Origin of the sequence: Edaphosphingomonas haloaromaticamans, from assembly GCF_001853345.1 — a bacterium.
Taxonomy (GTDB): Bacteria; Pseudomonadota; Alphaproteobacteria; order Sphingomonadales; family Sphingomonadaceae; genus Sphingomonas_E; species Sphingomonas_E fennica.
The window spans coordinates 2,115,512-2,173,182 of the sequence record NZ_MIPT01000001.1 but is presented as its reverse complement, the minus strand read 5'-3'; the positions used below and the strand labels follow the sequence as shown (position 1 = coordinate 2,173,182).

51 protein-coding genes (2 of these 51 running past the window's edge) are annotated in these 57,671 nt (G+C 64.3%); 32 read left to right on the top strand and 19 right to left on the bottom strand.

Features of this window, described 5'->3' with window-relative positions; translation table 11 throughout:
* The 3 genes in view from BHE75_RS10085 to BHE75_RS10075 are tightly spaced (at most 9 nt apart) and all read left to right on the top strand, a layout consistent with a single transcriptional unit that may run on beyond the window.
* Positions 1-569: the end of a CBASS cGAMP synthase gene (locus BHE75_RS10085; RefSeq protein ID WP_070933774.1), read on the top strand. 622 nt of this gene lie to the left of the window's left edge; 569 of the gene's 1,191 nt are visible here — the last part of the coding sequence; its start codon lies off the left edge, out of view; its stop codon occupies positions 567-569.
* Positions 570-578: 9 nt separating this feature from the next.
* Positions 579-2,216: a ThiF family adenylyltransferase gene (locus tag BHE75_RS10080; RefSeq protein WP_084653093.1), complete on the top strand. Its 1,638-nt coding sequence runs from the start codon at positions 579-581 to the stop codon at positions 2,214-2,216.
* Positions 2,206-2,700 carry a Mov34/MPN/PAD-1 family protein gene (locus BHE75_RS10075; protein WP_070933772.1) on the top strand — a complete coding sequence of 165 codons (495 nt, stop codon included), beginning with the start codon at positions 2,206-2,208 and terminating at the stop codon, positions 2,698-2,700. The genes BHE75_RS10080 and BHE75_RS10075 overlap by 11 nt, the downstream gene beginning before the upstream one ends.
* 14 nt (positions 2,701-2,714) lie before the next feature.
* Here BHE75_RS10075 and BHE75_RS24440 read toward each other — a convergent pair whose 3' ends face one another.
* Positions 2,715-2,867, bottom strand: a complete 153-nt coding sequence (locus tag BHE75_RS24440; protein ID WP_191225178.1) for a hypothetical protein — start codon at positions 2,865-2,867, stop codon at positions 2,715-2,717.
* A 258-nt stretch (positions 2,868-3,125) separates the two neighbouring features.
* Between BHE75_RS24440 and BHE75_RS10070 the strand changes: the two genes are divergently transcribed.
* The 13 genes from BHE75_RS10070 to BHE75_RS10010 all read left to right on the top strand — a co-directional run bounded on the left by BHE75_RS10070 (position 3,126) and on the right by BHE75_RS10010 (position 15,477).
* Complete coding sequence (locus BHE75_RS10070; protein ID WP_070933771.1) at positions 3,126-5,123, top strand: conjugal transfer protein TraG; 1,998 nt, start codon at positions 3,126-3,128, stop codon at positions 5,121-5,123.
* Between the two features lie 17 nt (positions 5,124-5,140).
* The gene (locus BHE75_RS10065; protein WP_070933770.1) at positions 5,141-5,578 is read left to right on the top strand and encodes a CopG family transcriptional regulator; all 438 of its coding nucleotides are present in this window, start codon (positions 5,141-5,143) and stop codon (positions 5,576-5,578) included.
* 190 nt (positions 5,579-5,768) lie between these two features.
* Positions 5,769-6,743 carry a P-type conjugative transfer ATPase TrbB gene (gene trbB / locus BHE75_RS10060; protein WP_070933769.1) on the top strand — a complete coding sequence of 325 codons (975 nt, stop codon included), beginning with the start codon at positions 5,769-5,771 and terminating at the stop codon, positions 6,741-6,743.
* On the top strand, positions 6,740-7,072 hold the full coding sequence (locus BHE75_RS10055) for a TrbC/VirB2 family protein (RefSeq protein WP_039577915.1): 333 nt from the start codon (positions 6,740-6,742) through the stop codon (positions 7,070-7,072). The genes trbB and BHE75_RS10055 overlap by 4 nt, the downstream gene beginning before the upstream one ends.
* Positions 7,072-7,344, top strand: coding sequence for a VirB3 family type IV secretion system protein (locus BHE75_RS10050; RefSeq protein ID WP_070933768.1), 273 nt, complete (start codon positions 7,072-7,074; stop codon positions 7,342-7,344). The genes BHE75_RS10055 and BHE75_RS10050 overlap by 1 nt, the downstream gene beginning before the upstream one ends.
* 15 nt (positions 7,345-7,359) lie before the next feature.
* The gene (gene trbE / locus BHE75_RS10045; protein WP_070933767.1) at positions 7,360-9,810 is read left to right on the top strand and encodes a conjugal transfer protein TrbE; all 2,451 of its coding nucleotides are present in this window, start codon (positions 7,360-7,362) and stop codon (positions 9,808-9,810) included.
* On the top strand, positions 9,807-10,529 hold the full coding sequence (gene trbJ, locus BHE75_RS10040; RefSeq protein ID WP_070933766.1) for a P-type conjugative transfer protein TrbJ: 723 nt from the start codon (positions 9,807-9,809) through the stop codon (positions 10,527-10,529). Before trbE ends, trbJ begins: the two co-directional genes overlap by 4 nt.
* A 30-nt stretch (positions 10,530-10,559) precedes the next feature.
* Positions 10,560-10,814, top strand: coding sequence for a putative entry exclusion protein TrbK-alt (gene trbK-alt, locus BHE75_RS10035; protein WP_015460428.1), 255 nt, complete (start codon positions 10,560-10,562; stop codon positions 10,812-10,814).
* Entirely contained in the window at positions 10,807-12,192 is a 1,386-nt protein-coding gene (trbL, locus tag BHE75_RS10030) for a P-type conjugative transfer protein TrbL (protein ID WP_070933765.1), read from the top strand. Before trbK-alt ends, trbL begins: the two co-directional genes overlap by 8 nt.
* Positions 12,193-12,198: 6 nt before the next feature.
* Positions 12,199-12,882, top strand: coding sequence for a conjugal transfer protein TrbF (gene trbF, locus BHE75_RS10025; protein WP_070933764.1), 684 nt, complete (start codon positions 12,199-12,201; stop codon positions 12,880-12,882).
* Positions 12,879-13,919 (top strand): P-type conjugative transfer protein TrbG, encoded by a 1,041-nt coding sequence (trbG, locus tag BHE75_RS10020; RefSeq protein WP_438830585.1) that lies wholly within the window; start codon positions 12,879-12,881, stop codon positions 13,917-13,919. The genes trbF and trbG overlap by 4 nt, the downstream gene beginning before the upstream one ends.
* A complete protein-coding gene (locus BHE75_RS10015) occupies positions 13,916-15,253 on the top strand; it encodes a TrbI/VirB10 family protein (protein ID WP_084653088.1) in 1,338 nt (445 codons plus the stop codon). Before trbG ends, BHE75_RS10015 begins: the two co-directional genes overlap by 4 nt.
* Positions 15,250-15,477, top strand: coding sequence for a DUF2274 domain-containing protein (locus BHE75_RS10010; protein ID WP_015460423.1), 228 nt, complete (start codon positions 15,250-15,252; stop codon positions 15,475-15,477). Before BHE75_RS10015 ends, BHE75_RS10010 begins: the two co-directional genes overlap by 4 nt.
* Here the strand turns inward: BHE75_RS10010 and BHE75_RS10005 are convergent.
* The 15 genes from BHE75_RS10005 to BHE75_RS09940 all read right to left on the bottom strand — a co-directional run bounded on the left by BHE75_RS10005 (position 15,456) and on the right by BHE75_RS09940 (position 24,536).
* Positions 15,456-15,770 carry a type II toxin-antitoxin system RelE/ParE family toxin gene (locus BHE75_RS10005; protein WP_015460422.1) on the bottom strand — a complete coding sequence of 105 codons (315 nt, stop codon included), beginning with the start codon at positions 15,768-15,770 and terminating at the stop codon, positions 15,456-15,458. The two genes, BHE75_RS10010 and BHE75_RS10005, sit on opposite strands and share 22 nt — an antisense overlap.
* Positions 15,767-16,033, bottom strand: a complete 267-nt coding sequence (locus BHE75_RS23235; RefSeq protein WP_015460421.1) for a ribbon-helix-helix domain-containing protein — start codon at positions 16,031-16,033, stop codon at positions 15,767-15,769. The genes BHE75_RS10005 and BHE75_RS23235 overlap by 4 nt, the downstream gene beginning before the upstream one ends.
* A gap of 26 nt (positions 16,034-16,059) precedes the next feature.
* Positions 16,060-16,404, bottom strand: coding sequence for a hypothetical protein (locus BHE75_RS10000; RefSeq protein ID WP_015460420.1), 345 nt, complete (start codon positions 16,402-16,404; stop codon positions 16,060-16,062).
* A 42-nt stretch (positions 16,405-16,446) separates the two neighbouring features.
* On the bottom strand, positions 16,447-16,857 hold the full coding sequence (locus tag BHE75_RS09995; RefSeq protein WP_015460419.1) for a barstar family protein: 411 nt from the start codon (positions 16,855-16,857) through the stop codon (positions 16,447-16,449).
* Positions 16,847-17,584: a DUF6683 family protein gene (locus BHE75_RS09990; RefSeq protein ID WP_139181695.1), complete on the bottom strand. Its 738-nt coding sequence runs from the start codon at positions 17,582-17,584 to the stop codon at positions 16,847-16,849. Before BHE75_RS09990 ends, BHE75_RS09995 begins: the two co-directional genes overlap by 11 nt.
* Positions 17,585-17,732: 148 nt before the next feature.
* Positions 17,733-18,119: a type II toxin-antitoxin system VapC family toxin gene (locus BHE75_RS09985; protein WP_015460417.1), complete on the bottom strand. Its 387-nt coding sequence runs from the start codon at positions 18,117-18,119 to the stop codon at positions 17,733-17,735.
* The gene (locus BHE75_RS23230; protein WP_015460416.1) at positions 18,116-18,349 is read right to left on the bottom strand and encodes a type II toxin-antitoxin system Phd/YefM family antitoxin; all 234 of its coding nucleotides are present in this window, start codon (positions 18,347-18,349) and stop codon (positions 18,116-18,118) included. The genes BHE75_RS09985 and BHE75_RS23230 overlap by 4 nt, the downstream gene beginning before the upstream one ends.
* Before the next feature lie 105 nt (positions 18,350-18,454).
* The gene (locus tag BHE75_RS09980; protein WP_343053909.1) at positions 18,455-18,712 is read right to left on the bottom strand and encodes a hypothetical protein; all 258 of its coding nucleotides are present in this window, start codon (positions 18,710-18,712) and stop codon (positions 18,455-18,457) included.
* A 61-nt stretch (positions 18,713-18,773) separates the two neighbouring features.
* On the bottom strand, positions 18,774-19,673 hold the full coding sequence (locus tag BHE75_RS23225) for a LysR family transcriptional regulator (RefSeq protein WP_084653085.1): 900 nt from the start codon (positions 19,671-19,673) through the stop codon (positions 18,774-18,776).
* Between the two features lie 176 nt (positions 19,674-19,849).
* Positions 19,850-21,055, bottom strand: a complete 1,206-nt coding sequence (locus tag BHE75_RS09965) for a type II toxin-antitoxin system HipA family toxin (RefSeq protein WP_015460411.1) — start codon at positions 21,053-21,055, stop codon at positions 19,850-19,852.
* A 35-nt stretch (positions 21,056-21,090) separates the two neighbouring features.
* On the bottom strand, positions 21,091-21,384 hold the full coding sequence (locus BHE75_RS09960) for a helix-turn-helix domain-containing protein (protein WP_015460410.1): 294 nt from the start codon (positions 21,382-21,384) through the stop codon (positions 21,091-21,093).
* 161 nt (positions 21,385-21,545) lie between these two features.
* On the bottom strand, positions 21,546-22,496 hold the full coding sequence (locus BHE75_RS09955) for a FecR family protein (protein WP_187294015.1): 951 nt from the start codon (positions 22,494-22,496) through the stop codon (positions 21,546-21,548).
* A 62-nt stretch (positions 22,497-22,558) separates the two neighbouring features.
* Positions 22,559-23,101, bottom strand: a complete 543-nt coding sequence (locus BHE75_RS09950) for an RNA polymerase sigma factor (RefSeq protein ID WP_015460408.1) — start codon at positions 23,099-23,101, stop codon at positions 22,559-22,561.
* Positions 23,098-23,883 (bottom strand): secretin and TonB N-terminal domain-containing protein, encoded by a 786-nt coding sequence (locus BHE75_RS09945; RefSeq protein ID WP_084653083.1) that lies wholly within the window; start codon positions 23,881-23,883, stop codon positions 23,098-23,100. The genes BHE75_RS09950 and BHE75_RS09945 overlap by 4 nt, the downstream gene beginning before the upstream one ends.
* Entirely contained in the window at positions 23,880-24,536 is a 657-nt protein-coding gene (locus BHE75_RS09940) for an energy transducer TonB family protein (RefSeq protein ID WP_070933761.1), read from the bottom strand. The genes BHE75_RS09945 and BHE75_RS09940 overlap by 4 nt, the downstream gene beginning before the upstream one ends.
* Positions 24,537-24,721: 185 nt before the next feature.
* On the opposite strand from BHE75_RS09940, the gene BHE75_RS09930 reads away from it, so the two are divergent.
* The 12 genes from BHE75_RS09930 to BHE75_RS09870 all read left to right on the top strand — a co-directional run bounded on the left by BHE75_RS09930 (position 24,722) and on the right by BHE75_RS09870 (position 48,701).
* Positions 24,722-25,669, top strand: coding sequence for a helix-turn-helix domain-containing protein (locus BHE75_RS09930; protein WP_187294014.1), 948 nt, complete (start codon positions 24,722-24,724; stop codon positions 25,667-25,669).
* Between the two features lie 413 nt (positions 25,670-26,082).
* Positions 26,083-27,675, top strand: a complete 1,593-nt coding sequence (locus BHE75_RS09925) for a ShlB/FhaC/HecB family hemolysin secretion/activation protein (protein ID WP_015460404.1) — start codon at positions 26,083-26,085, stop codon at positions 27,673-27,675.
* A 2-nt stretch (positions 27,676-27,677) separates the two neighbouring features.
* Complete coding sequence (locus BHE75_RS09920; RefSeq protein WP_070933760.1) at positions 27,678-29,429, top strand: DUF2341 domain-containing protein; 1,752 nt, start codon at positions 27,678-27,680, stop codon at positions 29,427-29,429.
* A gap of 23 nt (positions 29,430-29,452) precedes the next feature.
* A complete protein-coding gene (locus tag BHE75_RS09915; RefSeq protein ID WP_015460402.1) occupies positions 29,453-29,869 on the top strand; it encodes an ExbD/TolR family protein in 417 nt (138 codons plus the stop codon).
* 150 nt (positions 29,870-30,019) lie between these two features.
* Positions 30,020-30,721, top strand: a complete 702-nt coding sequence (locus BHE75_RS09910; RefSeq protein ID WP_015460401.1) for a cell envelope integrity protein TolA — start codon at positions 30,020-30,022, stop codon at positions 30,719-30,721.
* 52 nt (positions 30,722-30,773) lie between these two features.
* Positions 30,774-32,552, top strand: a complete 1,779-nt coding sequence (locus BHE75_RS09905) for a putative porin (RefSeq protein WP_015460400.1) — start codon at positions 30,774-30,776, stop codon at positions 32,550-32,552.
* A 798-nt stretch (positions 32,553-33,350) separates the two neighbouring features.
* Positions 33,351-33,530, top strand: a complete 180-nt coding sequence (locus BHE75_RS09895) for a hypothetical protein (protein WP_070933758.1) — start codon at positions 33,351-33,353, stop codon at positions 33,528-33,530.
* Complete coding sequence (locus BHE75_RS09890) at positions 33,527-46,201, top strand: filamentous haemagglutinin family protein (RefSeq protein ID WP_070933757.1); 12,675 nt, start codon at positions 33,527-33,529, stop codon at positions 46,199-46,201. The genes BHE75_RS09895 and BHE75_RS09890 overlap by 4 nt, the downstream gene beginning before the upstream one ends.
* Positions 46,202-46,299: 98 nt before the next feature.
* Positions 46,300-47,145 carry a SapC family protein gene (locus BHE75_RS09885; RefSeq protein ID WP_015460397.1) on the top strand — a complete coding sequence of 282 codons (846 nt, stop codon included), beginning with the start codon at positions 46,300-46,302 and terminating at the stop codon, positions 47,143-47,145.
* Positions 47,142-47,780 (top strand): OmpH family outer membrane protein, encoded by a 639-nt coding sequence (locus BHE75_RS09880; protein ID WP_015460396.1) that lies wholly within the window; start codon positions 47,142-47,144, stop codon positions 47,778-47,780. Before BHE75_RS09885 ends, BHE75_RS09880 begins: the two co-directional genes overlap by 4 nt.
* A 21-nt stretch (positions 47,781-47,801) precedes the next feature.
* The gene (locus BHE75_RS09875) at positions 47,802-48,008 is read left to right on the top strand and encodes a hypothetical protein (protein ID WP_015460395.1); all 207 of its coding nucleotides are present in this window, start codon (positions 47,802-47,804) and stop codon (positions 48,006-48,008) included.
* Positions 48,009-48,209: 201 nt separating this feature from the next.
* Positions 48,210-48,701 carry a hypothetical protein gene (locus tag BHE75_RS09870; protein WP_015460394.1) on the top strand — a complete coding sequence of 164 codons (492 nt, stop codon included), beginning with the start codon at positions 48,210-48,212 and terminating at the stop codon, positions 48,699-48,701.
* 299 nt (positions 48,702-49,000) lie between these two features.
* Here the strand turns inward: BHE75_RS09870 and soxR are convergent, their stop codons facing one another.
* Positions 49,001-49,450 (bottom strand): redox-sensitive transcriptional activator SoxR, encoded by a 450-nt coding sequence (gene soxR, locus BHE75_RS09860; RefSeq protein ID WP_015460392.1) that lies wholly within the window; start codon positions 49,448-49,450, stop codon positions 49,001-49,003.
* A gap of 104 nt (positions 49,451-49,554) precedes the next feature.
* Between soxR and BHE75_RS09855 the strand changes: the two genes are divergently transcribed.
* The 4 genes from BHE75_RS09855 (at position 49,555) to BHE75_RS09840 (ending at position 55,537) form a co-directional block, all read left to right on the top strand.
* Complete coding sequence (locus BHE75_RS09855; RefSeq protein ID WP_070933756.1) at positions 49,555-50,673, top strand: efflux RND transporter periplasmic adaptor subunit; 1,119 nt, start codon at positions 49,555-49,557, stop codon at positions 50,671-50,673.
* A gap of 1 nt (position 50,674) precedes the next feature.
* The gene (locus tag BHE75_RS09850) at positions 50,675-53,755 is read left to right on the top strand and encodes an efflux RND transporter permease subunit (protein ID WP_070933755.1); all 3,081 of its coding nucleotides are present in this window, start codon (positions 50,675-50,677) and stop codon (positions 53,753-53,755) included.
* The gene (locus tag BHE75_RS09845) at positions 53,748-55,175 is read left to right on the top strand and encodes an efflux transporter outer membrane subunit (protein WP_070933754.1); all 1,428 of its coding nucleotides are present in this window, start codon (positions 53,748-53,750) and stop codon (positions 55,173-55,175) included. The genes BHE75_RS09850 and BHE75_RS09845 overlap by 8 nt, the downstream gene beginning before the upstream one ends.
* Positions 55,172-55,537: a DoxX family protein gene (locus BHE75_RS09840; protein WP_015460382.1), complete on the top strand. Its 366-nt coding sequence runs from the start codon at positions 55,172-55,174 to the stop codon at positions 55,535-55,537. The genes BHE75_RS09845 and BHE75_RS09840 overlap by 4 nt, the downstream gene beginning before the upstream one ends.
* Before the next feature lie 32 nt (positions 55,538-55,569).
* Here BHE75_RS09840 and BHE75_RS09835 read toward each other — a convergent pair whose 3' ends face one another.
* On the bottom strand, positions 55,570-56,850 hold the full coding sequence (locus BHE75_RS09835) for a RhtX/FptX family siderophore transporter (protein WP_015460383.1): 1,281 nt from the start codon (positions 56,848-56,850) through the stop codon (positions 55,570-55,572).
* A protein-coding gene (locus BHE75_RS09830; protein WP_015460384.1) for a PepSY-associated TM helix domain-containing protein crosses the window boundary here: on the bottom strand, positions 56,847-57,671 show its 3' portion. 222 nt of this gene lie beyond the right edge of the window; 825 of the gene's 1,047 nt are visible here — the last part of the coding sequence; its start codon lies beyond the right edge, outside the window; its stop codon occupies positions 56,847-56,849. The genes BHE75_RS09835 and BHE75_RS09830 overlap by 4 nt, the downstream gene beginning before the upstream one ends.

The following is a 57,671-nucleotide window of genomic DNA, read 5'->3' as shown; positions in this document are numbered from 1 at the left end:
CGCATCGCGACGGGACGTGGCAGCAATCCGATCCGCTCGAATTGCAGAAATGGGTGGAGGCATGCGTCGCCCGCTACGGTGAGGACTTTCGCCGCGCCTGTCGCTACTTCAAGGGCTGGCGGGACCATCGCTGGGAGCATTGTTGCCTGTCGTCAATCACGATCATGGCCGCCGTCGCGGAGGCTCTGGAGCAGCTTAACGGCACCCACCGCAACCTGGACGACGACCGCATCGCCTATGAGATCGCCCAGCGGCTCCCCGGCATCTTTCGCGGTGAACTCCTCAACCCTGCCTTTCCGGGCCAGCGCATCGTTCTGAATGACTGGGCCGATGATGACCGGACTACCGTCGTCAAGGCTGCGGAAGCGCTAGCAGCGGATATGCACAGCGCGCTCAAGGGGACGGCCAACGCCGATCTCGTTGTCCAGGCGCTGCGGCGTGCCTTTGGCGAGCGGATTCCCTATCGGCCAGATATGGTTGAAATCCTTCCGACAGTGGCGGCGACCGTCGCTGCCGAGGCGCCTGCCCTCGTGCCTGCCCCGAAGGTGACGAACTCGACGTCGGGCTAGGACTACATTTTGGCCGACCCGCTTTGGATCATTGATGCGACGCTCAAGCACAAGGGCTTCACGCTGGAGCGGCCGATGGCCACGTACCGCGGGCAGATTCTGGCGCATGGCAAACCGGCGACCGTCGAAATCGACATTCCGGATGTGCGTTTCGTAACCCCCCCGACCGTCCGGCTGGTCGATGGTTCGGCATTGCCAGTGCCGGAACTCGCGCATCTGATGACGGACGGCCATATCTGCTATGTTGGCGAAGGTGGCCTGCCGCTCGACCTCTACAATCCCGGCGGTTCTGTCCTGCGCGTGCTCGCCGAAACCTCTGCGACACTCGAACGGTCCTTCAGCGGGGGCGCGAAGATCGATTTCGAACAGGAACTCTCCGCCTATTGGAAAGGGTCAAGCCTCTATTGCGCGATCGCGCTCGTGAAAGTGCCTGCCATCGTGCAAGCCGAAATGATCCTTCTCGACGGAATCAGAACCCCCGTTCTTGTTGCCAAAGGGGCCTGGGCGCATCGTAAGCCGCGAAGCCGTGTGCCGGCGATCGTTTTGGCCTTTGCGGCCAAGTTGCAGCATACGATGACTTTCCCTCTCGGATCGCTCGCGGCCGTGCTCGACTATATCGCCGCCCAGCCCGATCCGCCGAATGGATGGCGCGAGGCGGTGTTGACGGCAACGGCATCCTCCCGCCCTGTCTTTCTGGCCGCGCCAAATGCCATCATCGGCTGGACGCCCCAATTCCCCCCCTCTCTCGAACTGATCCGATCGGCGAAGGCGGGTTTCCGCCCCGCATTTTTTCGCAAGATGGTGGACAAGCAGACCCAGGAAATTGGACTGGACAGGATGACAGGCACCGAAACAGATTTGCGCTTTTGCGTCGAACGCAACCTTGTCAGTGAACCCACCCTTATCGGCAAAAAAATCGCGGTTGTCGGTTGCGGTACGATCGGCAGCAATCTCGCCAAGATGCTGGTGCAAGCGGGCGCCGGCTGCGACCATCCCCTGTGGCTTTACGACACCGACCGGCTCTCGCCGGGCAATCTCGGCCGGCATTTGCTCGGCTTTTCGGATCTGGGAAAGCCCAAGGTGGATGCGGTCGCGGACTATCTTCGCGGTTTTCATCCCGATGTGCAGATCGAGCCAAAGGGGATCGACGCCTCACAGGATTGGGCCGCCCTCGAAACATGCGATCTCGTAATCGACGCCACCGGCGATCCCAATGTCGCCAGCGCGCTCAACGATCTCTGGCTCAAATCCGATCGAACGGGAGATCAGCTCGCTCTTTTGCATTGCTGGGTTTTCGGCAACGGTATCGCCGGCCAGACCTTTCTCAACCTCAAGGATGCCAATCTCGCCTGCTACCGATGTCTGCGCACCGGCTTTGATGGGCAGTGGCGTTACAGTCCGCTCAAGGATGCGAACTCGCCGCTGCGGATGGCGCCGGCGCGTTGTGGGGAAGCCGGCTACATCCCTTTTGCGGTGGACGCGCCGGTTGCCGCAGCCAGTCTGGCCCTGCGCGCCGCGCTCGATTGGGCCGGCGGAAAACCCGGCCTCCGTCTGCGAACCGTCGTCCTCAATCACGCCGAAGGTCGTGAGGCGATGAAATGGGTTTCCCCAACCCGTTTTGACCAGTGCGTGGCTTGTGGCGGATAGCGACAACAGCCCCCGATCCGCGATCCTGATCGCCCATACCGCTATAGAGCCGATCCTCGCCGACGCCGCGCGCTATGCGGGACGAAGCGAACGCGGGGGTATCTTCCTGGGTCTCCGTCGCGGTCCCCATCTCGAAATCAAGGAAGCCACGCTGCCCACACGATGGGACCGGGGCACGATGTTCGCGTTCCACCGGGCGGCAGCCGGGCATCGTGCCGTGGCGCTGCAACGCTGGAGCAAATCCGGGCGTGTCATGGATTGGGTCGGCGAATGGCATTCGCATCCCGAGCGCTTCCCGTCGCCGTCATCGATCGATCTGCGGAATTGGCAGCAGATCACAAAATCCCGCGGCGACCAGATGGCCTTTCTGATCGTCGGCTACGAAGGGCTGTGGCTCGGGCTATGCCGTCCAAATCGTCTCAAGCCGATCCGGTATGTCGAAGCGGAGCGGTCGGACGCCGGTATCGCCTTCCTGCCCCAATAGGCAGACCGCCAAACTCAATTCATATCCTCGTCCGCCTCGCCTGTGCGACGACGAAAGTCCATCAAGGCCCGCATTCGGCCCCAGGCGCTTCGACGTGTGGCAAGCGTGCGGCGCATACTGGCGAGGTTGTTCTCGCGATAGCGCCCGTCGATGCGGGCATCGTCCACGCACATCTCGCGAACGGGACCATATTGGTCGTGGGTTCGCGCTCTTCGACGAGATTCTGCAGGTGGATCGCCCAAGTATCAAGCGACCGCTTACCGCTACTTCACTCTCTAAAGGTGTCGTTCGGGATTGTCCGACATCTACGCCATTTCTTGTATTTGCACGCTATAATCGCCGTCCCTACGCTGGAGCCCCATAACCTCTTGTAAAAGCGCCATTTCGATCCCGACCTTTAGGCAATTTGCCGGAAAGGAAGGGTTATGTCGGCTACCAAGATATTGTGGGGCCAGATCCTCGCAGGTTTCGCGATCGTTCTCATGTCGGTCTGGGGCGCGACCCAGTGGACGGCCGCGGCGCTCGCACATCAACCGCAGCTAGGATCGCCCTGGTTCAACCTTGGCGACTGGCCGATCTATCCGCCGCCGGCCTTCTTCTGGTGGTGGTTCTCCTTCGACGCCTATGCGCCCGACATCTTCCTGCGCGGCGCCTATATCGCGGTTTCCGGTGGGTTTATCTCCATCGCCGTTGCTATCGGCATGTCGGTCTGGCGCGCGCGTGAACTGAAGAATGCCGAGACCTATGGATCGGCGCGCTGGGCGACCGAGAAGGAGGCGCGCGCCGCCGGCCTACTCGGCGATGATGGCGTGATCCTCGGAAAAATGGGAACCGACTATCTGCGCCACGACGGCCCGGAGCATGTGCTGTGCTTCGCACCGACCCGCTCCGGCAAAGGCGTCGGCCTCGTTGTTCCCAGTCTGCTGACCTGGCCCGGCAGCTGCATCGTCCACGACATCAAGGGCGAGAACTGGGGACTGACCGCAGGCTTCCGCAGCCGTTTCGGCAAGGTGCTGCTGTTCGACCCGACCAATGCGGCAAGCTCGGCCTACAATCCCTTGCTCGAAGTGCGCCGCGGCGAGTGGGAAGTCCGTGATGTTCAGAATATCGCCGACATATTGGTCGATCCCGAAGGGTCGCTCGAGAAACGCAACCACTGGGAAAAGACCAGCCACGCGCTGCTGGTGGGCGCCATTCTCCATGTGCTCTATGCCGAGTCCGACAAGACGCTGGCCGGTGTCGCCAACTTCCTCAGCGATCCGGGCCGCCCGATCGAGACCACGCTGCGGGCCATGATGCTAACCCCGCATCTGGGAGACGCGGGCGTCCACCCGGTCGTCGCCTCGGCGGCGCGGGAACTCCTCAACAAGAGCGAGAATGAACGGTCGGGGGTGCTCTCGACCGCCATGTCGTTCCTGGGTTTGTACCGCGATCCGGTCGTCGCGGCCGTCACCCGGCAATGCGACTGGAGGATTGCCGACCTCGTGAACGGGCCGCATCCAGTCTCGCTTTACCTGGTCGTCCCGCCTTCTGATATCAACCGCACCAAGCCGCTGGTCCGCCTCATCCTCAACCAGATCGGCCGCCGGCTGACGGAGGAACTGGCCTCGACCGCCAAGCGGCAACGCCTGCTGCTGATGCTGGATGAGTTTCCGGCATTGGGCAGGCTGGACTTCTTCGAGAGCGCACTGGCCTTCATGGCGGGCTACGGGATCAAATCCTTCTTGATCGCCCAGTCGCTCAATCAGATCGAGAAGGCCTATGGCGTCAATCACTCGATCCTGGATAACTGCCACGTCCGGGTTTCGTTTGCGACCAACGACGAGCGGACGGCCAAACGGGTCTCCGACGCCCTCGGCACCGCGACCGAAATGCGGGCGATGAAAAACTATGCGGGCCACAGGCTCAGCCCCTGGCTCGGCCATCTGATGGTGTCGCGATCCGAGACCGCCCGCCAGCTCCTCACGCCCGGAGAGATCATGCAGCTTCCGCCCGACGATGAGATCGTCATGGTGGCGGGCACGCCGCCGGTTCGGGCGAAGAAGGCGCGATATTTCACCGATCCCCGCCTCACACGCCGATTGCTGCCAGCGCCAAAACCCCGGCGCAGCCAACGGCCGCCACGTCCAGACGACTGGACGGGTATCGAACCGCCGCCGCAGCCGGACAGCCCGCCTCCCGGTCAATCCGGCGGAGCGGCCGCCACGCCTGAGAATGCCGACAGCGATGACGCCAATGCCAATATCCGCCGAGAGCCGGGGCTTCCCGACCATGAGGAAGTGGTGCGTGAGGCGCCGGCGCCCGTCAACGAGTTCGATTTCGATGAACCGGATACAGCCAGCGATGAGGCGACCACCCAGCGCCGGATGCACCGCATCGCCCGCATCGCAAGCCTCGATCCCGGCGACGGCATCGAACTTTGACAGGGAGAACCCAGACCATGCGCGTCAAACGCACCTATCGTCTGCCGCCCGATCTCGTCGATCAAATCGAGGACTATGCCGCCCGCAAGCGCGTGCCGCAGACGCACATCATCGAGGCCGCACTTCTCTCGTTCCTGTCTCCAGACGGGCCTGAGCGCCTGGAGGCGGCGCTGGCGCGGCGCCTCGATCGCCTGTCGCGGCAACTGGAGCGAGCCGAGCAGAACATCACCATCTCCAATGAGGCGATCGCCTTGTTCGTTCGCTTCTGGCTCACCACAACCCCGCCCTTGCCCGACACCGGGCAGGCGGCCGCGAAGGCCAGCGGCAATGAACGCTATAAGGCCTTCATCGAAGCGCTTGGCCGTCGGGTCGAGAAGGGGTCGAGTCTCGCTCGTGAGATCACGCAGGACGTTGATTCACAGGCGAGCCGTCCCGTTACCGGGTTTGAGGACTGAATAAGTCCTACGCCCGGCTTTCTATTCCTTCGACGCCCTACGCTAAACGCAAATAGTTGTTGCGATAGCGTTTTTTCTGTCTCTTCTAACTGTCCCCATGCCCACGCGCGGCTCGCGCCAAGGCGCAATCAGGGGACGGTCATTGGCAAGCTACAGCCTTAAATCGGAGAGTTCGGCACGCGGTGCGCGGATGCTTCGCACGGCGCTGGGCGCTTCGATCGCGGGCTGGCTGGCGGACCCGAAGACCGTCGAGGTCATGCTGAACCCCGATGGCCGGTTATGGCTCGACCGGCTGGGCGAAGGCCTATCCGATACCGGCGAACGGCTTTCACCGGCTGACGGTGAGCGGATCATTCGGCTGGTCGCCCATCATGTCGGCGCCGAGGTTCATGCAGGGAGCCCGCGCGTCTCGGCCGAGCTGCCGGATAGCGGGGAGCGGTTCGAGGGGCTGTTGCCGCCTGTCGTCGCAGCGCCGGCCTTCGCGATCCGCAAGCCCGCCGTGGCTGTCTTCACCCTCGATGATTATGTCGCCGACGGGATCATGACGCGGTTGCAGGTGTCGGCGCTGCAAATCGCGGTCGCCGACAAGGCCAATATCCTGGTCGCCGGCGGCACCGGCACCGGCAAGACCACGCTGACGAACGCGCTGCTGGCCGAGATCGCCAAAACCGGCGACCGGGTCGTTCTGATCGAAGACACCCGCGAGCTTCAGTGCAGCGCTCCCAATCTGGTGGCGATGCGGACCAAGGACGGCGTTGCCAGCCTGTCGGATCTCGTTCGTTCCTCTTTGCGCCTGCGCCCGGACCGGATTCCGATCGGCGAGGTGCGCGGCGCCGAGGCGCTCGATCTCCTCAAGGCCTGGGGCACGGGCCATCCCGGCGGCGTCGGCACGATCCACGCCGGCAGCGCGATCGGCGCGCTACGCCGCATGGAGCAGCTCATCCAGGAAGCGGTGGTGACGGTGCCGCGCGCGCTGATCGCGGAGACCATCGATCTCGTCGCGGTCCTTGTGCGCGATGGCCACGGTCGTCGGCTGTCCGAACTCGCCCGCGTCGATGGGCTCAATGCCGCCGGCGAATATGCGCTGCGCCAGCTCCCCGGCCCGCTCGAGCCCGTCCGCCGGGCGGAAGACGTCCCCATCCATCAGACAGGAGAACTCGGATGACCAACGCACTTTCCCGTTTCCGCAGCACCGCCAACACGGCGATGATCGGCCTCGTGGTCGCGCTCGCCATGTCGAGCGCGGCCAGGGCGTCGGGCTCCTCGATGCCCTGGGAAGCGCCGCTCCAGTCGATTCTTCAGTCGATCGAAGGGCCGGTCGCCAAGATCGTGGCGGTCATCATCATCATTGTGACCGGCCTGACCCTGGCGTTCGGCGACACCAATGGCGGGTTCCGGCGGCTGATCCAGATCGTGTTCGGTCTTTCGATCGCGTTTGCCGCCAGTTCCTTCTTCCTCTCCTTCTTCAGCTTCGGCGGCGGGGCCGTCATCTGATGTTGGGCGGCGGAGATGAGGTCGCGGGCTTCTACGCCCCCGTCCACCGGGCGCTGACCGAGCCCATCCTGCTCGGCGGCGCCCCGCGCACGCTCGCCATCGCCAATGGCACGCTGGCGGCCGCGATCGGTCTCGGCCTCCAGTTGTGGATCGCCGGCGGCGTGTTCTGGCTGGTCGGCCATCTTGCCGCTGTCTGGGCCGCGCGCCGTGACGCGCAGTTCGCCGACGTCGCCCGCCGTCATCTCCGATACCCCGCTTACTTGCGCGTCTGACGAGGAGCACTGCCCATGATGAACCTCGCCGAATATCGCAGCCGCGCCGCCTGGCTCAGCGACTTCCTACCCTGGGCCGCGCTGATTGCCGAAGGCGTCGTCCTCAACAAGGACGGCTCGTTCCAGCGCACCGCGCGGTTTCGTGGCCCCGATCTCGATTCCGCCACTCCCTCTGAATTGGTGGGCGTTACCCACCGGCTCAACAATGCACTCCGGCGCCTGGGATCGGGATGGTCGATCTTCGTCGAAGCCCAGCGCATCCCGTCCGACGATTATCCCGTTTCGGACTTCCCCGACCCGGTCTCGTCGCTGGTCGACGAGGAACGCCGCGCCCAGTTCGTCGACGCGGGCGCGCATTTCGAGAGCCGCTATTATCTCACGCTGCTCTGGATGCCGCCCGCCGAGGACGCGGCCCGCGCCGAAAGCTGGCTCTACGAAGGCAAGGCCAAAGACGGGGTCGATCCCTGGGAACTGGTCAAGAGCTTCACGGATCGCTGCGCCCAGCTTCTCAATCTGATCGACGGGTTCGTGCCCGAATCCGCCTGGCTCGATGATGCGGAGACTCTGACCTATCTCCACTCGACGATCTCGACCCGGCGCCAGCGGGTCCGCGTGCCCGAAACCCCGATGTATCTCGATACGCTGCTGGCCGATGAGCCGCTGACCGGCGGTCTCGAGCCCCGGCTGGGCCGGCATCATCTGCGCGTCCTCACCGTGATCGGATTTCCGACAATGACCTGGCCGGGCATTCTCGATGAGCTGAACCGGCTCGCCTTTCCCTATCGCTGGTCCACCCGCGCCATCATGCTCGATAAGGGCGACGCGACAAAGCTGCTGTCGAAGATCCGGCGGCAATGGTTCGCCAAGCGCAAATCCATCGCCGCGATCGTCAAGGAAGTGATGACCAATGAGGCGTCGGTCCTGATGGACAGCGATGCGTCGAACAAGGCGGCCGACGCCGACGCGGCGCTACAAGAGCTGGGCGCCGACGATGTCGGTCAGGCTTATGTGACCGCGACCGTCACCATATGGGACGAAGACCCCGGCATCGCCGCTGAGAAATTGCGGCTGGTCGAGAAGATCATCCAGAGCCGCGACTTCACCTGCATCCCCGAAAGCATGAACGCGATCGAGGCCTGGCTCGGCTCGTTGCCCGGCCATGTCTATGCCAATGTCCGGCAGCCCCCGCTCTCGACGATGAACCTCGCCCACATGATACCGCTCTCGGCGATCTGGGCGGGACAATCGCGCGACGAGCATTTCAAGGCGCCGCCGCTGCTGTTCGCCAGGACCGAGGGTAGCACGCCCTTTCGCCTGTCGCTGCATGTCGGCGATGTCGGGCACACGCTTGTCGTCGGCCCGACCGGCGCGGGCAAATCCGTGCTGCTCGCCACCATGGCGCTTCAGTTCCGGCGCTATGCCGGCAGCCAGATCTTCGCCTTCGACTTCGGTGGCAGCATACGCGCCGCCGCGCTCGGCATGGGCGGCGACTGGCAGGATCTGGGCGGCAGCCTGTTCGCGAGCGAGGCCGGGAAGGAAGAGGACAGCAGTGTCCTGTTGCAGCCGCTGGCGCGGATCGACGATGCGGCCGAGCGCGCCTGGGCCGCCGAATGGCTCGCAGGCATATTCGAATCCGAAGGCGCGACCGTCGATCCGCAGGCCAAGGACCATATCTGGTCGGCCCTGACCTCGCTCGCCAGCGCTCTGCCCGGTGAGCGAACGCTCACCGGGCTCGCCGTGCTACTCCAGTCGCAGGAGCTGAAGCAGGCGCTTGCGCCATGGTGCCTCGGCGGCGCCTGGGGGCGGCTGCTGGATGCCGAACAGGAACGGCTCGGCACCGCCTCGGTGCAGGCGTTCGAGACCGAAGGGCTGATGGACAGCGGCGCGGCGCCCGCCGTTTTGTCCTACCTCTTCCATCGCATCGCCGGGCGGCTCGATGGGAGCCCCACGCTCATCATCATCGACGAAGGCTGGCTGGCGCTGAACTCGCCCGCCTTCGCCCGCCAGCTCTCCACATGGCTGGTGACGCTCCGCAAGAAGAACGCCAGCGTCATCTTCGCCACCCAGTCGCTTGCCCAGATCGAGAACAGCAGCGTCGCGCCCGCGATCATCGAAAGCTGCAAGACCCGCATCCTGCTCCCAAACGAACGCGCGCTCGAGCCGCAGATCGCTCGCATCTACCGGGCCTTCGGTCTTAATGACCGGCAGACCGAAATCCTGGCCCGTTCGACGCCCAAGCGGGATTATTACTGCCAGTCCCCACGCGGCAACCGGCTGTTCGAGCTGGGTCTCGGCGATGTCGCGCTCGCTTTCGCGGCCGCCTCTTCCAAGACCGACCAGATCACCATCGGCGAACTGATGGACGCCCATGGACAGCATGGCTTCGCCGACGCCTGGCTGCGCCATCGCGGTCTGAACTGGGCCGCCGACCTTCTGCCCGCTTTCACAGAGGAGAACCCGCTATGACCCGTCCTGTCCTTCGTCGCAGCCTGATCGCCGGCATCGCCGTACTCAGCCTCACCGCCGTCTCAGCGCCTGCCAGCGCGCAGCTCGGCTTCGGCGGGATCGTCTATGACCCGACCAACTATGCGCAGAATGTGCTGACGGCGGCGCGCTCGCTCCAGCAGATCAACAATCAGATACAGCAGATCCAGCAGCAGGCGACGTCGCTCATCAACGAGGCCCGCAACCTCGCTTCGCTGCCGTTCAGCAGCCTGGGCGAGCTTCAGGCGCAGGTTCAGCAGACCCGCCAATTGCTGAGCGAGGCGCAGCGCATCGCCTATGATGTGAAGACGATCGAGGATGCGTTCACCGCGCGCTATCGTAATGTCGATATGAGCGCGTCCGACGCGACCCTGATCGCAAACGCCCGCGAGCGCTGGCGGGACAGCGTCGGCAGCTTCGAGGATGCGCTGCGCGTCCAGGCGGGTGTGGTCGGCAATATCGAAGGCTCGCAGACGGCGATGGCGGACATCGTCGGCGCCAGCCAGTCGGCGACCGGCGCGCTTCAGGCGGCCCAGGCCGGCAACCAGCTTCTTGCCCTGCAATCGCGTCAGATCGCCGATCTCACCGCGCTTCTCGCCGCGCAGGGCCGCGCCCAGGCGCTCGAATCCGCGCGCAACGCCGCCACCGAAGAGCAGGGCCGCGAGCATTTTCGCCGTTTCATGCGCCGCAGCGGCCAGTGACCGGGCGATAATCGACAAGGGGAAACGCACATGAGCCGCAGCGCCAGGATCGCCGGAGTCGCGCTTGCCGGAGGCCTGTTGATGGCGACCGCTATCGCCATAGCGGTGGACGAGCGCAAACCTGCCGCGCCTCTGCCATCGCCCACAGATCTCGCGCCGTACGATCCCTTGCGCGACGAGCTTGCCCGTTGCCGCACGCTCACCATGCCGGATTCCGGCTGTGACGCGGCCTGGGAGGAGCACCGCCGCCGCTTCCTCGGACGCGAGGGTGACCGCCATGAATGATACCGGCGTCATCAACACCTTCCTCGATACCTTCAACAATTACATCGACAGCGGCTTCGGGCTGCTCGGCGGCGAGGTCGCGTTCCTCTCGACCACGCTGATCGTCATCGACATCACGCTCGCCGGTCTGTTCTGGGCCTGGGGCGCCGATGAGGACGTAATGCACCGGCTGGTGAAGAAGGTGCTTTATGTCGGCTTCTTCGCCTTCGTCATCGGCAACTTCTCCGCGCTCGCCGGCATCGTCTTCGAGAGCTTCGCCGGGCTGGGCCTGAAGGCGAGCGGGTCGGCGATCAGCCTTGCCGACTTCATGAAGCCGGGCAGCGTCGCGGCCGCCGGATTCAATGCTGGCGAACCGCTGCTCGATGCCGCCGGAGAACTGACGGGTCCGGTCGGCCTGTTCACCAACTTTGTCCAGATCGCGATCCTGTTGATCGCCTGGGTCATCATCCTCATCGCCTTCTTCATCATCAGTGTGCAGCTCTTCGTGACGCTGATCGAGTTCAAGCTGACGACGCTGGCCGGTTTCGTTCTGCTCCCCTTCGCACTGTTCAACAAGACAGCCTTCCTCGCGGAAAAAGTGCTCGGCAATGTCGTCGCCTCCGGCATCAAGGTGCTGGTGCTCGCTGTCATTGTAGGCATCGGCACGGGCCTCTTCGCGCAGTTCGAAAGCGCTTTCGGGGAGATGCCGACCGCCGAACAGGCGATGTCGGTGGCGCTGGCCGCTCTGGCCCTGCTCGGTCTTTCCATCTTCGGTCCCGGCATCGCGACCGGGCTCGTGTCGGGCGCGCCCCAGCTTGGCGCCGGCGCCGCCGTCGGCACCGCACTCGCCGTAAGCGGAATGGCGGTTGGCGGGGCGATGGGCGCACGCATGGCCGCGGGCGGCGCCGCGTCCGCCATCGGCGGCGGCATGAAGGCGGGAGCGGCGGCTGCGCGCGGCGGATCGTTCGCCGCGGGCGCCGCCGCCAGCAGCTACAGCCTTGGATCACTCGGCAAGAGCGGGGCCGGCGCCGTTGCGGACGGTCTCTCCGCGGTTGGACAGAGCGCCGCCAGCGGCGCCGCCAGGGCAGCCATCGACCCCATCAGGAACGCCGCCGCCAAGGCCGGTCAATCCATGAAATCCAATTTCCGCTCCGGCGCACGCGCCGGCTTCTCGGCCTCGGGCGGAACGATATCGGGCGGGTCTGGCGGTTCGGGCGGTGCCTCGGTCGCATCCACATCTGCCCCCGCAACGTCAGGCGGAGGGGCGCCGCCTGCCTGGGCGAAGGCGATGAAGCGTCAGCAGGCGATGCAACGCGGCGTCACCTCGGTCTCGCATGCGGTCCGCTCGGGCGATCGCGGCGGCGGCGGCATGTCGCCCGACATCAAGCAAAAGGATTGACTGCTCATGTTCAAGCGACCCTCCATTCGATACGGCAAAGCCGCTGAGCCGGAAACGCCTTACCAGCGCGCGGCGCAGGTCTGGGATGAGCGTATCGGTTCTGCCCGTGTCCAGGCCCGCAACTGGCGGCTTGCCGCCTTCGGCTGTCTCGCACTGTCCGCCGGTCTTGCCGGCGGTCTCGTCTGGCAGGGCGCACGGGGCACGATCACGCCCTGGATCGTCGAGGTCGACAAGCTCGGGCAAGCCCAGACGGTCGCACCCGCCAATGCCGACTATCGGCCGAGCGATCCGCAGCTCGCGTTTCATCTGGCGCGGTTCATCGAACAGGTCCGCAGCATTCCCGCTGACCCGGTGATCGTGCGCGAGAACTGGCTGCGCGCCTATGACTTCACGACCGATCGCGGCGCCATGGCGCTCNATGATTATGCGCGGTCGAACGATCCGTTCGCCAATATCGGCCGGGTTCAGATCGCCACCGAGATCTCCAGCGTCATCCGCGCATCACCCGACAGTTTCCGGGTCGCCTGGATCGAGCGCCGCTATTCCGACGGCAGTCTTGCCGCCACCGAACGGTGGTCCGCCATTCTCACCATCACCGTGCAGCCGCCGCGCGATCCCGAGCGCCTCAGGAAGAATCCGCTCGGCATCTACGTCAACGCCATCAACTGGTCGAAGGAGCTTGGCCAATGACCATGTCCGCATTCCCTCCGCGTCAGAGGTCATCGCGTATCACCGTGCTTCCGGCTTTGCTGATTTCCGTATCGACGCTTTCGGCCTGCGCCACCAGTGCCGCCAGACCACCCGCCATCCGCTATGACGACGCGCCCGCTATCGCCGCTGTCCAGGCCTTGCCAGCGCCTGCGCCTGTCGAGATCGTCACGGTGCCGGAGCCTCTGCCGCTTCCGGGCCAGTTGAAGCCGCTTGAAGACAGGACGACGCCGCCCGAGCCGGTCGACCCGTCGGCGCGCGTAAACGAGGCCAATGCGGCCGCGCGGATGCAGCCTGTGCGCGATGGCTTCATCAATGCGATCCAGGTCTACCCCTGGTCGGAAGGGGCGCTCTATCAGGTCTATGCCGCGCCCGGACAAGTGACGGATATCGCCCTTCAGGAAGGCGAACAGCTTGTCGGACCTGGGCCGGTCGCCGCTGGCGACACGGTGCGCTGGATCATCGGCGATACGGTGAGCGGCACCGGGCCTTCGGCGCGGGTCCACATCCTCGCGAAGCCGACGCGGCCCGATCTTTCCACGAATCTCGTGATCAACACCGACCGTCGAACCTACCATATCGAACTGCGTGCTACGCGCGCGACATGGATGGCCTCGGTCTCATGGACCTATCCGCAGGACCAGCTGATCGCGCTGCGCGGCCAGAACGCGGCAGCAGCCGGAGCAACGCCCATCGCCACTGGTGTCGACGTCGCCCGGCTCAACTTCCGCTACCGCATCGAGGGTGACGAAGCGCCCTGGCGGCCGCTGCGCGCATTCGATGACGGCGCGCAGGTATTCATCGAGTTTCCCGCCGGCATCGCGCAAGGCGAAATGCCGCCCCTCTTCGTGATCGGCCCCGAAGGCGGCGGCGAGCTGGTCAATTACCGTGTCGCCGAACGCCATATCGTCGTCGATCGCCTGTTCGCCGCCGCTGAACTGCGTCTGGGCGGCGAGCGTCAGCAAGTCGTCCGCGTCGTGCGCGATGACGGGACCCGCCAGCGCAGGAGCCGGCGATGACCGGTGATCGCGATCCCCGTTCCGAGGGTGAAGGGCCGGAAAGGGAAGATGGGGCTGGCGCCGCGGTGTTGGCCGAGGGGTCAGGAGACGAAAAGCCGGAACTCCAGGTGGAGGACGAGCACCACCTCGACGGGCCGCCGCTGGCTGATCCGGCCGGGTTCAGGCTGCGGGGCGATCCGCCGCGCGTCATGCGCCTCTCACGCAAGGCCATGGCGACGCTCGGTGCGGTCGGCGCGCTGGCGGTGGGCGGTGCGCTCACCTTCGCGCTGCAAAGCCGGGACAAGGCCGCGCCGGAAGAACTCTATAATACCGATAGCCGCGCCGTAACCGAGCAGGTGGCCACCGCCCCGCGCGACTATAGCCAGTTGCCGGCTGGCGTACCCCCACTCGGCGAACCGCTCCCAGGCGACCTCGGCGGTCCGATCCTCGCCGCCCAGCAGGAAGGCGGCGCCGTCGATCCCACGGCGGCGCCTCCCGTGGGCGCACAGGCAATGACGCCGGAGGAGCTGGCGGCGCAGCGTGCGGCGCAGGAACGCGAGGCAGCTCTTGCGAGCCGGCTGTTCCTCGGCGGTCAGGGGGGAACCGCAGCGTCAGGTCCTGTCACGCCCACCCCATCGCCCAGCCTGGATCTGGCGGCGCTCGGCGCCGCCTCGCCTGCCGCGCCAGAGCCCGCGGACGGTCCGAACATGCAACGGGCGAAGCGCGAGTTTGTGGAGCGCTCGCCCGAGAACCGCACCGTCAACAGCGGTCAATTGACAGCACCCGTCTCGCCCCATGTCGTGCAGGCGGGCAGCGTCATCGCGGCCGCGCTCATTACCGGCATCAGTTCCGATCTACCGGGCCAGGTCACGGCGCAGGTGACGCAAAGCGTCTATGACAGTCCGACAGGCCGCACCTTGCTCATCCCCCAAGGTTCGCGCCTGATCGGCGACTATGACGCAGACGTCGCCTTCGGACAACGCCGCGTGCTGCTGGTCTGGAACCGGCTGATCCTGCCCGATGGCCGCTCGATCATCCTCGATCGCCAGCCCGCGGGCGACCCCGCCGGTTATGCCGGGCTCGAGGACCGGGTCGATGAACATTGGGGCGGCATCCTGCGCGCAGCGGGTCTTTCGACCCTGCTCAGCATCGGGGCTGAGCTTGGCACGGATTCCGATGACGATATCGCCCGCGCCATTCGTGACGGCGGGCAGAATACGATCAATCAGGCGGGTCAGGACATCGTTCGCCGCCAACTCAATATCCAGCCCACGCTGACCGTGCGGCCCGGCCATCCGGTACGCGTGCTGGTGAGTCGCGATTTGATATTGGCGCCCTGGAGACAGACACGATGACCAAACTCAAACTCGGCGATCTCGCGGAAAGCAAACCGGTCCGCCTCACTATCGAGCTGCCGGCCTCGGTCCACTCCGACCTTGAAGCCTATGGCCGCGTGCTTGCCGGTGACGGCGCCCAGCCTGTTCCGCCCGCGCGGCTTATCGCCCCAATGCTGGAGCGGTTCATGGCGACGGACCGGGGATTTGCGAAGGCGCGTCGTCAGGCGCCGAAGTCGTCTTGAAATCGCTCGATCTGGTGCATCCGCTCATGCAGTACGGTCACGATGCCCACCGTGCCATCCTCGAGCAATTTCCAGTAGATCACGTGGCGCTCATAACGGCATACGAAACCGTCGACGCCAAATTCCGCGGGGATCGGTCGCCACGGGAAGCGGCGTTCAGCGATCGCCGTGAACCGGTCAAAGAGGCCGCGGATGTAGCTGTCCGCCTGCGCCTCTCCCCAAGCGTCGAGCGTGTGGAGATAAATCTCATCCAACCGATGCCCGGCGGCCGATTGGACCCTGAACTTGCTCATTTTTGAGCGCGACGCGCATTTCGACGAATAACGTCTTCGGCATCAAGGGTTTCGTAGCTGCTGTCGGGCGCAGCAAAGGCCCGGGTCAGTTCGGCTTTGAGCCGCTGGAATGACTCGTCTTCGCGACGCGACTTATCTTGTCGGATGAGGTCACGAACATACTCGCTCACATTCTCGTAGGCGCCATTCTCTCCGATATTTGCCGCGACGAAATCGCTGAGCGAGCCGGAAACGCGAACATTCAGGGTCATGGGTTTGGGCATCGCGGCCTCCTTTCCTTGTCCTCATATTAGTGGATATTGTGGACATCACAACCCGACGTTCCATCGCTGATGCACCAATCTGAACTATCCCGATCGCTGTTTCGGTTGCCCATGAAAGCGTCGAATCGCGCCTTGCCGTCGGCTTCGGCGATTGCGATCTCGGCATTGGCGCATTCCTGACCCCGCACCGTGCCTGCGGCGCATTGCACGACGATCTCGCGCGCTTCGTCGAGATGGGCTTCGAAATATTGCGTGCCGCGCGCCTCCCCGGCAGGGGCCGCCAGGCTTGCGCCCTGACTGGCGGCGGGTGCGCTATCGACCGGTATAAGGACAGGTCGCCGCACAAGGCCCGATCCGAAGCCGATCGCCAAAGTGACTATGCCATCGTGACCGCTGGCCCGATCTGATCGCGTCTAATTTTTGGCCTGAACCTCGATGCGGGGATGACCGGCCAGGATCTCGCAAATGATGTCGAAATAGGTTGCACCTGCGCCCCGTTCCAAGGCGGCGAGATCGTCATTGATGCGGGCGACGTTGTACCGATCGGGAGCGTCCAGTTTTGCGCGGTAATAAGCCCGCGTCGCTTCCAGCCCAAGATCGGTGCGGTTTTTCTCCATGCCCCGCCAGATCAGGACGACAGGGCCGCTCCCCTGCAAGGCGCCGTAACCCCCATAGAGCATGTCATCGAGCGCATCGAGGCTCGGCCCCAGCTTCCAATCCCCATTGCCCATGAAGACGCGGTTGATCTCGTCATAGAAGGACGGGATGTCGTGGATATTGCTTCCCTCGATGACGAAGGTTGCAGGCGTCGAGCTATCGTTCAAGAATGAAGCCCCGGCTTGTCAGCTGCATCCGATCGGGATTCAGGCCGGAAGCGACGAGCGCCTGACGGGCGGAGCGCCCCAGCGCGTCGATGGTCACCTGATCCCGCGATTTCTGCGCCTGCTCGGAGGCCAGGTCCATCAGGATCGCCTGATACAGCAGGGTTTCGGCAAACTCCTGACGCCGGGCCGGCGTGTCGAGGCGCGCGGCGGCAAGGTCGAACGTCGAAGCTGTTTGCATCCGCGCACCTGTAATCGCGGAACGCGGTGGCGGCGTGGTGAGCCCTTTTGCAGCGCCCCACATCGCCAGGCGATAGATGGTCACTGCGTCGATGACGTCGCCCGACCGCAGACCGAAGGACGACAAGGCGCGATCCCCCATGGCGATAAGGTCGTGCCGCGCGAAGGTGGCGGACAATTCTTCACCGGCGGCTTCGTTCTGCCGCGTCACGGCTGCGACGAGCTTTTGTTGCACGGTGCGGCGGACATTGGGATCGACCCGATAGGTCGCATCCATCCGTGCTGGCGCCGGGGGCGTGCCGCGCGCTCCGTTTTCGCCTTCCTCTGCCGGATTGACAATCATGTGCTGCCGCATCGTGGCATGGACCTGATTCATCGCCTCGGATGCCGCGAGATTGTTCCAGTCCTGCGCGGCGGCCGGCGTCGCAAACAGTGGAAGAGCAAGGAAGGCCGCGAGAACACGCATTTTAAGTCGATTCCGATCCAACATCAGTTCTGCTCCATAGCGCCCTGCATCGGCTGCGGATCTCAACAGTCAGTCGTTAACCTCACGATCCGCCCGCACGGTCGGATTCTTTTGTTGCGGGTCTGTGACTGCATCCTGCTGGAGATTGACCTTCACCTTCGAGGACGAAATCCTACCAGAGCCGCTTCACTGCGAAGCTATCGAACAGTGCCTCATTCGACACGAGGAGCATATCCTCCGATTGAGCCTGAGCGATCAGAAAACGATCAAAGGGATCCTTGTGGGTGATCTTCATCTCACCCGCCAGTCTGGCGTGGTGAACGGTAATCGGCAGTTCGGTAAACCCTTGGGATGCGACGATCGTCTCGAACTCCTGCGCCAGAAGCGCCGCGTCGGGCAACTTCCCGATCCGAAACTTCGTTGCGACTTCCATCGCCGAAGCCGCGCTCACGGCGACGCTGTTCACATCGTCGGCGATTGCATCGCGGGCGATCTCGCTAAGTGCTTGATCCCCCGCGAGCCACCAGATCAGAGCATGGGTGTCGAGAAGAAGTTTCACCCGAGATCCCAACCCTTCAATTCGTCGTCAGGCAAAGGTTCATTGAAACGGTGATCCATTGCGATCTTGCCCTTTAGCGCTCCAAATCGACGTTTCCCAACAGGAGCAACGGGGACAAGGCGCACAACAGGCTGACTCCCGCGCGCGATCACGACATCACGGCCATCGAGAGCGGCGGCGATGAGTTTGGACAGGTTGGTCTTCGCGTCGTGAACAGAGAACTGAGCCATGGGTATCTCCCTTAGCTAAGAATATAGCTAATTTGACGGCTCTCAACAAGACGCTCCCTGTATAAACGACGCGTCTGGGTGGATGCGGCGGATCAACGCTTCCCTTTATCGCCCCATGAAGGCGTCGAAATTGGCCTTGCCGTCCGCCTCAGCCACAGCGATGTCGGCATTCGCGCATTCTGCCCCGCGCACCATGCCGTCGCGGCATTGCGCGATGACTTGGCGGGCCTCGTCCAGGTTGGCCTCGAAATATTGCGTTCCCCTCGGTTCTGATGATCCTACCGCATCGGCCCCCGGCAATAGCACCGGGCGCAGGACGAACCCCGAACCAAACCCGATCACGAGCGCGACGATCGCGATCACCAATGACTTTGCGGGCATCCGGTTATTCCTTTGCAATATCTGTGGGAACGGGAGCGCCGGATCAGGCATCCGGGTAACGCTCGCGGATGAGCCCGAGGAACCGACGCAGCGCGGGACTTGTGTCGTCGCTACGCCAGTAACAGCCATAGTCGATCCGGGCCTGGCCGGTCGGCTCATGAACCTCGCGGAAGATGATGCCCGGATGATTGACGCCCAGCGCCGATTCCGAAACCAGTGTCAGAAACCAGCCTGCGGACACCATCGCCAGAACATTCTCACGGCTGACATCCTGAGTTTCTACGTCGGGCTCGTAGCCTGGCTCAGCGAGACGGGCCTGAAGGAGGCGAACCAGGTCAGGGCCGGGATCTTGTGTGCCGAGGACGAAAGTCTGGCGGCGCAGATCGTGCCAGTAGATTCTCTCCGTCTCGACCAGCGGATGTTCGTCAGGCAGGGCGACAAGGACGCGTTCGGACCAGAGTGGGCGGCGTCTGACGCCAGGATCGCCAAGGTCGCCGGTAACGACGGCTAGATCGATCACTCCGGCGTGGAGCGCGTGATGCAGAAAGCCGCGATCCCGCTCGACGCCATTCAATCGCACATCGGGAAACCGGCGCTGGAACTCGACGATCGCGAAGCGCAGATCGCCGGCGGTCAGTGAACTGCAAAAGCCGATGGTCAGTTCACCCGCATCACCGTTCCGCATGGCGCGCGCTCGCGTTTGCAGAGTCTCGACCTCCGTGAGTATCCGACGGGCGGTGGCGATGATCGGCAAACCCTCTGGCGTCACGAACGCGCCGCGGGTCCGGCGCTCGAACAGTTTCACGCCGAGGCGGTGTTCCAGGAGCAGCACATTTCGGCTGAGCGTCGCCTGTTTGATCCGCAGCAGCGCCGCAGCCCGTGAAAAGCTTCTGGTTTCCGCAGCGAGCACTGCGTAGCGCAATTGTTTCGTTTCTAACGGCACGACCGACCTCCCCGATGGAGGAAGGGAGGGATGTCCGGGACAGTCTGCCGGTCCGCCCCCGAGATCCGTTGCTCACATCACTTCCTCCTGACTGAAAGACCAGCGCAGGCGGCTGCAAACGAAACGGATTCTGTCATTGAAACGAAATAATTAACCTTGTCAGCTCATCAGGGCGTTCAATCCGTCAGGATCTGCACCATGGTCCTTACATGAGCATCGATCCGCTCCAGCACGGATGGAGGAACGACGTCCCGTTCTGGCAAGGTCCACCAGTGCTTGTCGATCCGATGGACTGTCTCGGCCACGGCTTTGAGTACGGCGGGCTCTGGAAGTCTTGCCCGGTTGGCGAAGGCCTTCCACCGAGCCGGTCCCAGTGCCTTGAACGATCGCTCACCGCCAAGCGACAGCGCCAGGCCATCTGAGGGAATATAGGGAACCGTTGAAAGCGTGTCGTAGATCGGCGCCAGTGCTGGGGTGTCGCCCGCGCCCGGATAGATCAACGACCAGTTCTTGAGATGCATATCTCCGTTGCCCATCACAGCCGAGAGGGTCAGTCTGCGGACGAATTCCAGCGCGGCGAAGGATGAGATTGCGACGTTCAGCACCGAAGCGATGTCGTGGAAGGCGGCCCCGTCATATTTACGTGCGGGATAAAGGCCGAAGATCTGCGCGAAATCTTCGATATGGACGCGCCGTCCATTCGCCGTTCGATCGAAACGGCGAACGAGGAGAACTTGCCCTTCGGCAAGCGTATCAAACTCTTCGGGTATCCCCTCAAACTGGTCGCGGCTGAGAAGCTCCCGCTCGGGCACGTTCATCCCGATCGCTTCGGCGAGCGCGAGGTTCGCGAACTCATTTTCCGACACGCCCGGAAAGGCGGTGGACGGGAATTTGGCGATATATTGCCCTTCGCCGTCACCAAGCGGCAGCGTCAGACCTCCGCCCTTGCCGGTGTTCTTCATCACCGACAGCTTCATTTGCACGCCCGCCAGCGAAAAGCGCACCTTGCGCGGTCCATCTGTGGTTCTCGTCGCGACGCTGGCTTGTCCGTCGGAGGGCAATACGCGCACAGCGCCGGGCAGATCAACGCCGAGCGCCGCCAGGAGATCAAAATCATTGCCCGGCCGCACATTGCCGGCATGGTGCCTCTCCATCGCTGCGCGCAAATGGTCTTCGGGCAGGAGGTTGGCGAAAAAAGGCGGCAAGGCGCCAGAGACGGGACGCGCGTCTTTACGCAAGCCCCCCGAAGCGGAGCGAAGGGACAGGCTCAGGATCGGAACACCGCCGGTCGCGCGATAGGCCGGATCAAGGCTGAAGGCGCTGAAATCACCGGGTGTTCTGACGATCGTGCCGACCTTCACATCCCTCAGCAACACATCCATGCAGGTTATCGTCTCAGCGGTTGGCAAGGCTGTCATCACCGCTCTTCCGGTTGCGGGCTGAAGGCTGGGCGATCATCCTCTGTTTCCGGATGTAAGAGCGCCGCCACAGCCGGCGCCATTGCCTGGGGCACCAGCATCATTTCGAGGCCGACGGCCCGGGCGATGTTGATCAATGTCGTGGCGCGCGCCGCTGCAGCCCCTGTCTCAATGTCGCGATAGCGTGGGCGTGATATGCCGGCGAGATCGGCGACTTGTTCCTGGGTCAGGCGCGCGGCCTGCCGGGCGCGCCGAAGGTGGTCGCCGATCTCTTTCAACGTGCCATCTTCCATTTGATACCTTTACGGATCGATCGACTCATAATTGGTCCGAATAGGTATCACATCGACGAAGTGTAATCAATCAAAGATACTAAAACATATCATTTATACACCGAATGGATCGTTTTCAGATCATTGCGCGCGTTCGAGGCGCGGGAATGGCCGGAAGTGGGTTAGCTCATGACCACCACGCCGCCGGCGAGATGGCGGGCGCGCAGGTTCAGCAATTGCTCGATCTGCGGGACGGCTTCCTCGATCCGGTTGGTGTGGAAGATCGCATTGACCTCAAGGCCGCCCAGCGCCGTATTGGCGAGCACAATCTTGCCCGAACGGTAGAGATTGATCTGGTCGACCACCTCGGCCAGCGACGCGCCTTCGAAGATCAGCAGGCCCCGCCGCCAGGCCGTCGCCTTGGCGCCATCGATCTCGCTGCGCCGTGTTCCGCCGTCGGCTGCGACGAACACCTGTTCATTGGCGCGCAACATGATCGGCCGATCGCCGCCAAGGCATGTCACCTCTCTATCGACACAGGCGATGCGAACGCCGCCATCGAGGCGCTGGACGTTGAAGCTGGCGCGCCGTGTCGAGGCCTCCACTGCGCCTGCCTTCACCCGGAACGGCGCACTGCGTTCCCCGGCGGTGATGAAGGCCTCGCCGACCACGAGACTGATGCCGTTTGCACCGTCGCGGGTCGTGTCGAGCAGGGATATGGCGGTGCGGGAATTCATCTCCACCTTGACGCCGTTTACGGGCGCAAAGGCGTATCGCTGCCCGATTGCGGTCCGGTGGTCCGCGGTGAGCTCGGCAAAGGAAGGCCAGAGGCCGAGCGGCGGTCGGGCGACGCCCAGCGTCAGTGCGGCGAGCGCTGCCGTGCCGCCGCCGGCCAGAACAGCGCGGCGGCTCACCATGGCGGGCTTCTTGTTGTGCTTCGCCGCGACGGCGTAATTGCGCACGCCGGCAATCTCACGAAAGGCGGCCTCGTGCGCCGGGCTGGTGGCGCGCCATGCCGCAAGCCGGGCGGCATCGTCGTCCGTCGCTGCGCCGGAGGTCAGGCAGACGAGCCAATCGGCCGCTTCGACGAGCAGGTCGTCGGCGTCATCTTCACGGATCTCCCGATCCGTCATCGGCAATCCGAATCCAACGGGCGCGGCCATTGCGCGGTCTGCATCCTCAATTCTTTCTCCTCCTATCGGGTAGACACGCGAGCGGCCCGCTCAGCGAAAGGGTTTTTTCGCCGGGTACGACGCGCGCAGTGCAAAATGGCGCCGCGCAGGTCCATCTGGATCAGCCGCACCGTCACGCCATAGTGCTCGGCGAGTTGCTCATGGCTCATCGTGCCGGTGAAACTCTCAATGAAGACGTGGCGCTGGCGGGGCGTCAGTTCACCCAGCACTTTCCAGACATGGGCGAGTTCGCTGCGCGCCAGGGCGATCCGTTCCGGGCCGGGCGCGTCATCGGGGATCGACAATATGTCTTCGATATCCTGGCTGCCCAATACGCGGCGCTGTTTCGCCGACAGGGTCGCGGCCATGTTGATCGCCGCGCGATAGATATAGGCGTCGGGGTCGTTGACGGGCGCGTCATCTTTGAGATCGCTGAACTTGATCCAGGTCTCGTGCAGCGCTTCGCCGGCCAGGTCCTGCGAGCCAAGACGCGCGGCCAGGCGATCGCGAATTTGGGTGTAGCGGAGCGCCAGCGTTGTTTTGAGACTGGCCCGCGTCGCGCTCATTGACGCCGCCTCCCACCAGGCCGCGCTTCACGTCCCGCAAAACGGTCGGTTTCCACTTCGAAGCGCATCGACCGGCTTAGCCCCTCGGGCGGCGGGCTGCTGATAAGCGTGCCGAACAGGATCTGGCGGACGCGGGCGTCCCAATCAGGTTCGGAACTGCCGCGCATCAGGCGCACCTCATCGATGCGGCCGGTCGGATCGACGGAGACGGCGATCTCGATGCGAAAACTACGCCCCTCATAGGCGCCGTCGCGCTTCAGGCGCTCGAAGATTTCCGTCTGAACGCGCTGGGCATAATGGTTGTAGGCGCTCGGATCGCGGCGACCGACCAGGCGCGGCGCGCGAACTTCCGCCATGTCGAGATGGAGCGCGGACGGGCTGGCCGTCACCGCATTTCCGGCCCGGTCGGTCGGTGGCGGCTGGCCCGCGACGAAAATCACCGCGGAGTTGGGGCCGGTGAAGCGCGCCGAGAGGCCGGTGCCTTGCAGCAGATGCCGGAGCGCGGCAGGCGCGGCATAGACGCCGCTGAGCGGTGTGGACTGCCGCGCACCGGCGAGGCTTTGGCGATAGATGATGTTGACGCCGCTCACGGTCGCAAACTCGGCAATCGCCTGCGCCACGGGTTGGGCGGGAATATCGTAGCGCCGCTCTTGCATCGCCGGCGCTGTCTGGGCTGCCGCCGCCCCGGCCATGCAGATCGTGAAGACGATGGCGGCAACGAGCAGAAGCCCTCGTCCGCTTCGCCTGACTGCAATGAAAGGGATGCGCGCAACCCTTGTCATCCGAGCCTGAAGGTCACCGGGAGGACGACGCTGAGCTGGCCGGGCCAGCCTTCCGGGAAAGCCGGGAGGGGCTGCGCGCGCATGACCGCGGCCACCGCTTCCCGGTCGATGTCGGTGGCGCCGGAGCTTTCTCCAACCCAGGCCTCGATCACTCGCCCCTCACGCGACATGGTGAAGTGCAGCATGACCACGCCCTCGCGGCCTGCATCGCGCGCACCGGCGGGATAGAGGCGGTAACGCGCCAGATGAGCCTCTAGTCGCCGGCGATAAGCGAGGACATCGGCGGTCGGGAGATTGGCCAGATCCTGTGCGTCGCCCTGCGCCTCGGCACTGGCGCGCATCCCATCTGACTCAGGCCCGGCAGCGCGCGGCAACGGGTCAGGATCTCCGGTCAGGCCGGACGCCTCCGGGGGGCGTGGTTGCGACAGAGCCTCCGCCATCTCGCCGCGCTGGGGCCTGTCGTCGCGAGCGCGTCCGTCCGCGGGATCAAGGGGGATGAGTTCGACGATCAGTACCGAACCGCGATCGCCGCCGGCGACGTCGCGAACAGGCGTGCCCTTATCCCAGGCCCATAAGAGAGCAGCCCCCATGGCAGCGTGCATGGAGAGCGAGGCGAGCCAGCCTATCAGTCGTGTCGAGACCTCCCGACTCATCGTGCGTCTGTCATCCCACTGTCATTCAAATGCTCAGCCCGTAGGCAGAAATTATCGCGTCTTCGTGACAGCTGGCCGGGCGGCAGAATTCTTTCGCGATGCCGGGCTGAAGAAAAATGCCTCGAAGCGAAAAAAGTCTTTCGTTCGATGTCGCGAGATTGGTCTTCCAGTCGAGGACCATGACCATGAACCCGAATATGGCCATCAGATTGGAGACGCATGACGCGGATAACAGGGCGATCGCCTTGCCATCCGTGCGTGCAGTCGCGCCCCATCGTCACGCGGTTGCCGTCCGTGAAGCGGCACGCCCGGCGGTCTTGCGGCAACGCTTCAAGCTCGGTCCGCTCGACTTCGATTATCGGGCTTTTCCGCGCCAGCGCGTTGTTGCGCTCTCCTCCACCGACGCGACCGTCCACATCGTCATGCCGATCACCGGGACGGCCGTGGTGGTGACGGAGGGGAAAGCGCAGACGCTCAGCGCTGGTTCGGCGCTGCTCCTTGGCGCCATTACACGGACGGCCGTTGTCTGCGCCGCCGGTTCGAGCGCGCTCTTCCTGCATATTCCGCGCGCCGCCATCCAGTCGGCCGCCTCGCGCGTGCTTGGCAGTCCGCGCCGTCTCGCGGCGATCGATCATCTGTTCGGCTGGTCTCTCGACGATCTGGGCGCCCAACTGCCGCGCGCTTCGGTTGCGGCGGAGCCCGGCCAGGACGATCGCGTGCTCGAGCAGCGCACGCTTGATGGACTGGTGAAGCGGTTGCGCGAGGATGCGGCTGCTGACACGCTCTTTCCCGTCGCGCGCTCGGTGCAGCGGGCCGTCGAGCATATCCGCGCCAACCCGCAGCACAGTTGGACGATCAACGATTTGGCGCCGATGGTGGGCGTGACGCCTGGCACCTTGCGCCGGAACTTCCGAACCTGCCTTGGAAACACCGTTACCCAGCTCGTTCAGCAAATCCGCATCGAGTGGGTGAGAGCCCGCCTCGAAAGCGTGACCGAAAGCCGATCTATCAGCGACATCGCGCTCGCCGCCGGCTTCGGCGCGCCAGGCGTGATGAGCCGGACCTATCAACGTCACTTTGGAGAAACGCCGAGCAAGACCCGCGCGCGGGCCTTTCGCGCCATGCGCGACTGAACCTTCCTCCCGCCCCTGGGAGACAATATTCTCTTCAGCGTCCCGACGAATAGTCAGGGCGCAATTTCTGCTGCAATGAAGTAAAAATACAATATTATTCGACATAAATTACTATCAAGTGATTCGCCTGTGGCATTACGATAATACGTATACCAGCGATCCCTGTAACACAACTTACATACTAAACGACCTAGGCGAGACGAAACGCATTTGTTCATGCGTTATGTCTTGAGACTCTCCCGCATCCCTTCTTAAGAGCGCATCGACAACTGGCGCTGCAATGCAGCACGAATCTTTGCGTGCGCCAGCCATGGGACGACAGCGACCGATCGCCGTTCGGCTCCAAGCCGTGGCGGCGCTTCCGGCAGGGGGTACAGGTTTTGAGGTTTGAAAAAGATCACCGGCGTCGCGCTGTGAGCCATGTCGCGCTTGCCGTCGCCATAGGCCTGATCGCAGCCCCGGCATTCGCCCAGGACGGTGTGGCCGGCGACGCCACGGGCGCGCCCGCCGATGCAGGCGCTCAGTTCGACATCATGGCGTTTCAGGTGAAGGGCAACACCGTCCTTGCGCCTGACGATGTCGAGCGGGCGATCCTGCCCTTCATGGGGCCGGGACGAAGTGAGGCCGATGTGGAGGCCGCACGGGCGGCTTTGCAGAAAGCCTATGAGGATGCCGGCTATGTGGCGGTCTCTGTCTATGTGCCTGAACAATCCGTCGACGGCGGGGTTCTGCAACTGGCTGTTCAGCAACAGGCCATCGGCCAGCTGCTCGTCGAAGGCGACACGGGACGCGCCGATGCTCTGCGCGCGATGGCGCCCTCGGTCGCGCCGGGCCAGACGCCCAACCTGACCGCCTTCCAGCGCGATGTCGTCGCGCTCAACAGCAATCCCAATCGCCGCGTCACGCCGGAACTACGTGCCGGCGAAGCGCCCGGAACGCTCGATGTCGTCCTCAAGGTCGAGGAAAGCTCGCCGTTCCATGCCTCTGCGGAGCTCAACAATTTCAGTTCATCGGCCACGACCGATCTGCGGGCGTCCGCGACAATCCGCTACGACAATATGTGGGGACGCGGGGATTCCCTAAGTCTGTCCGCTCAGACCGCCCCCGAGCGCACCGACGACGGCACCGTCTTGTCCGGCAATTATCTGATGCGGTTGGGGCAAGGCACGCAGCTCCTGCTCTATGGGGTCCATTCCGACAGCGACATCGCGGTGGTCGGCGGGACCAATGTCGTCGGCAAGGGCAACATGATCGGCGCCCGGCTGATCCAGTCGCTCGGGTCCAGCGAGGGCTTTTATCATTCGCTGACGCTCGGTTTCGACTGGAAGGACTTTAAGGAGGATGTGATCCTCGGTTCCGACCGTGCGTCCGCCCCGATCGAATATTTCCCGGTCATGGCGAGCTGGCGCGGCGACTGGGCGGGCGATCGCTCGAACAGCAATATCACCGTTTCGGGCACCTTCGGCATCCGCGGTCTCGGCGATCCCTGGGAGCGCTTCGACGCCAAGCGTTACATGGCCCGCCAGAGCTTCATCGCCTTGAAGCTCGACGCGGAGACCACGCGGACGTTCGGACCCGATCTTCAGCTCAACGCGCGGTTCTCCGGCCAATGGTCGCCCGATCCGCTGATCTCGAACGAAGGCTTCTCGCTCGGCGGCATGTCGAGCGTGCGCGGCTATTATGAGTCCGAGGCGATCGGTGATTATGGCTTTGCCTATCAGACCGAACTGCGCTCGCCGGATTTAGGCCGGATGCTCGGCAGCGAGCTCATCAATGAGCTGCGGTTCCACGCCTTTATCGACAGTGGCTATGTCGGCATCCACCAGCCGCTCGAAAGCCAGCTTGCGACCCGCAACACCTGGCTTTCCAGCGCCGGCCTCGGCGCACGGCTCAAGCTCTTCAACCATCTGACCGGCGCGATCAACGCCGGTGTTCCGCTCAGGTCGGGTTCGGAATCCGAGTCCGGCGACATCTTCGTTCGCTTCCGCATCCAGGGGGAATTCTAATCATGTCCGTTATTGCACGTCTCAAAAAGGGTGCGGTTGCCGGTGGCGTCGCGCTGGCCGCGACTGTCGCATTCGCCGCTCCGGCTCATGCCTGGTGGGAGGCCGATTACAGCTATCGCACCAGGATCAATCTCAACGTCGACGCCGCCGGCATCACCGGCGAAGTCACGCGCGCGCCGGTGCTGGTTCGCCTGCACTCGGGCAATTTCAGCTTCAAGGATGTGAAGGCGGACGGTTCCGACCTGCGCTTTGTCGCTGGCGACGATCGCACGCCGCTCAAGTTCCACATCGAGCGCTGGTCGCCGCAGGACGAGCAGGCGCTGGTCTGGGTTGATGTCCAGGGACTTCAGCCGGGTCAGGCGTCCGCGATCTATGCCTATTATGGCAATGAAAGCGCGGCGGCTGCGCAGGATGCAGCCGGCACCTTCAGCGCCGACTATCGCCTTGTCTATCACTTCGACAACGAGGGAGCTCCTCGGGACGCCACCGCCAATGGCGCCCACGCCACTGGCGGAGAAGCGCGGAACGCGGGCGGCCTGATCGGATCGAGCCTCATTCTCGATGGCGCGAACCCGGTGACGCTGCCCGCGTCCGCCTTCGCTTCCGGCCCGCTTTCCATCAGCTTCTGGGTAAAACCCTCGGGCGATGGCGCGATCTTCAGCCTGCCGGGTGCGGTGAGCCTCGTCGCGGAAGGCGGCCAGCTGTTCATCGACGCCAATGGGACGCGCAGCAATGGCGGCGCTCTGGCGGCCGATAGCTGGGCCAATGTCGCGCTGGTGAACGACGGCGCCAAATCGACCCTCTACATCAATGGCCAGCCTGCGGGCGAAGTGGCGGGCGCGCTCGCGGCTGCGACCGGCGCCGCCGTCATCGGTCAGGGCTTCACCGGCGAGATCGACGAATTCCGCGTGGCCGGCGCGGCTCTGCCGCAGAGCCTGTTCCAGCTCGCCGCCGCCNGTGAAGGCCAGGCCTCGCGTCTGGTGACGACCGATACGCCCCAGCAGGTCGAGACCGGCGGCGGCCACAACCATTTCGGCATTCTCTTCTCGGCGCTGACGCTCGACGCCTGGATCGTCATCATCATCTGCGCCTTCATGCTCGCGATCGCCATTGCGATCATGATCACCAAGGGCTTGCTGATCAGCCGCGTCCGCAGCGCGAACGAGGCCTTTATCGACGCCTATAGCCAGCTTTCGCGGCGCGCAGGCGATCATGATGGCCTCCCGGCGTTCGATCCGGGCAATGCCGCCGCGGAGTCCACGCTCGGTCGTCTCTACAATATCGGGCGCCGCGAGCTCACCGAGCGCCTGCGTGAAGGCAAGGCCACCGGCTCTCGCTTTGCGATCCGCGCCCAGTCGATCGCGGCGATCCGCTCGGCCCTCGACGCCGGACGCGTCCGCGAAAGCCAAAAGCTCAACTCGAAGCTGGTGCTGCTGACCATCGCCATCTCGGGCGGCCCCTTCATCGGCCTGCTCGGCACGGTGCTGGGCGTCATGATCACCTTCGCGAGCGTTGCCGCTGCCGGTGAGGTCAACATCAACGCCATCGCGCCGGGTATCGCCGCCGCGCTGCTCGCCACCGTGGCGGGCCTTGCCGTCGCGATCCCGGCGCTGTTCGGCTACAACTATCTGCTCAGCCGGATCGAAGAACTCACCGCCGACCACGACATCTTCGTGGACGAGCTGGAGAAGCGCATCGCCGAGACCTGGCAGGACACGCCGGCTCCCGCACCCGTCCCCGCCAAAGCGGCCTGACCCCAACTTAAGGAGATCAGGCCATGGGTATGCAGGTCGGTGGCGGCAAGAAGCCGTATAATGAAATCAACATCACCCCGTTCGTCGACGTGGTGCTGGTGCTGCTGATCATCTTCATCCTGATGACGACGGCGGCAGTCCAGGGGATCAAGGTGGACCTCCCATCCGCCTCCTCGGCCAAGACGCTCGAGGCGCAGAAGAGCCGGGTCATCGCGGTATCGAACGACGGGACCGTGTCGATCGACGCCATCCCCGTCTCGATGGCCGAACTGGAGAGCCAGTTGCGCTCCTCGATCGCCACGACGCCGGACTTGGCGGTGATCCTGCGCGGTGACCGCGCCGTCCAGTACGACAAGGTCATGCAGGTCCTCGACCTTTGCTCGAAGGTCGGCGTCCCCAGCCTTGGCATGGCGTCCACGCGCCCGCCGAGCGCGAACTGAGGCGGAGGGAATGATGGACCATGCGTGTCAAACGCTCCCGAAGCCACTTTCGTCGTCGCAATCGGCGGCCCTGGTTTCTGCTGGCGCTGGCGATCCTCTTGACGCTTGCGGCGATCTCGATCGTCCGGCTGACGACCTAGGGAGGCGATCATGGCCGCAGGCGCATTGATCGCCCCCGGAAGCCCCAATGGGCCCCGGGGCCGCCGCAAGACATCGCCCATCACCTTCGGACGCGTGCTGGTGGTGGTCGGCGTCGGTCTGGCGCTTGTGATCGGCTATAATTTCCTGGGCAAGCAGACCGTCTCCGATCGTCCCAATGAAATGCGGACGACGCAGGTGATCCTGCCGCCGCCACCGCCCCCTCCGCCGCCGCCCGAACCGCAGCAGGTCGAGCAGCCGCCGGAGCCGACCATCGCGCCGCCGATCGAGCAGCCGCTCGATACGCCGCCGCCGCCCGACGCCAGCAATGATCCAGCGCCCGGCGACAATGCGCTGACGGCGCGCGAAGGCGCGGGCCCGAGCAATTACGGGCTGGCGCGCGGAGACGGATCAGGCACCCGCATCGGTGGCCGCCCCGGCGGCGGCAATCCGTTCGGGGCCTATGCCGCGCAGGCGCAGAGCTGCATCCAGCGGGCCGCCCAGGCTGACCGTGAACTGACACGCGGCCGCTATAGGGCCGAGCTTGCCGTCACCATGGCCGCCAATGGGCGGATCGCCGACGCCCGCGTCAGCGGGGTTGATGACCGCCGCGCCGCGCGCATCCGTGAGGTGCTTTCGGGAACGACCTGCCCGCCGCCGCCGGCAGGGCTCCCGGTCATGCGCCTCGAAATCAACAGCCGCTCGGGAGGCTGATCGCATGTCCGCGCAGCACCCAGTGACCACTCTCTCGAAGGGGATAGACATAATGACGAAGGTTCCCGGCCAGACAGGCCGCCTTAAATCTCTGCTTTTGGCGGCGTCCGCTGGCGCTGCGCTTCTCGGCTCGCCGGCGTTCGCGCAGGACGATGCGGGCATCGATCCGCGTCAGCTCATCGAGCAGATGGTGGCCGAGAATATCATCACCCGCGAACAGGCCGATCGGATGATCAGCAATGCTCGGGCCGCAACCGTCCAGGCGCGGGCCCAGGCGCCGGCGCCGCTCCCGCAGCCCGGTGTCGCCGCTGACGGCACCCAGACCGTGACCTATGTCTCGCCGGTGGTGCGCGAGCAGATCGCCCAGCATGTCCGCGCCGAGCTTGGCACCCAGGCGCAGGCCGAAGGCTGGGCACGTCCCGGTGAGACGCCGGAATGGACGCGCCGCATCCAGCTTTATGGCGATGTGCGGGTGCGCGGCGAAGCGCGCCGCTATGACGACGCCAATGGCGACATCTTCTGGGACTATGGCGCGATCAACGGCGGACAGCCGCAGAACGTCAACGCCAGCTCGACCGGCTATATCGATGCGCCGTTCCTGAACACGCTGGAGGATCGCCAGCGCTTCCGCCTGCGCGCGCGTCTCGGCGTCAAGGCCCAGATCACCGACTGGATCACCGCCGATATCCGCCTCGCGACGGGTGCGAGCAGCTCGCCAGTCTCGACCAACCAGACGATGGGCGCCGACGGCAGCGGCAAATATCATCTCTGGCTCGACCGTGCCTCGATCCGCCTCGCGCCGACCGAGAATGTCGCGCTCGAGTTCGGCCGCTTCGCCAATCCGCTGTGGACGTCGGATCTCGTCTTCGACAACGACATGAACTTCGACGGCGTCGCGATCTCCGGCCAGGGCGCTGTTGCGAATGGCGTGCGTCTGTTCGGCACGCTCGGCGCCTTCCCCGTGTTCAACACCGATCTTAACTTCGGGACCCGCAATGCGCCCACGATCATCGATCCGGAAACGGGCGGCGAGATCGGCACCGGGCGGCCGTTCAAGAGCGAGGATCGCTATCTGTTCGCGGCGCAGGCCGGGGTCGAGTTCAACCCGACCGAACAGCTCAATGTGAAGCTCGCCGGCGGCTATTATCATTTCGACAATATCGCCGGGCGTCTGTCCGAGCCCTGCTACTGGACCGAGCTGGTCTGTTCGACCGACGCCCTGCGTCCGGCCTTCCAGCAGCATGGCAATACGATGATGGCGCTGCGCGATCCGCTTTATACCGGCTCGCCCAATCCCGAACTGGAACCGGATAATCAGTATTTCGGGCTCGCGTCCAAGTTCGAGCTGCTCCACATCCGCGCCCAGGCCGAATACCGCGCCAATGAACGCTTCGGCGTCCGGCTCGAAGGCGATTTCGTCAAGAATCTCGGCTGGGACCGTGATGTGATCTCCGCCGTCGCCTGGAACAATCTCGGCCCCAATGGTGACACCTATAACGGTGGCTACGACGGCGGCGATACCGGCTGGCAGGCCCGCCTGACCGTGGGTTCGGTGATGAACCTCAATCTCGCCGGCGACTGGCAGGCGAAGCGCGGCGACTGGAACGCCTGGGTCGCCTATCGCCGCCTCGAAAGCGACGCGGTGGTCGACGCGTTTGCCGACAGCGACTTCCACATCGGCGGCACCAACAATCGCGGCTGGCAGATCGGCGGCAATTACGCGATCGCCAGGAACACCATCCTCGGCTTCCGCTGGCTGTCGGCTGAAGAAATCGCGTCTGCGCCGTTCAGCGTCGATCGCGGCTTCATCGACCTCATGACGCGGTTCTGAGGCCGACATGTCCACGTCAACGCTCCTGATTGTCTCGACTGCGCTCCGCTCCCACGGCGCCGGCCATCGCAATCGTCCGGTTCCGTCCGGCCCCCTCAACGGGCGGGACCGGGCGTTGACGCACCTTTTCCAGATCTCCGGCGCCGCTACTCGCCTGATCCGGTCCGGTTCCCCCAAAGACGGACAGGACCAGGTTGCGGTGCAGGAGGCCGTCATGGACCGGCTATGCCAACGGCCGGCCCGTGCGGCGGGAGCGGCGCTGGCCATCGGTCAGCGCCCGCTCACCCTTTTCCCGANCCCGCGCACTGGTTCACGCCAGTTCCTGCGCCGCGCAGTGACGGCGGGCTCGCCCGACACGCTCTTCATCGGGCGAGCCTCGCTTGCGCTGGCGTCTTTCGCCACCCTGTTTCTCGCCGGCAGCGCGCTTGCCCAGACGGCCGAGACGAGCGCCGAGGCGCCCCCGCTGGCGATCGAACTCGATCCGGCCGAAGTGCGCGCGCCCGCGCCGCAGCGTATCAGCGGCTCCGGCCCGCAGCCCTGTGTGATCGTCGATATCGCCGGCACACGCGCCGGGCATCTCGATTGCGCGACGGGCCGTCTTCAGGAGGCGGCGCGCGCCGCCCAGGCTGAAAGCCGCGCCGGGCTTGAAGCGCCGACGCCGGGCGCCGGCTCGCCCGATGTTCAGGTCGGCGTCGCCCATCAGGCCGCAACCCGGCTGCGCATGGGTGATGCGCTGGGCCGGTCGGTCCATCCGGAGCGGCCGAACAGCCGTCCGCCCACGACACGGGGACCGCGCTGATGACCCGCGCAATTCTTGCTGAGGAGCTTGGCCGCACCGTCCCATGGGTGCTGGCCTTCTTTCTCGCCGCCTTCCTGCTCGGTGACGGCCCGCCCGGCGCGGCCATCCCGACCTCTCGCGACATTCAAGAACATGCGGCCGCCACGCCTGCCGCAACGATGCTGGAGCCAAAACAATGACGAACACCAACCACTCGCTTCGCACGCGTCTGCTCATCGGCGCTTCGATCGGCTCCCTTCTGCTCGCCGGCGCCGCCGAGGCGCAATCGAACCGCATCGGCCAGGGCCGTGGCGGCGGCAATCCGGCGGCAGCGGCCGCCCGCGTCGCGCAGGCCGAAGCGCAGCGCGTGACCGAGCGCAACAGCGCCACCCAGCGGGCAGTCGAGGCGATGCGCCGCGCGGCGCAGACCCGCGCCCAGATGAACGACGCGCAGGTGCAGGCACGTATCGCCGCGCAGAACGCCATCAACACTATCCCCAACGGCATCGGCCAGGGCGGGCTTCGGCAGGCGCCCGGCATCGAGATCGATCCCAATCTGTGGCAAGGCGCCAATGATCCGGTTGAGAGCGCTGGCCAGGACGGGCGCACCACGGTCACGGTCGATCAGGACCAGCAGCGCGCCATCCTCACCTGGGACAGCTTCAATATCGGCCGTGAAACCGATCTGGTGTTCAACCAGGCCTATGGCGCCGACGCCGTCGTGCTCAACCGCGTGCGCGACGCCAGCCCCTCGCAGATCCACGGCACGCTCACCGCGCCCGGCACGGTGCTGATCCTCAACCAGAACGGCGTGCTGTTCGGCGGCACGTCCGTGGTCAATGTTCGCAATCTGATCGCCTCATCGGCCAATATTCTCGACAGCGATTTCCTCGACACCAATCGCGGCATCTATTCGCAGCTCTCCGGCGCCAACTATCTGCCCTCCTTCCGCGATGCGGGCGGCGCGATCACGATCGAGGCCGGAGCGCAGATCACCACCCATGCGCCTGCCAGCGCCACCCAGGGCGGCGGCTATGTCATGCTCATGGGAACCGAGGTCACCAACGAAGGCAGCATCGTCACGGCAAAGGGCCAGACCCTGCTGTCGGCCGGCGATGATTTCATCATCCGTCGGGGCTACGGCACCGAGGAGAACCAATATTCGACGACACGCGGCAATGAGGTGCGCGGGCTGATCGATGCCGAGTCCACCAGCGGGACAGTCATCAACCGCGGCCTGATCGAAGCTGCCCAGGGCGACATCACGCTGGCTGGCCGCACGATCCGGCAGGAAGGCGTTCTCGTTGCGACCACCGGCGTCAACCAGCGCGGCACGATCCATCTGCTGAACAGCGTGAGCGACGCCGAGGGCTCGGTGACGCTCGCCAGCGGCTGGGAACTGAGCGATGTCGACGGCAAGGTGGTGGGGTCCGGCGAAGGTCTCACGATCATCCTGCCGGAGCTGGATAGTGAGGATACCGCGCTCAACGGCCAGCGGGACTCGCTGATCGAACAGAGCGAGACCGCCAATACCAATCGCTATACAACCACCAATGGCGGGTTTGACGATCGCTCGCTGCTCGCCGATCGCCTGGACCAGTCGCGCATCGAAATTGTCACCGGCGGTGACGTCGTGTTCGAAGGCCGATCGCAGACCAGCGCCCAGGGTGGTCAGGTCGCGGTGCAGGCGGCTGGACGCATCACCGCCGAGGACGGGGCGCTGATCGACGTCTCGGGCGTTCAGGGCATCGCCCTCGACATGGAGTCCAACTCCATCCTTGTGAACATTCAGGGTAATGAGCTGCGGGATTCGCCGGAGAACCGCGAGAACGCCAATCTGCGTAGCACCGACGTCTGGATCGATGTGCGCGACCTGGTTCTGCTTCCGGACGGCACCGGCGGCTATGAAGGCGATCGCTGGTACACTAAGGGCGGCCTGCTCGAGGTGGGTGGTCATCTGAACAATATGGCCCATGGCATCGGTGAATGGGCGGCGATCGGCGGCACGATCACGCTCGCTGCCAATGAGGTGGTGGCGCAGCGCGGCGCGACCTTCGACATATCCGGCGGCAGCCTCGACTACCAGGCCGGTTGGGTGCTTTCGACCCGTGTGCTGGGCGCAGACGGCAAGCTCTATGATCTCGCCAATGCGCCGGCCGGCATGAAGATGGTCGCCTGGGGCGATGCCTTCGTGCGCGAGCATTCGCGCTGGGGCGAACAATACACCCAGGTCTGGTCCCACCCGATATCGGGCGCGCGCAGCGTGCGGCGCTGGAGTGATGGCTATACGGTCGGGCGCGACGCGGGCCAGCTCATTCTCTCGACGCCGACCGCCATCATGGAAGGCGATATCATCGCCGAGGTGATCGAGGGCGAGCGGCAGGTCAATGCGCGCGCCGATGGCATCACCGATGGCTATGATGTGGCGCAGCATACCCGCGCGCAGCCGGGGTCGCTGGCTTTAGGGCGCTATGACCTGTTGGTGAGTAACACCAACCCCTATTCAGTGGAGGTGAAGATCGCGGATGTTGCGAGCATCGCTAAGCATCTCGCGACGGGGGACGCACTGCCTGAAGAGCGGAACGGCACCGCCTGGCTCGACGCAGGCCTGCTCAATCAGGCTGGTCTCGGCGGTCTCAACATCGAAACAACCGGCGTGATCGCCATCGACAATCCCCTGACACTGGCCGATGGCGGGGCGCTAAAGCTGGTTGCGCCAACGATTGACTTCAATGCGGACGTCACCGCCCATAGTGGCTCGATCAATGCGACCAACCGGGCAAGCAATCACTATGGAAGCAGCGCACAGGTTCTCCTGGATGGGAATGGGGGCTCGCTTATCGCGGTCGGTGAAGGCGTAACGCTCGATCTCACCGGCCTGTGGGTCAATACCGCCCTCAATGCTTCCGACACTGGAAAGCTGGGTTATCTCGATGGCGGCAAAGTCACCCTGGCCTCTACCCATGATCTGGCTCTGGCGGAAGGCAGCCTGATAGATGTTTCATCTGGTGGAGCGATCCTCGCCCAGAATGATACAAGGGGCGGAGCCGGCGGTGACGTTTCGCTCGTTGCGGATGGCTATAATGCTATTGTTGCGCCGGATGGCACGCTCCTGCTCGACGGGGAAATACGTGGCGTCGGCGTGCTGGGCGGCGGCACGCTACATCTCGAAACCGGCAAGACGTTCACTGTTGGCGCGGCCGATGAACAGGGCGGCACACAAGTCGATACTGCGATCTTTCAGACCGGTTTCGCTAGTTACGAGTTAGTCGGACGCAAGGGCGTGACAGTGGCCGATGGCACGGATCTGTCCGTAGTCATGCCGGTGTTGCTTTTTGGCGAATTCGCGCCGGATGCGGCTACCGGCGCGCCGCTGTCCGAAGCGCTCGACCTTTGGACGCCACCCACCTATTTGGAAAATCCGGTAGATGGCGTTTTGACCCGGCGGGGGGGAGCAAGCCTGACTATCTCCGCCACGCTGGGAGCGCCGGCTGGAAGCGATGAGGCTATTGGCGGAATTCTCATTGGACGCCAAGCTGCGATAAATGTCGATCCTGGCCAATCCATCACGTTGCTAGGCAAAAATATTGCGGTCGATGGCGGCCTTTACGCTTGGGGAGGCAATGTTACGCTGGATGTTCCTCGCCTGGCGACAGCCGTTTCTGATGGCTACGGTTCTCCCGAACCGGGCCTGATTCGTATCGGCAGCGAAGCTGTGATCGATGTCGCCGCCCGCTCTGCTACCGCCGTGGACAGGCTGGGGCGCCGTTACGGCATTGTTGCGGATGGGGGAACGATCGCCCTCGGTGGCGGCCTTGATTGGGAGGACACCGGCTCGGCCAAGGCTGCGGATGCGTTCATCGTCATCGAAACTGGTGCGCTACTCGATGCCTCCGGTACGCAGGCGACACTCGACCTTCCTTCTACGATGGGTATGCCCTCTATTACGACGCAGGTTGTCAGTGACGGCGGTACGATTGTCGCCAAATCCAATGTCGGGCTCTATCTGGACGGCACTGTGAAGGCCGAGGCCGGCGGTAAAGGCGCTGCGGGCGGAACGCTTGGCCTTGCGCTGGAATCGGCGGCCTATCGTGTGGGGGAAGCGTATGCGGACCTGCTCCGACCGCGTGAATTCATACTGTCGCAGGAGCAGGGCGAAAGCCTGCTTCCTGAAGGTTTCGGCGTCAATGGAGTTCATGGTGACCTTGTCGCGGGGACCGGATATTTCGGAGCCGACAGGATCGAGGCTGGCGGTTTCGACAACGTCTCGCTGTTGGTGAACGGCGCGCTGTCGTTTGACGGTAGCGTCACACTCTCGTTGGGCCAGAGCGCTCGTTTTTATGCGGGCACATATGCGCTGACGGTCGCCGCCGCAGAGGATAGCCGGGTATCCATTGCGACTCCTTACCTGCGCCTGGCCGGCACGACGCGCATAGGTCCTGAGCATTATGAGATGCCTTCGCTTCACTGGGGCGACGGCATATCGCAGGCGCCAACGAACGCGCTGTTCTCGGTCGTAGCCGATTTGATCGATGTGCGCGATCGGGTAGGCTTCGGCGCCCGCACTGCCGATCAATCGACCGGTGAGATATTGGATCGGCGCGGCTTCGCGCAGATCGATCTCACCAGCCGCGGCGACCTGCGGATGCTTGCAGGCACGCCGGGGCGCGGATTGCCGACCAATGCCACTACGGAACTGTCTTCCTCGGGCGACATTACCCTCACAGCAGCGCAAATATATCCGGCAACGGGTGTCGGCGGCAGAATCATGAGTGGCTATCAGGGAGAGGGTGAGGCTTTTCGGGCAGGTAGCAGTTTAACGATCCTCCGCTACGACGACAGTATTGCCGAAATGCCCTATTCCGCTTTTGGCATGCTAGCCTTGGGTGCCGAAACCATCAATCAGGGCGGCGTGGTGCGCGCGCCCTTCGGATTGATTACGATCGGTTCGACCTTCAACAGACAAGTCACGTCCTTGGTCAACCTGCTTCCAGGCAGTGAGACCTCGATCAGTGCCGCCGGACTGACGATGCCTTATGGCGGAACTGTCGACGGCATCGAATATGACTACAATGGTTCGCCCGTTGCACTCACCGCCATCAGCGGTACGGACTGGGGTCATGGCCTCGAAGTGAAGTCCGCTCGTCTCGATGTGCAAAGCGGAGCGCTGCTCGATCTTTCGGGCGGTGGGGATCTTGCCGGCGCCGGCTTCATGAGCGGACGGGGCGGATCGGTGGATATCCTCAAGACCGCGCTGATCAATGCCAACCCAGGCTATGGCGCGAGCGCGAGTGGCAATGCCGTTTACGCGATAGTTCCTTCAAGCAGGTCTTCCTACGCTCCCGTCGCGCCCGATGCTGGGTATGGGAATCCGGTGGTTGGGCAACAGATCACAATCCTTGAGAGCGTACCCGGTCTCGCTGCCGGCACATACACGCTGATGCCATCCAGTTACGCGCTGCTGCCAGGCGCCTTCCGTGTTGAGATCGGTGCGGGAATGACCAGCGGCTATTCGGGTGTCAATGCGATCGGCAACGGCTCTTATCTGACGCAGGGTACACTCGGCATCGCCAATACCGCGATACGGGATACCCTGCCTAGACGGGTGACATTGACTTCCGCGGACGCTGTACGCGCGCATTCCGGCTACAACGAGATGGGCTACAACGCCTTCGTCGCGGCCGATGCCGCCCGACTGGGCATGCCGCGCGCGATGATGACTTCCGATGGCGGGACATTGGATCTTGCGTTCACCCGCGGCACCGACAGCGCGGACGGCTTGGCGCTGCGAGTGCTGGGCGACGTGAATCTTGCGGCTGCGAAGGATAGCGAAGGCTACGCTGGCGCGGTGCAGGTGCGTGGCATCGGCGAGGTCGTGGCGACCGGCGCGCAAGCATCGGCGGGGCTGGATTCCGCGTCGGTTGATGCGGGCGCGCTAAGTGCGCTCGAAGCGCCGCGCCTCATCCTCAATGCCACGCTGTCCAGCCTGTATGGCAAGAGCGGCCGCTACGTCACTGTGAATGGCGAGGGTTCGCTAACCATCCGCAGCGGCGCGGCGATCTCCGCCGCCGACATTATTATGGCCGGTTCAAAGTCCATGGGTAATGACGGGGGCACGTTGACGATCGAGGAAGGGGCCACTCTCAGCACCATTGGCATGGGTGAATCCAGCTATGATTCCGACGACGGCTATATTTTCGGCGGCCTCGGCGTGCTGGCCCTCTCCAACGGGTGGTTCAATCTGTTCCTTCAGGAAGAAAATCCCAATTCTCCCGATGGCCTCTACGTTAATGTTGGAGCATGCGTGACCGATGCTTGCGACCGGACGACGCAACTCCTGTCCGAAGGGACCATCGCTCTTGCGACCAATCGCGTGCTCACCATCGAGAAGAAGGTGGCATATGGTACGCGCAGGCTGGTACTGGGCGTATCCTCGGTAAATCTGGGAGAGAGTGCGGCGCTGGCGGCAGCCGAGGCAAGCGGACAGTTGCCGGATGGGCTGGAACTCAACCAGACCCGCCTTGCCGAGATCCTGGCGGGGAATAACGCGACGCACGCGCCGGCGGTCGAGATGCTGGAGCTCAATGCAACAAGAGCGGTCAATGTCTATGGCGCGGTTGACCTTGATGCCTCGTCGCTCGATCAACTCGTGTTCGGCACGCCTGCTATCTTTGGTTATGGCGCCGATAGCGATGTCGCGACGATCCACGCGGGCGAATTCATCTGGACCGGCACGGACGGTGAGGCAGGCGCTCCGGTCGCCGGTCTGCTGGGTAAGGGCATGCTTGATATCCGGGCGAACTCGATCCTCTTCGGTCATGGGGCGAACACCCAATCTTCCACGGGTATCGATGAGCGGCTTGTGCTCGGCTTCGGGCAAGTCAACCTCACAGCAGCCGAGCGTATTGTCAGCAGCGGCAAAAGCATGCTTTCGGTCTATGAAACACGCGGCGACTATGTGACCGGTAAGGGCTGGGATTATCAGGGCGGCAACCTTGTCGTCACTGCTCCTGTGCTGACCGGGGAAGCCGGATCGATGCTCACCGTGAGGGCAGGCGGCGACGTGAGCGTGATGGCGCCGGAGGGCGTGGCGGGTGAGGTCGCCAGCGATGCGCTGGGGGCGCAGCTGGCGATTTACGGTCGCAACCTTTCGATTGACAGCGCGGTGATCCTGCCATCGGGAAAGCTCACGCTGTCGGCAAGCGGCGACCTCGTGCTCGGCGACCTGGCTCGCATCGATCTTTCGGGTCGAGCGGTCGAGATGGTTGACGTCACGCAGTATAGTTGGGGCGGCGATCTTCTGATGGAAAGCACGGGCGGCAATATCTCTGCCAGCGCCGGTTCGATCATTGACCTGTCCGCCGTCAACAATCGCGCGGGCACGATAAGTGTCACCGCACTTGGCACAGGTGCCGGACATGTCGATCTGGCGAGTACGATTCTCGGTTCCGCTACGGGCAGGGCCGATGCCGGAGGCTCCGAAATCGCCTACAACGGAGCGGAGTTGGCGGTCCAGGCGCAGTCCCTTGCGGATTTCGGAGAGCTAAACACCCAGCTTAACGCAGGCGAGGTTTTCGGAGCAAGGCGCTTTCGCATCCGACAAGGTGACCTCACCGTGGGTGACGGCGTGAAGGCGCAAGATGTTCAGATTGTGCTCGATGGTGGCAGCCTTACCATCGAGGGGACGATTGATGCCAGCGGTCAGGGGGTCGGCGCAATCCGTCTTGCGGCCATTGGCGATCTCGTCGTCAACGGCGCGCTCGATGCCCATGGCACGGGTCTTCGCGTAGATAGCTATGGTCAGATTATCGATAGCCCCAACCGCGCGGTTGTCGATCTCTCCAGCACGGCGGGTACGCTGGTCCTCGGCGACAGCGCGCGGATTGACCTGCGTGCCGGTACCGATGTGCCTGGCCAGAACGATGGCGCAGCACGGGGCTCGCTCGACTTGAACGCGCAGCGCACGGCAACGGACGACGTCGCAATAGACGTGGGCGGCATGGTAGACATCCAAGGCGCCAAGTCGATCGCCGTCAATGCCTTCCGCACTTATGACGATGCGCCGCTGGCCGATCTGCCGGACGTTTCCGGCGAACGGCCCCAGCTTGTCACCCAGGCTTATCTCGACCGGATTGACCTCGACAGCACCACCTTCATCAATTTGGCGTTGGGCAATGCAGCGCTTTCCGCTCGCCTGGCGGGGCTGGGACAATATCATCTGCGCCCTGGTGTTGAGATCGTGAGCAATGCAGCGGTCAATCCTTCAGGAACGCTGACGGTGCTCGGCGACCTCGATATGTCGGGCTATCGTTACNGACCGGAAGCCAACCGGATCGATCCGGCGCTGCGCGGTTTCGGCGAGCCGGGCGTACTGGTGCTGCGGGCCGCCGGCGACCTCAACATCCTAGGCAGCATCACTGACGGTTTCGCGCCACCCGCCGCCACGGCTGATGACGATGGATGGGTGCTCACGGAAACCAAAGGTCCTAACGGACTCGTCGGCGGCCTCACTCCCTTTGGTGGGGATATCATCATTCCGATCGACGGTGTCGTGCTGGATACGGGAACGACTTTCCCGCGGGAAGCGACGCTGAATTATGACGTGCCCGTTGGCGCTCTCACTCTTCCCGCCGGCACGGTGCTGCCGGTCGACGTGGCGCTGACTGGACAGCTCACGCTCGGCGCCGGATCTGCCCTATCCGCCAACATCTATAATGCCGATGGATCGGTGGCTTATTCTGCGGGGATGGTGCTCGACAATATGGTGACGTTGACGCCGGGGATGAAGCTGGGCGCGGGCACTGCGCTCTCCAGCAGCGCAGCGGTGGATGCCTTGATCTGGCCCAAGGGCGCGCCCTTGCCGGTCGAAATGGTGACGAACGAACGGATCACTTTGCCACGTGGGGCCCTCATCCCGTCAATGACGGACGTTCAACTTGTCGATGATCTTGGTATCAACCTCCGTCCATCCGATCAGGGATTCATCAATCGCAATTGGGCCGTGGCCCCGATGCTGGCTTCGGGCACCAGCAGCTGGAGCTTCCAACTCGTTGCTGGGGCAGATGTCGCCTCGGCTGATCGCAAGGCGCTCGATCCGGCCTCGGTCGGGACGATTCGGCTGGCAGACACCCACTATAGTGGTACGCCGACGTTCAGTAGCACGGGCAGCGAGATACTCGTATGGGCAGAAGGTAACTGGCTGGGCTACGAACCGGGCACGCCGGTTTCGGAAGAGGAGGCATCATGGTGCGAGTATGACTCGACATTGTGCGCCATGCAGGAAGTCGGTGGCGAGATACTCGTCTGGGCGGACGGCAACTGGCTAGGCTATGAGCCCGGCACGCCGGTTTCGGAAGAGGAAGCGTCATGGTGCGAATATGATTCGACATTGTGCGCCGTGAAACAGACAGGCGGCGACCAGATTGTCTGGGCGCCTGACAACTGGCTGGGAATGCCTGCGGGCGAGCCCGTGTCAGAAGATGAACAAGCAGCCTGGTGCGCTCCCTTCCCTGATTTGTGCCTCGTTCAGGAAGGCGGTGGGCCGAAGGTTTGGACGGGATATGATTATGTCGCGCCGGGTATCAGCGTGATCCGAACGGGTACGGGCGATCTGTCGCTGACGGCGGCGGGGGACATCCGCATGTCCTCGCTCTATGGAATCTATACTGCCGGCACGGCGACCGATCCGGGCGATGGCTACGACCTTCGGCGTGGAACCTTGCCAACTGGCGTGGTGCTTGGCGGCGATACAGATTATTCGGCCACCCTTGCCAGTTATCATGCCTGGTATCCTGACGGTGGGGGCAATCTGGCGATCACGGCCGGCGGCGATCTAGTCGGTGATATCCTGGGTTTCCGCATGCTGGAGAACGGGCAGAGCTATCAATCGAGTGCGGTCGCCGGCAACTGGTTGTGGCGGCAGGGTTCGGGTGGCGCCGTCACGGATGAAAAGATCCCGACGGCATGGTGGATCAACTTCGGCACCTATGTTTCCTCGGCAAATGGCAGCAGCATTGCGAACCCGGCAATAACCGGCTTTACCGGCTTCGGCACGCTTGGCGGAGGCAATCTGACAGTTCGTATTGGCGGAGATGCGGGCCGCACGGCCAAGCGTGGCGGTGAAAACACTTCATTTAACTATGGTGATAGTCGTAGCGAAGGCCTTGTTCTGGCTGTTGGTTCGACCGGTCGTGTGGCAGCGGACGGCACGCTGAGGCTCACCGGGGGCGGTGACATGGTCATAAGGATCGGCGGGGCGCTCAATCCTTATGTCGAAGGTGATGCCGCCAATGCCAAAGCCAGCCTCGGTGGCAGCATTGTCAACCTGCGGGGATCGACCAGTGTTGATGCCGATTCGATCGGCGCCGTACAGGCCGGCTATCGCTCAATGTCTCTTCCTAATCCGCTCGATCCGCGCGGCACCGATCCGTTCGAGACCACGAAGGCGGAGGCGCTATCGGGTGTCACACTGGTGCCGGGCGATTCAGTCTTTACGGTGCGGACCCTTGGCGACCAGGTGATTGCCGGCGCAGGCGACGCCACACGCAGCATCGGTCTCAATACGCAGCCCTTCACGGTGAATGGGGTCAACTATGGGGGCGGCGGCAACAGCTGGTTCAGCCTCTGGACCGATCACACTGCCATCAATCTACAGTCGGCAGGCGGAGACATCGCGCCGGGCAAGCATGGGATCGAAACGAGCCAGACACTGATCGCCGCGGCCGACATTGCCGACACCTGGCCGGCGATTCTGCGGGTCACGGCGATGGGCGGAGATCTCTATTTCGGCGCATCGGCAGGCATGACGAATGATCTCGTGACCCGCGACCGCCTCTCGCCCTCGCCTTCCGGCGAACTCTCATTGTTGGCAGCAGGGTCCATTTATGGTGGCGATCTGACACGTTCCTCAAACCTCGCGTCGCGCCATGTAATCAGCGTGTCTTTCACCGACACGCTCCTGCCGACACCATTTAACCCGGCATTTGTCGGACGCGAAGATGGCCGGTACAGCGAACGCGCCATGAACCTCTCGCTCGATGGTTCGGCAATCGACGCAACCAACAATGGCGAACTCAAGACGTGGAACGATACATATTCGCTCTTCGCCTTCGGACCCAACTCAGCTGCCGTCTCGTCGTCGAACTGGGCTGATCGACTTCCTGTGCGAATCTATGCTGTCGGGGGCGATATCGTCGGCCTGGGCAGTGGTGAAATGCTCAGCTTTAATTCGGGAAGTGGGCGCACCTTGTTGGACTGGTATGTCGGCGGAGGCCCGCTGCGCATGACTGCTGGGCGTGACATCGTTGCAAGCGGCACCGTGGGCGCATCCAATCTCATCGTCCACAGCAACGATACTGATGTTTCGGTGATTTCGGCCGGTCGGGACATCATCTACAGCAACTTCGACATTGCCGGTCCGGGGACGCTTGAGGTCACAGCGGGGCGCAACATCCTCCAGGAGGATCGGGGTTCCTTCACCTCGATCGGGCCGATCCGGGCCGATGATACGTCCGATGGCGCCTCGATCGCGTTGATAGCGGGCATGACCGGCGTGAACTGGGATGCGGTGCGGGACTTCTATCTCGATCCGTCTCGGCTGGCCGATCCGGCGCGTCCTCTGGGCGAACAGAATGGCGTGACCGACGAGGGCATTGTCGAGAGCGTCGGCAAGTTGGTGAAGGTCTATGACGCCGAACTCGCCGCCTGGCTGTTCGACCGTTACGGCTACGTCGCTGAGGGTTCATTTGCCGAATTCGTCTCCGCTAATGGGCTGGTCGACGCGAATGGCGTGAAGCTTCCCGCCGCACAGCTCGGGGAGCGCCTTTCGGCCCTGGGCTTCAAGGATGCGGCGACCAACCAGGGCAATCTCTCGGCCCTGCTGCGCTCGACCGATATGTTCGACTATGGCTATGCCGATGGCGCAGCGTCGCTGAATGAAGCGCAGTCCGGCTTACTGACACAGGTGCAGGAGCGGTTCGACGGTCTCTCACCGGAGCAACAGCGCATCTTCCTGCGGCAGGTCTATTTCTCGGAACTGCGTGAAGGCGGACGCGAATATAACGACGCCGATGGCCCGCGCCTCGGTTCCTATCTTCGCGGGCGTCTCGCGGTCGCTACCTTGTTCCCGGACAAGGATGCAGACGGCAATGTCATCGACCGCAGCGGCGATATCATCATGTATCGCGGCTCGGGCGTTCGCACCAACTTCGGCGGCGACATCGAAATGATGGCGCCCGGCGGCCAGATCGTCGTCGGCGTTCAGAATGTGATGACCGACGAGGACCAGAAGACCGCCGGCGTCATGACGCAGGGCAGTGGCGATATCCGCATCTTCAGCGAACAATCGCTCCTGCTCGGTCTCTCACGCATCATGACCACCTATGGCGGCAGCATCCTCGGCTGGTCCGAGGAGGGCGACATCAACGCCGGACGCGGGGCGAACACCACGGTGCTGTATACCCCGCCACTTCGCACATATGACGCCTATGGCAATGTTCGCCTCGCCCCGCAGGTGCCCTCGTCCGGCGCGGGCATCGCCACGCTGAACCCGATTCCCGAGGTGCCGGCCGGTGACATCGACCTGATCGCGCCTTTGGGCACGATCGATGCGGGCGAAGCGGGCATCCGCGTGTCGGGGAACATCAACCTCGCCGCGCTCCAGGTGCTCAACGCCGCCAACATCAAGGTGCAGGGCGAAGCCGCCGGCATCCCGGTGGTCGCGGCGGTCAATACCGGCGCGCTCACCTCGGCCTCCTCGGCCTCCAGCGCCGTCGCCAATCAGGCGGCGGAGCTGGCCGAGCGGGCGCGGCCGCAGGTTCGGACCGAGATCCCGACGATCCTGAACGTCCGCTTCCTCGGCTTCGGCGAGTAAGCCGAACAGTTTGGGCCGAATGGTCGGCCCGCTCCCACCGGGACGGCGGCAGTCCACTGCCGCCGTCCCGGACTACCTCATTCGGAGATTGTTTAATCATGGCAGACAACGCCAATGCTGCGGCCTCGACCGCTGCCCCCATGCTTCCGCTCTTCTACAAGGCCTTGCAGCCGCTCCATTCGACCGTTCACGCTGACTGGCGCCTGAAGGCCGGCGATGTGTCCTTCGCGGCCGAAACGCCATTCCTGCCGATCGTGGCGAGCGAAATCGTTGCGGCGGCACGTAGCTATCCGGTCCTATTCGCCGGCGACACCGCGCAGCCGATCGTCGTGCTGGGCCTGGAGCCGACCAATCTCTTCGTCGAGGACGGCCGCTGGGCGAGCGATTGCTACATCCCCGCTTATGTCCGCCGATATCCCTTCACCTTCGTCAGGACCGAGGAGCCCGACGGCTTTGCCCTGTCGATCGACAGCGGTTCGGATCGGGTCGTCCAGGGCGGGACTGAAGGTACGGCGCTGTTCGAGGACGGCAAGCCCTCCGCGTTGACGCAGCAGGCGCTGGAGTTCTGCACAGCGTTCGGCCGGGAAGCGGAACTGACCAAGCTGTTCACGGATGCGCTGAAGGAAAAGGATCTGCTGGTCGACCGGCGGGCGGATGCGACCCTGCCCGATGGCCGCAAGCTGGGTCTCAATAACTTCCTGATCGTCGACGCTCAGAAATTTGCAGGCCTCGATGATGAGACGGTCGTTGCCTGGCACAAGCAAGGCCTGCTTGCGCTCGTGCATCATCACCTGGCCTCGCTCGACCGCTTCCGCGCGCTGGTCGATCGGCAGGCGCTGCGTCTCGTCGCGGAACCGTCATCGTCAGGTGCTTCGAACGAACCCGCTACTGCCGAGGCCGACGCCCCGGCAAAGTCCAACAAGTCCAGGAAAGTCGTATCATGAACAGCCGTCCTCTTCTCCTCTCCGCCCTTATTCTCGCTTCCGCCTTCACAGGCGCCTCTGCCTGGGCGCAGACGGTCGGTGGCGGACAGGCACCTGCCGCTGCCCCAGCCGCGCAGCCCCTTGGCGGCCCAGTCGTGCCCGGTGTCTGCCTGCTCTCGCGCGAAGCCATCTTCGCCAATGCCGCTGTCGGCAAGGCCGCGTCTGCGCGTCTGGCCGAGCTGACCCGCGCCGCTCAGGCCGAAATCGACGGGCAGCGCCCGGCTCTGGAAACCGAAGCACGCGCACTCGAAGGTCAGCCCGACAATGCGGCCAACCGTCAGCGCCGCGAAACCTTGGCGCGCAACTGGCAGGCGCTGCAAACGCAGGCCGCCCATTCCAGCCGTGAGATCGACGCGACCCGCGCCAAGGCGCTGGAGCGCATCGCGACCGAAGCGCAGCCGGTCATTGCCCAGGTCTATCAAGCCAAGAATTGCGGCCTGCTGTTCGATCGCGGCGCGGCGCTCGGCGGCAATTTCGCCAACGATCTGACAGCGGACGTCGTGCGCGCGCTGGATGCCCGCATCCAGACCATCAGCTTCGAACGCGAGCGCCTGCCGCAGCAACAGCCAGCCGTCCAGGCGCCAGCGCAGCGATAGGCCGGAAAGAGGGAAGCGACCATGGGGACGATCCTGATTGCCCTTGCGGCCTTCATGCTGGGGGTTCTCATCACCAGCCTGTTGGCCCTTGGCGCGATCGCAATCCTCTACCGCGAGGCGGAGGCCATGGTCGATTCCTACATGAACGCCATCCCCGGCGCCTGCATCCCTCGGGGTAGCCGGGACTGGCGGCCGCGCATCATCGCCGGCGGAGGCGCCGGTGTCTGAGGGTCCGGTCGCCGGCGTTCGCGGGTTAGCGGGCTGGGTCCAGGCGATCCGTGCTGATTGCGTTGCCGAACAAAAGCGCCGGGCGCGGGTCCGGGCGGTCAAGCGGAGCCGCCCGGTCGGCGCTTTCGAGCTTCATTTCTATCGCATGGTGAGTGTCGCAGCCGCAGTGCTTGTCGGCCTCATGTTTCTGGGAGCGCGCTGATGCGGTCTACCTCCAAATCCTCACCTTTGTCCCGCGTCACACGCTGGATTGCGGCCCTTGTCGGCGCCGGGATCGCCTCGACCACGCCTGTTGCGGCGCAGAGTGTCGCGCCTTCGGCCGCGCCGGTCGAATGGGTGCGCTACGCCGAGTTCGCGACAACCTCCATCACCGGTTGGCTCGAGGCGCACAACGAGCCGGTGACAGGTCTGCGCGCCTATCTCGATGCGACCCGACCCGCACCAGACGCGGCAACCGCGCCCCTGGTCATCAAGGTCTGGATCGAGCGCGACGGCAAAATCTCACGCATCGACTATCCTGCCTTCACCCATGCGGAGGCCAATGCCGATATGCAGGCGCTGATCGTCGGCCAGCAGCTCGCGGCCGCGCCGCCGCGCGACATGCTGCTGCCGCTCCGCATCGCCGTCCAGCTGGATGCGCCGGCATCAGCTCCAGCGCCTGCCGCAAGCGAGACGTCGCTTCCGCGGACATGACCCTTACTCTTCCCCTTTCCGGCTCGATCCGATCATGATGAAGCGGTGGCTCCACGGCCTTCGCTGGCAGCGCTCCCGCCGGTTCGAGAACGCGGTGTCGCTCGCAGTCGAAGAGCTTCTGCTTGAACATGGCGACGCAGCGTTGGATCAGGCCCGCCGCAAGGCACGTCCGCGCGACCAGCCCACCCGCCGAGAGGGACCTGAGAGGCGGCCTGACGTTGACGAAATGATGATGGGCGCAAAATTCTAAGCACAAATTGTCCATTAATATTTACCCACCCTCTCGAGGGTAGCGCAGGCTAGCGATTATTCAGTCGCCGCGGCCCCGGTCCCGACCGCCCCAGTTCATCCATCGGATTGCGTAGCGGACATTCCTCAAGCGACAGGCAGCCGCAGCCGATGCAGCTCACGATCTGGTCGCGAAGCTGAGTCAGCGACATGATCCGCTCGTTGAGCATGCCGGTCCAGGCATCGGTGAAATTCCGCCAGTCCCGCGCGGTTGGAACATGGTCGTGCGGCATATCGGCCAGCGCGTCCTTGATGATCGCCAGCGGGATGCCGGCACGCTGGGCAATGCGGATGATGGCGATCCGGCGCAGGACGGAGCGGTGATAACGGCGCTGGTTTCCTTCCGTGCGCCAGCCCGCGATCAGACCCTGCTTCTCGTAGAAATGAACCGTCGAAACGGGAACGCCGCTGCGGCGCGCCACTTCGCCAACGGACAGCGCCTGCGGCATCGCGGGAGACATAAATAGTCCTTGACCTCAACAAATGTTGAGGTTGTATGAGGCAGGTCGGCTTGTTCCGCAAGCATCCATTCCGTCCGAACTCGCGGACATAAACCGGAGCCGACATGAGCTTGATCGAGCGCACGAAAGCGCGCCTCCCACACATTCGCACCATCCTTGCAACGGTCTTCGCCCTTGCCCTTGTGCTGGGAGGCTTGTTCGTCTGGCGCATGCTCAAGGCGGGACAGGCGCAGGAGTGGCATCAAGCACCGCTGCCCGTGGCCGCCGTGCAACTGGAGCCAAGGAACGTTCCCCTGTCCCTGGAAGCGATCGGCACTCTCAGGGCCGTGCGCGAAGTCGAATTGTCAGCCGAAGTTGCCGGTCGCGTTTCGGTAATCCGGTTTGATTCGGGCGCAGAGGTCGGTGCCGGGGCCTTGCTTGTTCAGCTTTTCGACGGGCCGGAACGGGCGGACCGGGACGCGGCGCGGGCAAGGGCTGCCTTCGCGCGCATGCAGGTTGTGCGCTCGGAAGAGCTTGCACCGAGCGGCGCGGAACCGCGCGAACAGCTTGAAGAGCGCCGCGCGGAACGGGATCAGGCGCTTGCGGCGGTGCGCCAGCTCGACGCCCGGCTGATCCAGAAGCAGGTGCGCGCGCCCTTTGCCGGACAGATCGGCATCCGCCGCGTCAATCCCGGCCAGTATCTCAATCCCGGCGATCCGATCGCCACGCTGACCGACCTGTCGCGCCTTTATGTGGAATTCGCGCTGCCGCAGCAGAACCTCGGGATGATCAAGCCGGGCGCCACGGTCACGGTCGCGAGCGATGCCTATCCGCAGCGGACATTCACCGCGCGCGTGAACGCGGTCGAACCCCGGATCGGCGAGGACACGCGCAATATTGCCGTACAGGCGATCCTGCCCAACCCCGACCGGGTGCTTCGCCCCGGCATGTATGTCACCGCCTCGCTGGTGCTGCCGCCCCAAACAGGTGCGCTCGTCGTTCCGGCGACGGCTATCCAGACATCGGCGCAGGGCGACAGCGTGATCGTCATTCGCGGCAAGGATGCCCGGAAAGGCGGCAAGGCGGAGTTCGTTCCGGTCCGCACCGGACGACGAATCGGCAATGACATAGTGATCGAACGGGGCCTGAAGCCCGGCGATGTCGTGGTGACGGCAGGGCAGCTTCGCATCCAGCCCGGCGCGGACGTGACCGTGACCGCCCCCGCACGAGCTGGAGGCCGCTGATATGGCGTTCACCGACATCTTTATCCGTCGCCCCATCCTCGCGATCGTGGTCAGCCTGCTGATCCTGCTGGTGGGCGTCAGTGCGACGTTCAGCCTTCCGGTCCGGCAATATCCCCGGATGGAAAGCGCGACGATCACGATCGACACGGCGTTTCCCGGCGCGACGCAGGATGTGATGCAGGGTTTCGTCACCACGCCCATCGCCCAAGCCATCGCGACCGCCAGCGGCATCGAGTATATAACCTCGACATCGCTGCAAGGCAGCAGCCGGATCAGCGCGAAGCTGGTGCTCAATGCCGACGCGGACCGGGCGATGACGGAAATCCTCGCCAAGGTGCAGCAGGTCAAGTTCCGCCTGCCCACGGGCGTTACCGATCCCGTCATCACCAAGATCACCGACGGCGCTTCGGCGATCCAGTATATCTCCTTCATCAGCGACGATCTGCCGCCGCCGCAGCTGGTGGATTTCGCGACGCGCGTCGCCCAGCCGCTTCTGACCTCGGTCCGCGGTGTGGCATCCGCCCAGATCAGCGGCGGCGCGCCGCTGGCAATGCGCGTGTGGGTCGATCCGGTGAAGCTCGCCGCGCGCGGCCTGACGGCGGGCGATATCGCGGCCGCCTTGCGCGCCAACAATGTGCAGGCGTCCCCCGGAAAGCTGAAGGGCGAGAATACCGCGATCAACATCACCGCCGGCACCGACTTGCGGGATGTGGAATCCTTTCGCCGCATGGTCGTGAAGACCGGCAACAGCGGCGTCGTGCGGCTGGGGGATATCGCCACCGTGGAGCTTGGCGGCCAGAATTATGACGCTGCCGCGCAGGCCTCCGGCCGCCCCGGCGTGTCCATCGCCATTTCGCCGACGCCGGACGGAAACCCGCTGGAAATCGTCGCAGCGGTAAAGGCGCTGCTGCCGGAAATCCAGCGCGTCGCCCCGCCGGGGGTGGAGGTTGCCAATGATTTCGACGTCGCCCATTTCGTCAACGCCTCCATCGATGAGGTCGAGCGCACGTTGATCGAGGCAGTCCTGATCGTGGTTGTCGTGATCTTCCTGTTCCTCGGCTCTCTGCGCGCCGTCATCATCCCCATCGTCACCATTCCGCTTTCGCTGCTGGGCACGGCGGCGCTGATGCTGGCGTTCGGTTTCTCCTTCAACTTGCTGACGCTGCTGGCGATGGTCCTTGCCATCGGGCTGGTGGTCGATGACGCGATCGTCGTCGTCGAGAATATCCACCGGCATATCGAGGAAGGGCTGAAGCCGTTCGACGCCGCCCTGGTCGGCGCGCGGGAAATCGTCGGGCCGGTGATCGCGATGACGATCACGCTCGCCGCCGTCTATGCCCCGATCGGACTGATGGGCGGCCTGACAGGGGCGCTGTTCCGCGAATTCGCCTTCACGCTGGCAGGCTCCGTCATCGTCTCCGGCGTGGTCGCGCTGACTTTGTCGCCCATGATGAGCGGCAAACTGCTCCATTCGAAACTGGGCGAAGGCAGGCTGAGCCAGGCCATCGAGCGCAGCATGCACCGCCTCACTACCGGCTATTCCCGCCTGCTGGACCGGACGCTGGCGGCGCGGGCGGCCGTCCTGATCGTGGGCGTCGCCATGCTCGGCGCGATTGTGTTGCTGTTCACCGGCGCCCAGCGCGAACTCGCCCCGCCGGAGGACATGGGATATGTCTTCGTGCAGACCAAGGCGCCGCAATATGCCAACCTCGATTACACGCGGCGCTATAGCGATGAAGTCGAGCGCATCTTCCAGACCCTACCCGAGTTCAGGAGCAGCTGGTTCGGCTCGGGCGGCGATAACAACGCCAATGGCGGGTTCGGCGGCGTCGTGCTCAAGGACTGGGCGGAACGGGACCGTTCGGCCGACGACATTCAGGCGGAGCTGACCGCGCGCACGGCGGCGGTGACCGGCGTCTATGCGACCGCCTTTCAGGACAGTCCCTTGCCTGCGGGCAGCGGCGGCCTGCCGGTGCAGATGGTGATCCGCTCGGCGGACGATTTTCCGCAAATCTACCAGACGCTCGAAACCATCAAGGGCGCCGCCTGGGGCAGCGGACTGTTCGCCTTCGTGGACAGCGACCTCGCCTTCGACAGCCCCGAAGCGCACATCATCATCGACCGCGCGAAAGCGGGCGAAATGGGCGTCAGCATGTCCGAAGTCGCCGACACGCTGGCGATCCTCGTCGGCGAGAATTATGTGAACCGGTTCAACTGGCACGACCGCTCGTATGACGTGATCGCGCAGGTTCCGCAGAGCCACCGGCTCGCGCCCGACGATCTCGGCCGGTTCCAGGTGAGAACGGCGTCGGGCAGCCTCGTTCCGCTCGCCACCATCGCCAGCGTCGAAATACGCCCACAGCCTAACCGGCTGCCGCAGTTCAACCAGATNAACAGCGCCACGCTGTCGGCCGTGCTGCTGCCGGGCGTGACCATGGGACAGGCGGTGGACTTCCTGCAAAGCCAGACGCTGCCCGAGGGCACGAGCGTCGACTGGCTGTCGAACAGCCGGCAATATGTGCAGGAAGGCAACCGGCTGACCGTCTCCTTCGGCTTCGCGCTGGTGGTAATCTTCCTCGTGCTGGCGGCGCAGTTCGAGAGCTTCCGCGATCCGCTGGTGATCCTCGTCACTGTGCCGCTGGCGATATGCGGGGCGCTGGCGCCGCTCTATCTCGGCTATGCCACGCTCAACATCTACACCCAGATTGGGCTCGTCACGCTGATCGGGCTGATTTCCAAGCACGGCATCCTGATGGTGTCCTTCGCCAACGAGATGCAGCGGCATGAAGGCTGGAGCCGGGTCGAGGCGATCCGCCATGCCGCAGCGGTGCGGATGCGGCCGATCCTGATGACCACCGCGGCGATGGCCGCCGGCCTCGTGCCGCTGCTGTTCGCCGGGGGCGCCGGGGCGAACAGCCGCTTTGCCATCGGCATCGTCGTCGTCATGGGCCTGCTGGTGGGAACGCTGTTCACGCTGTTCGTGCTGCCCACAGTCTATTCCCTGCTGGCGGGCGATCACCGCCCGAAGGAGCCGACCGAAACCGGCGAATACCCGGCTGAAGGGGGTCTGGCCCATGCGTAAGTCCCGGCTCTCTCTTATCCTCTTGCCGCTGCTCGCTTCGGCTTGCGCGGCCGGCCCTGCCTATGCCCCCCCGCAGACCCCCGCTGCGTCGGCAGGGCCGTTCATCACGACGGCCGACGGCATCGATCGGGCTGGCGACCTGCCCGACGATTGGTGGCGGCTCTACCGCGATCCGGCGCTCGACAGCCTGATCGAGCAGGCCCTCGCGGCCAACACGGACCTGCGCGTCGCATCGGCCAATCNCGCCCGAGCGCGCGCGATCCTGCAGGAGGCACGCGCCGGACGGCTGCCATCCACCGAGGTATCGGGCGGCGTCAGCTATGGCGATTCCACGCAGGTCGGCGCGCCGGTCGGCAACGACGCGCAATGGTCGCAGAACGCCGGAGTCGCGCTGGCGTGGGAAGCCGATCTGTTCGGCCGGATCGGGCGCGCCATCGAGGCGGCCCGCGCCGATGCCGAAGCGGTCCAAGCCGCCCGCGATGCCGTGCGCGTGGCCGTCGCTGCGGAAACGACCCGCGCCTATCTGGATGCCTGCGCGGCGGCTTATGCCCTGTCCGTGGCGCAACAATCCTTGCAGACCAGCACCGACAGCCTGCGCCTCGTGACGGCGCAGGAGCACGCCGGATCAGCCAGCCGGCTCGACGTGGAACGGGCTACGGCGGCCGAGGCGACCGCCAAGGCAGCGCTTCCGGCGTTCGAAGGACAGCGGCAGGTCGCCTTGTTCGAACTGGCGGCCTTGCTCGGCACCACTCCGGACGATGTGCCGGAAACGGCGCGGCTCTGCGCGGTGCCGCCTGAACCCGCTGCCGCCGTTCCCATCGGAGACGGCGCGGCATTGCTGCGGCGAAGGCCCGATCTCAGGCAGGCCGAGCGCCAGCTTGCGGCCGATACGGCGAGGATCGGCGTGGCGACCGCCGACCTCTATCCCGTCATCAGCCTTGGCGGTTCCGGCACCTTCTTCCGCAACGACGTGGTGCGGGGAAGCGATTCCTTCAGCTTCTCGCTCGGCCCGCTGCTGTCGTGGCGGTTCCCCAACATGTCGGTCGCCCGCGCGCGGCTGCTTCAGGCGGAGGCGCGGGGCGCGGCATCGCTGGCCGCGTTCGACGGGAAGGTCATCACGGCGCTCAAGGAGGTCGAACAGGCCCTCGCCATCGTCGCGACCGAACAGCGTCGGCTGGCCGCGCTGCGCGAGGCGCAGGACCGATCGGCGCGGGCTTACGAGCTTGCCGACAGGCGCTATCGCGCCGGTTCGATCGGCTGGCTGGACGTGCTGGTTGCCCAGTCCGACCTGCTGGCCGCGCGAGCCTCCCACGCAGCGTCCCTGCGGCAATTGTCCCTGGCGCGGGTCGATTTGTTCAAGGCGCTCGGCGGCGGCTGGTCAATCGACGGCGCACATCTTTCCGAAAGGTCGGCAAAGTGAACAAGGCTCTTCCCCTGTTATCGACGATATTGGCGTGGCCGCTGGCGGCGTTTTTCCTGTTCGGGGCCTATGGCAACGCCTTCATCTCCGAAGAATATGCCGCCGCCTATGCGGCCTGGGGCTATCCGGACTGGTTCCATTACGTCACGGCCGCGCTGGAACTGACCGCCGGCATATTGCTGATACGGTCCGCCACCCGCGCGTTCGGCGCCGCGCTCGGAGCCGTGGTCATGGCGGCCGCGACGCTCACGACCTTGGTGAATGCGGATTACGGCCATGCTGTCGCGCCTGCCGTGGTGTTCGCAGTGTCGCTCGCCGTTCTCGGCCTTTCCCTCGCTTTGAGGCGGAATAGAAGCAGATGAGCGGCGAGGCTGCGGTCATCACACTGCCGTCGTCAATCCGGGTTAAGCCGGGGTGACCACTCTTCCCCATCTGATGCTTCATCGGCAAGCTGCCGAAGCGCGTCGTTACGCCTGAAGGACAATATAACGAAAACGGCGGCGATCGCGGCGACAATGCTGAAAGCAAACCCGCTGGAATATCCCGCCACCCCGGCAATGGCGGTGACAGTGGCGGAGGTTCCGATCTCACCCAGATCGCGGCTGCTTTGTACGACTGTCATGTCGGTCCCGGCTTGCCTTGCCCTTGCGGCGAAGCGCATTGCGAGGGTCATTGCGGCGACCGATGCGCCCCCGCTGCCAGCCGAACCCAGCAGGATGGCGACAAGAGCGATATGCCTTTCGACCGGCAGAATGGCTGATGCCTGCATGATCCAGAGGCATGCGCCTGCGCAGGACAGCCCAAGACTGAGCAGCAGGACGCGCGCGATGCCCATCCGGCGCACGAGCCACGCCCCTCCGCCGCATCCAACGACCACTGTCACGACCCCGCCGATCATGCCGATTTGGCCGATGGCTTCCAGCGCCCAGCCTCTATCGATCAGGAAGAGCTTGGACAAACCAAAGACGGAGCTCGCTGTTACGGCCGTCAGCAAGGCAATAGCCAGCACGGAAACTGCTCCCGGCCGCCGGACGAAGCGTGACAGACTGGCGTGTTCCGGCCTGGTGGTTGATTGCGCCGCTGGTGCCGGCTCCCGCCACAGGAGTATCAGCACAAGGCCCGAAAGGACGATCAGTGCCATGGCCGCCAATGCCGCTTGCCTGCCCAGCATTCCGGCGAGGATCAGGCACCCGGCGCCGCCGATGAAGAACCCGATCATGGTGCCGCCGACCTGCACCGCATTGGCGCGAACCAACATCGCGCCCTCGAAATTCTCGGCGCCAAGACCGTCGGTTGCCGTGTCCTGCGTCGCCGACGCCAGCGAGGCCAGCGCGAACAGTGCGATCGCAATGGGCGTGGTCGCTTCGCCGATACCCAGTATCGCCACCGCCGCGAGGCAGAGGAACACGGTCGCCTGCATCGGAATGATCCAGCTGCGCCGCTTGCCGATCCGTCTGGACCAGTGATTGTCGACGAAGGGCGCCCACAGGAATTTCACGATCCAGGGCAGGCCGACCAACGGCAGGAAGGCTATCCCTGTCAACGACACGCCATCCCGCCGCAGCAGCGTCGGCAACGTTTCCATGGCAAGTCCCAGCGGGATGCCCTGCGCGACATAGAGCGCGCCGACCGTCGCGAGAAGCCGATAATTGTGGAAATAGGAGGCGGCGTTCATCGAGCATGCCTTTTCGTTGGGCCTCGCTGCCACCAGAGCCATGGACCGGTTACGAGAAGGATCACGCACAGCGTGGCGGCGAGCAGATAGAGGCCAAGCATCACGGACCTGTCCCACAGGCCGGTGTGCAGGGATTTTGCAGCGATCATCAGCTTCATGAAGGCCGGAACAGGCCGTGCTGGAGCCATCACGCCGGACTGGCCGTCGAAACGCACGGTCACCGACTTGCCCCAGGGAGCGGCGTCGCGAACGAGGAGCATCACTGCCACCGGCTCGGCGCCGTGTCCGGGCATGATGCCCAGAAGCTCGGCACCCGGATGTGCGTTCAGCGCGGATTCCAGCATAGGCCGTAGCGGCGCCCGGGGGACGTCGGATATCGGTCGCGCCATTGCCGTGTTTGGTCGACCGGGCCGGCTGAATTCGCCGAGTGTCTTGAACCCGAGCAACAGGAAGCCGCTGCTCGCGGAGAGAAACAGAAAGATCATCACGACCAGCCCCGTCCATTTGTGCAGTCCGGCCAGGGGCGAGGGGCTATGCCAGGGCGCGCTCGTCAACGTCCGCAAACGTCGACGCATGATCGCAAACCCGCTGATCGCAAGCATGATGAGTGCGATGGCCGTCAGAAGCGCGATGGCCTTCCCGCCCAATCCGAGCAACAGGCTGTTATGAACGGCGAGCAGGATGTCCCGCGCCGCCGATCCGGCAGGCACCGGCGGAAATATCTGTCCCGATTGCGGATCGAGGGCGACGGTGAGGGGCTCGCCATCCGCCGCATGCACCGATGCCTGCCATGCATGACGGGGATCGGGTGCGGGGAGGAT

Bases quoted from the DNA above. Each gene is read 5' to 3' on its own strand.
- BHE75_RS10065 (WP_070933770.1), top strand. From the start codon at position 5,141: ATGCGCGTCAAACGCACCTATCGTCTGCCGCCCGATCTCGTCGATCAA.
- BHE75_RS09915 (WP_015460402.1), top strand. From the start codon at position 29,453: ATGGGTATGCAGGTCGGTGGCGGCAAGAAGCCGTATAATGAAATCAAC.
- BHE75_RS09930 (WP_187294014.1), top strand. From the start codon at position 24,722: ATGAACCCGAATATGGCCATCAGATTGGAGACGCATGACGCGGATAAC.
- trbB (WP_070933769.1), top strand. From the start codon at position 5,769: ATGCTTCGCACGGCGCTGGGCGCTTCGATCGCGGGCTGGCTGGCGGAC.
- BHE75_RS10015 (WP_084653088.1), top strand. From the start codon at position 13,916: ATGACCGGTGATCGCGATCCCCGTTCCGAGGGTGAAGGGCCGGAAAGG.
- BHE75_RS23230 (WP_015460416.1), bottom strand. From the start codon at position 18,349: ATGGCTCAGTTCTCTGTTCACGACGCGAAGACCAACCTGTCCAAACTC.
- BHE75_RS23235 (WP_015460421.1), bottom strand. From the start codon at position 16,033: ATGCCCAAACCCATGACCCTGAATGTTCGCGTTTCCGGCTCGCTCAGC.
- trbG (WP_438830585.1), top strand. From the start codon at position 12,879: ATGACCATGTCCGCATTCCCTCCGCGTCAGAGGTCATCGCGTATCACC.
- BHE75_RS09945 (WP_084653083.1), bottom strand. From the start codon at position 23,883: ATGACAAGGGTTGCGCGCATCCCTTTCATTGCAGTCAGGCGAAGCGGA.
- BHE75_RS09950 (WP_015460408.1), bottom strand. From the start codon at position 23,101: ATGAGCGCGACGCGGGCCAGTCTCAAAACAACGCTGGCGCTCCGCTAC.
- BHE75_RS09955 (WP_187294015.1), bottom strand. From the start codon at position 22,496: ATGACGGATCGGGAGATCCGTGAAGATGACGCCGACGACCTGCTCGTC.
- BHE75_RS10055 (WP_039577915.1), top strand. From the start codon at position 6,740: ATGACCAACGCACTTTCCCGTTTCCGCAGCACCGCCAACACGGCGATG.
- BHE75_RS09880 (WP_015460396.1), top strand. From the start codon at position 47,142: ATGAACAGCCGTCCTCTTCTCCTCTCCGCCCTTATTCTCGCTTCCGCC.
- BHE75_RS09910 (WP_015460401.1), top strand. From the start codon at position 30,020: ATGGCCGCAGGCGCATTGATCGCCCCCGGAAGCCCCAATGGGCCCCGG.
- BHE75_RS10070 (WP_070933771.1), top strand. From the start codon at position 3,126: ATGTCGGCTACCAAGATATTGTGGGGCCAGATCCTCGCAGGTTTCGCG.
- trbJ (WP_070933766.1), top strand. From the start codon at position 9,807: ATGACCCGTCCTGTCCTTCGTCGCAGCCTGATCGCCGGCATCGCCGTA.
- trbL (WP_070933765.1), top strand. From the start codon at position 10,807: ATGAATGATACCGGCGTCATCAACACCTTCCTCGATACCTTCAACAAT.
- trbK-alt (WP_015460428.1), top strand. From the start codon at position 10,560: ATGAGCCGCAGCGCCAGGATCGCCGGAGTCGCGCTTGCCGGAGGCCTG.
- BHE75_RS10005 (WP_015460422.1), bottom strand. From the start codon at position 15,770: ATGAGCAAGTTCAGGGTCCAATCGGCCGCCGGGCATCGGTTGGATGAG.
- BHE75_RS09940 (WP_070933761.1), bottom strand. From the start codon at position 24,536: ATGAGTCGGGAGGTCTCGACACGACTGATAGGCTGGCTCGCCTCGCTC.
- BHE75_RS09835 (WP_015460383.1), bottom strand. From the start codon at position 56,850: ATGAACGCCGCCTCCTATTTCCACAATTATCGGCTTCTCGCGACGGTC.
- BHE75_RS09905 (WP_015460400.1), top strand. From the start codon at position 30,774: ATGACGAAGGTTCCCGGCCAGACAGGCCGCCTTAAATCTCTGCTTTTG.
- BHE75_RS09965 (WP_015460411.1), bottom strand. From the start codon at position 21,055: ATGGATGTGTTGCTGAGGGATGTGAAGGTCGGCACGATCGTCAGAACA.
- BHE75_RS09885 (WP_015460397.1), top strand. From the start codon at position 46,300: ATGGCAGACAACGCCAATGCTGCGGCCTCGACCGCTGCCCCCATGCTT.
- BHE75_RS10050 (WP_070933768.1), top strand. From the start codon at position 7,072: ATGTTGGGCGGCGGAGATGAGGTCGCGGGCTTCTACGCCCCCGTCCAC.
- BHE75_RS09895 (WP_070933758.1), top strand. From the start codon at position 33,351: ATGACCCGCGCAATTCTTGCTGAGGAGCTTGGCCGCACCGTCCCATGG.
- BHE75_RS09870 (WP_015460394.1), top strand. From the start codon at position 48,210: ATGCGGTCTACCTCCAAATCCTCACCTTTGTCCCGCGTCACACGCTGG.
- soxR (WP_015460392.1), bottom strand. From the start codon at position 49,450: ATGTCTCCCGCGATGCCGCAGGCGCTGTCCGTTGGCGAAGTGGCGCGC.
- BHE75_RS09855 (WP_070933756.1), top strand. From the start codon at position 49,555: ATGAGCTTGATCGAGCGCACGAAAGCGCGCCTCCCACACATTCGCACC.
- BHE75_RS09960 (WP_015460410.1), bottom strand. From the start codon at position 21,384: ATGGAAGATGGCACGTTGAAAGAGATCGGCGACCACCTTCGGCGCGCC.
- BHE75_RS10010 (WP_015460423.1), top strand. From the start codon at position 15,250: ATGACCAAACTCAAACTCGGCGATCTCGCGGAAAGCAAACCGGTCCGC.
- BHE75_RS09875 (WP_015460395.1), top strand. From the start codon at position 47,802: ATGGGGACGATCCTGATTGCCCTTGCGGCCTTCATGCTGGGGGTTCTC.
- trbE (WP_070933767.1), top strand. From the start codon at position 7,360: ATGATGAACCTCGCCGAATATCGCAGCCGCGCCGCCTGGCTCAGCGAC.
- BHE75_RS09990 (WP_139181695.1), bottom strand. From the start codon at position 17,584: ATGTTGGATCGGAATCGACTTAAAATGCGTGTTCTCGCGGCCTTCCTT.